Annotated in this window: 53 protein-coding genes (2 of these 53 running past the window's edge); 16 read left to right on the top strand and 37 right to left on the bottom strand. The window is 69.4% G+C overall.

Features of this window, described 5'->3' with window-relative positions:
• The 5 genes from ABI214_RS22610 to ABI214_RS22590 all read right to left on the bottom strand — a co-directional run.
• On the bottom strand, positions 1 to 122 hold the beginning of the coding sequence (locus ABI214_RS22610) for a 3-isopropylmalate dehydrogenase (protein ID WP_348604690.1). Its footprint begins 892 nt before the window's first position; 122 of the gene's 1,014 nt are visible here — the first part of the coding sequence; its start codon is at positions 120 to 122; its stop codon lies beyond the left edge, outside the window.
• An 84-nt stretch (positions 123 to 206) separates the two neighbouring features.
• Positions 207 to 1,799, bottom strand: a complete 1,593-nt coding sequence (gene serA, locus ABI214_RS22605; RefSeq protein WP_348604689.1) for a phosphoglycerate dehydrogenase — start codon at positions 1,797 to 1,799, stop codon at positions 207 to 209.
• 319 nt (positions 1,800 to 2,118) lie between these two features.
• Complete coding sequence (ilvC, locus tag ABI214_RS22600) at positions 2,119 to 3,120, bottom strand: ketol-acid reductoisomerase (RefSeq protein ID WP_206612274.1); 1,002 nt, start codon at positions 3,118 to 3,120, stop codon at positions 2,119 to 2,121.
• 76 nt (positions 3,121 to 3,196) lie between these two features.
• Positions 3,197 to 3,700: an acetolactate synthase small subunit gene (gene ilvN / locus ABI214_RS22595; RefSeq protein ID WP_348604688.1), complete on the bottom strand. Its 504-nt coding sequence runs from the start codon at positions 3,698 to 3,700 to the stop codon at positions 3,197 to 3,199.
• Positions 3,697 to 5,637 carry an acetolactate synthase large subunit gene (locus tag ABI214_RS22590; protein ID WP_348604686.1) on the bottom strand — a complete coding sequence of 647 codons (1,941 nt, stop codon included), beginning with the start codon at positions 5,635 to 5,637 and terminating at the stop codon, positions 3,697 to 3,699. The genes ilvN and ABI214_RS22590 overlap by 4 nt, the downstream gene beginning before the upstream one ends.
• A 269-nt stretch (positions 5,638 to 5,906) precedes the next feature.
• Here ABI214_RS22590 and ABI214_RS22585 point away from each other — a divergent pair, with 269 nt between their 5' ends.
• Positions 5,907 to 6,401, top strand: a complete 495-nt coding sequence (locus tag ABI214_RS22585) for a PH domain-containing protein (RefSeq protein WP_348604685.1) — start codon at positions 5,907 to 5,909, stop codon at positions 6,399 to 6,401.
• A 187-nt stretch (positions 6,402 to 6,588) separates the two neighbouring features.
• Positions 6,589 to 8,430 carry a dihydroxy-acid dehydratase gene (gene ilvD, locus ABI214_RS22580; RefSeq protein ID WP_348604684.1) on the top strand — a complete coding sequence of 614 codons (1,842 nt, stop codon included), beginning with the start codon at positions 6,589 to 6,591 and terminating at the stop codon, positions 8,428 to 8,430.
• 150 nt (positions 8,431 to 8,580) lie between these two features.
• Here the strand turns inward: ilvD and ABI214_RS22575 are convergent, their stop codons facing one another.
• The gene (locus ABI214_RS22575) at positions 8,581 to 9,531 is read right to left on the bottom strand and encodes a DoxX family protein (protein WP_348604683.1); all 951 of its coding nucleotides are present in this window, start codon (positions 9,529 to 9,531) and stop codon (positions 8,581 to 8,583) included.
• Between the two features lie 111 nt (positions 9,532 to 9,642).
• Between ABI214_RS22575 and ABI214_RS22570 the strand changes: the two genes are divergently transcribed.
• Positions 9,643 to 10,788 (top strand): PQQ-dependent sugar dehydrogenase, encoded by a 1,146-nt coding sequence (locus tag ABI214_RS22570; RefSeq protein ID WP_348604682.1) that lies wholly within the window; start codon positions 9,643 to 9,645, stop codon positions 10,786 to 10,788.
• 3 nt (positions 10,789 to 10,791) lie between these two features.
• Here the strand turns inward: ABI214_RS22570 and ABI214_RS22565 are convergent, their stop codons facing one another.
• The 5 genes from ABI214_RS22565 to ABI214_RS22545 form a co-directional block, all read right to left on the bottom strand.
• A complete protein-coding gene (locus ABI214_RS22565) occupies positions 10,792 to 12,000 on the bottom strand; it encodes a cation:proton antiporter (protein WP_348604681.1) in 1,209 nt (402 codons plus the stop codon).
• 11 nt (positions 12,001 to 12,011) lie between these two features.
• Complete coding sequence (gatB, locus tag ABI214_RS22560; protein ID WP_348604680.1) at positions 12,012 to 13,520, bottom strand: Asp-tRNA(Asn)/Glu-tRNA(Gln) amidotransferase subunit GatB; 1,509 nt, start codon at positions 13,518 to 13,520, stop codon at positions 12,012 to 12,014.
• A 22-nt stretch (positions 13,521 to 13,542) separates the two neighbouring features.
• Entirely contained in the window at positions 13,543 to 14,574 is a 1,032-nt protein-coding gene (locus tag ABI214_RS22555; protein WP_348604679.1) for an ATP-dependent 6-phosphofructokinase, read from the bottom strand.
• A gap of 81 nt (positions 14,575 to 14,655) precedes the next feature.
• The gene (locus tag ABI214_RS22550; protein ID WP_348604678.1) at positions 14,656 to 15,318 is read right to left on the bottom strand and encodes a response regulator transcription factor; all 663 of its coding nucleotides are present in this window, start codon (positions 15,316 to 15,318) and stop codon (positions 14,656 to 14,658) included.
• Positions 15,319 to 15,327: 9 nt separating this feature from the next.
• The gene (locus tag ABI214_RS22545) at positions 15,328 to 16,509 is read right to left on the bottom strand and encodes a sensor histidine kinase (RefSeq protein ID WP_408586300.1); all 1,182 of its coding nucleotides are present in this window, start codon (positions 16,507 to 16,509) and stop codon (positions 15,328 to 15,330) included.
• 168 nt (positions 16,510 to 16,677) lie between these two features.
• Between ABI214_RS22545 and ABI214_RS22540 the strand changes: the two genes are divergently transcribed.
• From ABI214_RS22540 to ABI214_RS22530, 3 genes are read left to right on the top strand one after another with little or no spacing between them, the layout of a single operon-like run.
• Positions 16,678 to 17,304, top strand: coding sequence for a hypothetical protein (locus ABI214_RS22540; RefSeq protein ID WP_348604677.1), 627 nt, complete (start codon positions 16,678 to 16,680; stop codon positions 17,302 to 17,304).
• A complete protein-coding gene (locus ABI214_RS22535) occupies positions 17,301 to 18,650 on the top strand; it encodes an alpha/beta-hydrolase family protein (protein ID WP_348604676.1) in 1,350 nt (449 codons plus the stop codon). Before ABI214_RS22540 ends, ABI214_RS22535 begins: the two co-directional genes overlap by 4 nt.
• 43 nt (positions 18,651 to 18,693) lie before the next feature.
• A complete protein-coding gene (locus ABI214_RS22530; protein ID WP_348604675.1) occupies positions 18,694 to 19,221 on the top strand; it encodes a mycothiol transferase in 528 nt (175 codons plus the stop codon).
• Here ABI214_RS22530 and ABI214_RS22525 read toward each other — a convergent pair.
• From ABI214_RS22525 to gatC, 3 genes are all read right to left on the bottom strand, one after another.
• Positions 19,148 to 20,662 carry a flavin-containing monooxygenase gene (locus tag ABI214_RS22525; protein ID WP_348604674.1) on the bottom strand — a complete coding sequence of 505 codons (1,515 nt, stop codon included), beginning with the start codon at positions 20,660 to 20,662 and terminating at the stop codon, positions 19,148 to 19,150. The two genes, ABI214_RS22530 and ABI214_RS22525, sit on opposite strands and share 74 nt — an antisense overlap.
• A 112-nt stretch (positions 20,663 to 20,774) precedes the next feature.
• Entirely contained in the window at positions 20,775 to 22,259 is a 1,485-nt protein-coding gene (gatA, locus tag ABI214_RS22520; protein ID WP_348604673.1) for an Asp-tRNA(Asn)/Glu-tRNA(Gln) amidotransferase subunit GatA, read from the bottom strand.
• Positions 22,256 to 22,555, bottom strand: coding sequence for an Asp-tRNA(Asn)/Glu-tRNA(Gln) amidotransferase subunit GatC (gene gatC / locus ABI214_RS22515; protein ID WP_127914347.1), 300 nt, complete (start codon positions 22,553 to 22,555; stop codon positions 22,256 to 22,258). The genes gatA and gatC overlap by 4 nt, the downstream gene beginning before the upstream one ends.
• Before the next feature lie 187 nt (positions 22,556 to 22,742).
• Here gatC and ABI214_RS22510 point away from each other — a divergent pair, with 187 nt between their 5' ends.
• Positions 22,743 to 23,393: an ACT domain-containing protein gene (locus ABI214_RS22510; RefSeq protein WP_348604672.1), complete on the top strand. Its 651-nt coding sequence runs from the start codon at positions 22,743 to 22,745 to the stop codon at positions 23,391 to 23,393.
• Positions 23,394 to 23,418: 25 nt separating this feature from the next.
• On the opposite strand, the gene ABI214_RS22505 is transcribed toward ABI214_RS22510, so the two are convergent.
• The 7 genes from ABI214_RS22505 to ABI214_RS22475 all read right to left on the bottom strand — a co-directional run bounded on the left by ABI214_RS22505 (position 23,419) and on the right by ABI214_RS22475 (position 31,490).
• The gene (locus tag ABI214_RS22505; RefSeq protein WP_348604671.1) at positions 23,419 to 23,907 is read right to left on the bottom strand and encodes a GNAT family N-acetyltransferase; all 489 of its coding nucleotides are present in this window, start codon (positions 23,905 to 23,907) and stop codon (positions 23,419 to 23,421) included.
• Between the two features lie 343 nt (positions 23,908 to 24,250).
• Positions 24,251 to 26,329 carry an NAD-dependent DNA ligase LigA gene (ligA, locus tag ABI214_RS22500; RefSeq protein ID WP_348611931.1) on the bottom strand — a complete coding sequence of 693 codons (2,079 nt, stop codon included), beginning with the start codon at positions 26,327 to 26,329 and terminating at the stop codon, positions 24,251 to 24,253.
• A gap of 79 nt (positions 26,330 to 26,408) precedes the next feature.
• Complete coding sequence (locus ABI214_RS22495) at positions 26,409 to 27,440, bottom strand: methionine synthase (protein ID WP_348604670.1); 1,032 nt, start codon at positions 27,438 to 27,440, stop codon at positions 26,409 to 26,411.
• Positions 27,437 to 28,537 carry a tRNA 2-thiouridine(34) synthase MnmA gene (gene mnmA, locus ABI214_RS22490; protein WP_348604669.1) on the bottom strand — a complete coding sequence of 367 codons (1,101 nt, stop codon included), beginning with the start codon at positions 28,535 to 28,537 and terminating at the stop codon, positions 27,437 to 27,439. Before mnmA ends, ABI214_RS22495 begins: the two co-directional genes overlap by 4 nt.
• Positions 28,538 to 29,764 carry a cysteine desulfurase family protein gene (locus ABI214_RS22485; RefSeq protein ID WP_348604668.1) on the bottom strand — a complete coding sequence of 409 codons (1,227 nt, stop codon included), beginning with the start codon at positions 29,762 to 29,764 and terminating at the stop codon, positions 28,538 to 28,540.
• Positions 29,765 to 29,817: 53 nt separating this feature from the next.
• Entirely contained in the window at positions 29,818 to 30,666 is an 849-nt protein-coding gene (locus ABI214_RS22480; protein WP_348604667.1) for a lysophospholipid acyltransferase family protein, read from the bottom strand.
• Positions 30,663 to 31,490 carry a GNAT family N-acetyltransferase gene (locus ABI214_RS22475; protein ID WP_348604666.1) on the bottom strand — a complete coding sequence of 276 codons (828 nt, stop codon included), beginning with the start codon at positions 31,488 to 31,490 and terminating at the stop codon, positions 30,663 to 30,665. The genes ABI214_RS22480 and ABI214_RS22475 overlap by 4 nt, the downstream gene beginning before the upstream one ends.
• Positions 31,491 to 31,639: 149 nt before the next feature.
• On the opposite strand from ABI214_RS22475, the gene ABI214_RS22470 reads away from it, so the two are divergent.
• Positions 31,640 to 32,020, top strand: coding sequence for a hypothetical protein (locus ABI214_RS22470; RefSeq protein WP_348604665.1), 381 nt, complete (start codon positions 31,640 to 31,642; stop codon positions 32,018 to 32,020).
• 124 nt (positions 32,021 to 32,144) lie between these two features.
• On the opposite strand, the gene ABI214_RS22465 is transcribed toward ABI214_RS22470, so the two are convergent.
• Together ABI214_RS22465 and ABI214_RS22460 are read right to left on the bottom strand one after the other, a co-directional pair.
• Positions 32,145 to 33,101 carry an electron transfer flavoprotein subunit alpha/FixB family protein gene (locus ABI214_RS22465; protein WP_348604664.1) on the bottom strand — a complete coding sequence of 319 codons (957 nt, stop codon included), beginning with the start codon at positions 33,099 to 33,101 and terminating at the stop codon, positions 32,145 to 32,147.
• A 45-nt stretch (positions 33,102 to 33,146) separates the two neighbouring features.
• Complete coding sequence (locus tag ABI214_RS22460; protein WP_348604663.1) at positions 33,147 to 33,947, bottom strand: electron transfer flavoprotein subunit beta/FixA family protein; 801 nt, start codon at positions 33,945 to 33,947, stop codon at positions 33,147 to 33,149.
• 189 nt (positions 33,948 to 34,136) lie between these two features.
• Between ABI214_RS22460 and ABI214_RS22455 the strand changes: the two genes are divergently transcribed.
• Genes ABI214_RS22455 through ABI214_RS22445 form a run of 3 tightly spaced genes read left to right on the top strand, consistent with a single transcriptional unit; the run spans position 34,137 to position 37,815 of the window.
• Positions 34,137 to 34,991, top strand: coding sequence for a class I SAM-dependent methyltransferase (locus tag ABI214_RS22455; RefSeq protein WP_408586295.1), 855 nt, complete (start codon positions 34,137 to 34,139; stop codon positions 34,989 to 34,991).
• Positions 34,988 to 36,571, top strand: a complete 1,584-nt coding sequence (locus tag ABI214_RS22450; RefSeq protein ID WP_348604661.1) for a glycoside hydrolase family 57 protein — start codon at positions 34,988 to 34,990, stop codon at positions 36,569 to 36,571. The genes ABI214_RS22455 and ABI214_RS22450 overlap by 4 nt, the downstream gene beginning before the upstream one ends.
• Entirely contained in the window at positions 36,571 to 37,815 is a 1,245-nt protein-coding gene (locus tag ABI214_RS22445; protein ID WP_348604660.1) for a glycosyltransferase family 4 protein, read from the top strand. The genes ABI214_RS22450 and ABI214_RS22445 overlap by 1 nt, the downstream gene beginning before the upstream one ends.
• Before the next feature lie 17 nt (positions 37,816 to 37,832).
• Here the strand turns inward: ABI214_RS22445 and ABI214_RS22440 are convergent, their stop codons facing one another.
• The 3 genes from ABI214_RS22440 to ald all read right to left on the bottom strand — a co-directional run bounded on the left by ABI214_RS22440 (position 37,833) and on the right by ald (position 40,328).
• A complete protein-coding gene (locus ABI214_RS22440; protein WP_348604659.1) occupies positions 37,833 to 38,615 on the bottom strand; it encodes an acyltransferase in 783 nt (260 codons plus the stop codon).
• A gap of 56 nt (positions 38,616 to 38,671) precedes the next feature.
• Positions 38,672 to 38,977 (bottom strand): hypothetical protein, encoded by a 306-nt coding sequence (locus ABI214_RS22435; protein WP_348604658.1) that lies wholly within the window; start codon positions 38,975 to 38,977, stop codon positions 38,672 to 38,674.
• Positions 38,978 to 39,197: 220 nt separating this feature from the next.
• Positions 39,198 to 40,328: an alanine dehydrogenase gene (gene ald / locus ABI214_RS22430; RefSeq protein WP_348604657.1), complete on the bottom strand. Its 1,131-nt coding sequence runs from the start codon at positions 40,326 to 40,328 to the stop codon at positions 39,198 to 39,200.
• 161 nt (positions 40,329 to 40,489) lie between these two features.
• On the opposite strand from ald, the gene ABI214_RS22425 reads away from it, so the two are divergent.
• Positions 40,490 to 41,797: a PQQ-binding-like beta-propeller repeat protein gene (locus ABI214_RS22425; protein ID WP_348604656.1), complete on the top strand. Its 1,308-nt coding sequence runs from the start codon at positions 40,490 to 40,492 to the stop codon at positions 41,795 to 41,797.
• A 12-nt stretch (positions 41,798 to 41,809) separates the two neighbouring features.
• Here ABI214_RS22425 and ABI214_RS22420 read toward each other — a convergent pair whose 3' ends face one another.
• The 8 genes from ABI214_RS22420 to ctaD form a co-directional block, all read right to left on the bottom strand.
• On the bottom strand, positions 41,810 to 42,967 hold the full coding sequence (locus ABI214_RS22420) for a THUMP-like domain-containing protein (RefSeq protein WP_348604655.1): 1,158 nt from the start codon (positions 42,965 to 42,967) through the stop codon (positions 41,810 to 41,812).
• A gap of 16 nt (positions 42,968 to 42,983) precedes the next feature.
• The gene (locus ABI214_RS22415) at positions 42,984 to 43,967 is read right to left on the bottom strand and encodes a class I SAM-dependent methyltransferase (protein ID WP_348604654.1); all 984 of its coding nucleotides are present in this window, start codon (positions 43,965 to 43,967) and stop codon (positions 42,984 to 42,986) included.
• Positions 43,968 to 44,096: 129 nt separating this feature from the next.
• The gene (locus tag ABI214_RS22410; RefSeq protein ID WP_348604653.1) at positions 44,097 to 44,876 is read right to left on the bottom strand and encodes an enoyl-CoA hydratase/isomerase family protein; all 780 of its coding nucleotides are present in this window, start codon (positions 44,874 to 44,876) and stop codon (positions 44,097 to 44,099) included.
• A gap of 9 nt (positions 44,877 to 44,885) precedes the next feature.
• Positions 44,886 to 45,704 carry an NUDIX hydrolase gene (locus ABI214_RS22405; protein WP_348611928.1) on the bottom strand — a complete coding sequence of 273 codons (819 nt, stop codon included), beginning with the start codon at positions 45,702 to 45,704 and terminating at the stop codon, positions 44,886 to 44,888.
• Positions 45,705 to 45,853: 149 nt separating this feature from the next.
• Complete coding sequence (locus tag ABI214_RS22400; RefSeq protein WP_348604652.1) at positions 45,854 to 46,684, bottom strand: ABC transporter ATP-binding protein; 831 nt, start codon at positions 46,682 to 46,684, stop codon at positions 45,854 to 45,856.
• Between the two features lie 59 nt (positions 46,685 to 46,743).
• A complete protein-coding gene (locus ABI214_RS22395; RefSeq protein WP_348604651.1) occupies positions 46,744 to 47,493 on the bottom strand; it encodes a peptidyl-tRNA hydrolase in 750 nt (249 codons plus the stop codon).
• A complete protein-coding gene (gene serB, locus ABI214_RS22390) occupies positions 47,490 to 48,716 on the bottom strand; it encodes a phosphoserine phosphatase SerB (RefSeq protein WP_348604650.1) in 1,227 nt (408 codons plus the stop codon). Before serB ends, ABI214_RS22395 begins: the two co-directional genes overlap by 4 nt.
• A 141-nt stretch (positions 48,717 to 48,857) precedes the next feature.
• Positions 48,858 to 50,594, bottom strand: coding sequence for an aa3-type cytochrome oxidase subunit I (gene ctaD / locus ABI214_RS22385; RefSeq protein ID WP_348604649.1), 1,737 nt, complete (start codon positions 50,592 to 50,594; stop codon positions 48,858 to 48,860).
• 361 nt (positions 50,595 to 50,955) lie between these two features.
• Here ctaD and ABI214_RS22380 point away from each other — a divergent pair, with 361 nt between their 5' ends.
• The 3 genes from ABI214_RS22380 to ABI214_RS22370 are packed head-to-tail and all read left to right on the top strand — an operon-like array spanning position 50,956 to position 53,512.
• A complete protein-coding gene (locus ABI214_RS22380; protein ID WP_348604648.1) occupies positions 50,956 to 51,963 on the top strand; it encodes an ABC transporter substrate-binding protein in 1,008 nt (335 codons plus the stop codon).
• Positions 51,964 to 52,012: 49 nt separating this feature from the next.
• On the top strand, positions 52,013 to 53,026 hold the full coding sequence (locus ABI214_RS22375; protein ID WP_348604647.1) for an ABC transporter substrate-binding protein: 1,014 nt from the start codon (positions 52,013 to 52,015) through the stop codon (positions 53,024 to 53,026).
• A gap of 9 nt (positions 53,027 to 53,035) precedes the next feature.
• The gene (locus tag ABI214_RS22370; RefSeq protein WP_348604646.1) at positions 53,036 to 53,512 is read left to right on the top strand and encodes an NUDIX hydrolase; all 477 of its coding nucleotides are present in this window, start codon (positions 53,036 to 53,038) and stop codon (positions 53,510 to 53,512) included.
• Positions 53,513 to 53,527: 15 nt separating this feature from the next.
• On the opposite strand, the gene ABI214_RS22365 is transcribed toward ABI214_RS22370, so the two are convergent.
• On the bottom strand, positions 53,528 to 53,914 hold the full coding sequence (locus ABI214_RS22365) for a VOC family protein (RefSeq protein ID WP_348604645.1): 387 nt from the start codon (positions 53,912 to 53,914) through the stop codon (positions 53,528 to 53,530).
• A gap of 150 nt (positions 53,915 to 54,064) precedes the next feature.
• On the opposite strand from ABI214_RS22365, the gene ABI214_RS22360 reads away from it, so the two are divergent.
• Complete coding sequence (locus ABI214_RS22360) at positions 54,065 to 54,565, top strand: RDD family protein (protein WP_348604644.1); 501 nt, start codon at positions 54,065 to 54,067, stop codon at positions 54,563 to 54,565.
• Between the two features lie 78 nt (positions 54,566 to 54,643).
• Here ABI214_RS22360 and nrdF read toward each other — a convergent pair whose 3' ends face one another.
• Positions 54,644 to 55,618, bottom strand: a complete 975-nt coding sequence (gene nrdF / locus ABI214_RS22355) for a class 1b ribonucleoside-diphosphate reductase subunit beta (protein ID WP_348604643.1) — start codon at positions 55,616 to 55,618, stop codon at positions 54,644 to 54,646.
• Between the two features lie 34 nt (positions 55,619 to 55,652).
• Positions 55,653 to 57,296, bottom strand: the 3' portion of a protein-coding gene (gene nrdE, locus ABI214_RS22350) for a class 1b ribonucleoside-diphosphate reductase subunit alpha (protein ID WP_348604642.1). 543 nt of this gene lie beyond the right edge of the window; 1,644 of the gene's 2,187 nt are visible here — the last part of the coding sequence; its start codon lies off the right edge, out of view; its stop codon occupies positions 55,653 to 55,655.

Raw genomic sequence — 57,296 nt, 5'->3', positions numbered from 1 at the left:
CGCTTGGCACCGAGGTCGAACTCGGTGGTCTCCACATCGGGAACCAGCTTCCGCAGCACCTTCAGCGCTTCCGCCGTGACCTCGACACCGATGCCGTCACCGGGGATGACCGCAAGCTTCATGGACACACTCACTTTCGACTGAGAATCCGACGGTGGCCGCGACCGTCCTCGACGATCGCGGCCACCGGGTAGGGATGGGGAGGATCAGGACAGGTCGACCTGCGCGACGCGCGCGTCCAGCTTCTCCACGATCTGCGCGACCTCGGCGTCGGCGACGACCTGATCGACACGCAGGATGACGGTGGCGCCCTCACCCTCGACGTCCTGGCTCAGCGCCGCGGCCTGGATGTCGATGCCGGCGGTGCCGAGGACGGTACCCAGCACGCCGAGCACGCCCGGACGGTCCGTGTAGTGCACGACGATGTTGTGGCCCTCGGCGCGCAGGTCGAAGCTGCGGCCGTTGATGTTGACGATCTTCTCGACCTGCTGCAGGCCGGTCAGCGCGCCCGCGACGGTGGTGACGGTGCCGTCGGCGGCGACCGCGCGGACCTCGACGGCGCTCCGGTGCGTCTGTGCCTCGCTGTGCTTCTCGACCTCGACGCTCACGCCGCGCTGCTCGGCGAGCTGCGGGGCGTTGACGAACGTGACGGCCTCGTCGCTGCTCGCGGAGAACAGGCCGCGCAGCGCGGCGAGGCCGAGGATCTCGACGTTCTCGGCGGACAGCTCGCCGCTCGCGACGACCTGAACGTTCTGGACGGCCTCGGGCGACAGGGTACCGGCGAGCAGGCCCAGCTTGCGGACCAGCTCGAGCCACGGGGCGACCTCTTCGCCGACCGGGCCACCGGAGACGTTGACGGCGTCCGGCACGAACTCGCCGGCGAGGGCCAGCAGGACGCTCTTGGCAACATCGGTGCCGGCGCGGTCCTGCGCCTCCGAGGTGGATGCACCGAGGTGCGGGGTGACGACGACGTTGTCGAGGTCGAACAGCTTGGAGTCGGTGCACGGCTCGGTGTTGAACACGTCGAGGCCGGCGGCGCGGACCTTGCCGTTCACGAGCGCGTCGTACAGCGCGTCCTCGTCGATCAGACCACCGCGGGCGGCGTTGACGATGATGACGCCGTCCTTGGCCTTGGCCAGACGCTCGGCGTTCAGCAGACCCGCGGTCTCCTTGGTCTTGGGCAGGTGCACCGAGATGAAGTCGGCGCGCTCGACCAGCTCGTCGATGTCGACCAGCTCGATGCCCAGCTGCGCGGCGCGGGCGGCCGGCAGGTAGGGGTCGTACGCGATGATGTCGGTCTCGAACGCGGCCAGGCGCTGTGCGAACAGCTGGCCGATGCGGCCCAGGCCGACGACGCCGACGGTCTTGCCGAGGATCTCGGTGCCGTTGAAGCTCGAACGCTTCCAGGTCTTCTCACGCAGCGTACGGTCCGCGGCCGGAATCTGGCGGGCGGTCGACAGCAGCAGCGAGACGGCGTGCTCGGCGGCCGAGTGGATGTTGGAGGTCGGCGCGTTCACGACCATGACGCCACGCTCGGTGGCGGCCGGGATGTCGACGTTGTCGAGGCCGACACCGGCGCGACCGACGATCTTCAGCTTCGTCGCGGCGGCGAGCACCTCGGCGTCGACCGTGGTGGCGGAGCGGACGAGCAGCGCGTCGGCCTCGGGGACAGCCGCGAGCAGCGCGGGACGGTCCGGGCCGTCGACCCAGCGGACCTCGACACCGTCTCCGAGCGCATCGACGGTCGATTGTGCGAGCTTGTCGGCGATCAGGACAACGGGGCGGCCATTCTGGCTCACGAGTCAACTCCCTAGTTCGGTGTCGGGCTGTGTCTGTAAATGTCTGTCAATGTCTTCGAAGATGTCCTCGGAGGATCGTCTTCGAAGGTCGAGCGTGATGTCCACGGCCGGGCACCGCGAGGGCGCGCGCGAATGGCCGCAGTCGGAAATCAGTTTAGTGGGGCGGACCGAGCGATTCCGCAGGGCGGGTATCCCTTACCAGATAGTGGACACCCCGATGCAGAAAACGGAGATTCACGCCACACCGGGAAAACCACTTCGGCCCGAGGGCCACGCGTACCGGACGCGCGCCCCTCGGGCCGAAGCTGTCAGCTGTGGATCAGGCCGTCTCGGTGATCGGACGATCGACCCAGCTCATCAGGTCGCGCAGCTTCTTGCCGGTGACCTCGATCGGGTGCTCGGCGTTCTCCTTGCGGAGAGCCTCGAGCTCCTTGTTGCCGTTCTCGACGTTGGCAACCAGGCGGCGGGTGAACTCGCCGGACTGGATGTCGGCCAGGATCGCCTTCATGCGCTCCTTGGTGCCGGCGTCGATGACGCGCGGGCCCGACAGGTAGCCACCGAACTCGGCGGTGTCGGACACCGAGTAGTTCATGCGGGCGATGCCACCCTCGTACATGAGGTCGACGATGAGCTTGAGCTCGTGCAGCACCTCGAAGTACGCCATCTCGGGCGCGTAGCCGGCCTCGACCATGACCTCGAAACCGGTCTTGACCAGTTCCTCGGTGCCACCGCAGAGCACGGCCTGCTCGCCGAAGAGGTCCGTCTCGGTCTCTTCCTTGAACGTGGTCTTGATGACGCCGGCGCGGGTGCCACCGATGCCCTTGGCGTAGGACAGAGCCAGGGCCTGGCCCTCACCCTTCGGGTCCTGATGGACGGCGATCAGGGCCGGAACGCCCTTGCCATCGACGAACTGACGACGGACCAGGTGGCCCGGGCCCTTCGGCGCGACCATGCCGACCGTCACGTTCGCCGGGGGCGTGATCAGGTCGAAGTGGATGTTGAGGCCGTGGCCGAAGAACAGCGCGTCGCCGTCCTTCAGGTTCGGCTCGATGTCGTTCTTGAAGATCGACGCCTGAGCGGTGTCGGGGGCGAGCACCATGATGACGTCGGCCCACTCGGCAACCTCGGCCGGCGTGCCCACGGTCAGGCCCTGCTCCTCGGCCTTGGCGCGGGACTTCGAACCCTCCTGGAGGCCGATGCGCACATCGACACCGGAATCGCGCAGGCTCAGCGAGTGCGCGTGGCCCTGGCTGCCGTAGCCGATGACCGCGACCTTGCGGCCCTGGATGATCGACAGGTCTGCATCGTCGTCGTAGAACATCTCGACTGCCACAGTTCTTACCTTCCCTCTGGGTTCTATGAACGCTTGATTGTCTGTTGTTGGCGGGTGAACGGATCTAGCGGGTGGCCGTGATGGACTTCGGCCCACGGCCGACCGCCACCACACCGGACTGCACGATCTCGCGGATGCCGAACGGATCGAGCATGCGCAGGAGCGCGTCGAGCTTGGAACGAGTACCGGTCGCCTCGATCGTGACGGCCTCCGGCGAGACGTCGATCACCTTGGCGCGGAACAGGTTCACGGTCTCGATCACCTGAGTCCGGACGCTCGCGTCGGCCCGGACCTTGATCAGGACCAGCTCACGCGCGACCGAAGCCTCGGTGTCCTGCTCGACGATCTTGATGACGTTGACCAGCTTGTTGAGCTGCTTGGTCACCTGCTCGAGCGGGAACTCGTCGACCGTCACGACGATCGTCATGCGCGAGATGTCCGGAACCTCGGTACCGCCGACTGCGAGGGACTCGATGTTGAATCCACGGCGGGAAAAGAGTGCAGCGACACGGGCCAGCACGCCCGGCTTGTCCTCGACGAGAACACTGAGGGTGTGGCTGGTGCTCACTGGCGATCCTCTCCGGCTTCGGCCTCACCGGCACGCTGCTCGCGTTCCATGGCCTCGTGGATGGTTGCGGGCTCGGCAGCAGCCTCGTCCTCGTCGAACAGCGGCCGGATGCCCCGCGCCGCCATGATCTCGTCGTTGCTGGTGCCGGCGGCGACCATCGGCCACACCTGCGCGTCCTTGCCGACGATGAAGTCGATGACGACGGGCTTGTCGTTGATCGACTGCGCGGTGCGGATGGCGTCCTCGACGTCCTCCTCGCGCTCGACACGGATACCGACGCAGCCCAGCGCCTCGGCCAGCTTGACGAAGTCCGGGATGCGCACGGCGCCGTGCGTGCCCAGGTTGGTGTTGGAGTAGCGCTCGTCGTAGAACAGCGTCTGCCACTGGCGGACCATGCCCAGGTTGCCGTTGTTGATGAGCGCGACCTTGATCGGCACGCCCTCGACGGCACACGTGGCCAGTTCCTGGTTCGTCATCTGGAAGCAGCCGTCACCGTCGATGGCCCACACCTCACGGTCCGGCAGGCCCATCTTGGCGCCCATCGCGGCCGGCACCGCGTAGCCCATCGTGCCGAGACCACCCGAGTTCAGCCACGTGCGCGGCTTCTCGTACTTGACGAACTGCGCCGCCCACATCTGGTGCTGACCGACACCGGCGCAGTAGATGGCGTCCGGGCCCGCGAGCCGGCCGACGGCCTGGATCACGTACTCGGGTGACAGCGCACCGTCGGCGGGACGGTCGTAGGCCAGCGGGTACGTGCGACGAATGCCGTCGAGGTACGCCCACCACTCGGTGAGGTCGAAGGTCGTGCCCGTCGCCTGGTCGGCGCGGATCGCCTCGATCAGCTCGGTGATGACCTCCTTGCAGTCGCCCACGATCGGGACGTCCGCGTGGCGGTTCTTGCCGATCTCCGCGGGATCGATGTCCGCGTGGATGACCTTGGCGTCGGGCGCGAACGAGTCGAGCTGACCGGTGACACGGTCGTCGAAACGCGCACCGAGGGTGATCAGCAGGTCGCTCTTCTGCAGCGCGGCGACGGCCGCGACCGTGCCGTGCATGCCCGGCATGCCGCAGTTGAGCTGGTGGCTGTCGGGGAACGCGCCGCGCGCCATCAGGGTCGTGACGACGGGGATGCCGGTCAGCTCGGCCAGTTCGAGCAGTTCGGCGGACGCCTCGGCCTTGATCACGCCGCCACCGACGTACAGCACCGGGGACTTGGCCTCGGCGATCAGGCGCGCGGCCTCGCGCACCTGCTTGCCGTGCGGCTTGGTGACCGGGCGGTAGCCGGGCAGGTGCATCTCCGGCGGCCACGAGAAGGTGGTCTGCGCCTGCAGGATGTCCTTGGGGATGTCGACGAGGACCGCGCCCGGGCGACCGCTCGACGCGAGGTAGAACGCCTCCGCGAGGATGCGCGGGATGTCGACACCGTCGGTGATCAGGAAGTTGTGCTTGGTGATCGGCATCGTGATGCCGGAGATGTCCGCTTCCTGGAACGCGTCGGTGCCGATCAGGCCGCGGCCGACCTGGCCGGTGATCGCGACGATGGGGACGGAGTCCATCTGCGCGTCGGCGAGCGGCGTCACCAGGTTGGTCGCACCCGGGCCGGAGGTCGCCATGCAGACACCGACCTTGCCGGTCGCCTGTGCGTAGCCGGTCGCGGCGTGACCCGCGCCCTGCTCGTGCCGCACCAGGACGTGGCGCACCTTCTGCGAATCGAAGAGCGGGTCGTACACCGGGAGAACGGCGCCGCCCGGGATACCGAACACCGTGTCGACCTCGAGCTCCTCGAGGGCGCGGACCACGGACTGCGCGCCGGTGACCCGCTCGGGGGCGACCTGACGACGGTTACCGGTCTGCGTAGCGGCGGCCGCGGTGGTCGGGCTCGCTGCTCCCGACTTGCGCGGCGTGGGTTGAGGCCGTGCGGTTGGTGCGCTCACTGGAAATCCTCTTTGATTCTGGCTCCGGGCAACAAAAAACCCTCGTCAGCATCAGCTGTACGAGGGTGGCGCGTCGTTATCTGGCGAGTTGTAGGAACCGGCTCAGGCGACGACGCGCCGGCCGATTACGAGCAACTCATTCTGCTTCACGCGCTCGACGGTAGGCGCGCCAATGGTAGACAGTCAACTTTGGTGAGTGCGCTGTCCCAGAATGTAAGATGCCTCGGCTGCAGTGCGAAGATGTAGAGGTGTCATCTCCTCAGCAGCCCGTGCCACCACAGTCATCATCCCACACGCCCGACGACGGCCGACAGGTCATCCGGATTTCGCCGCTCGCGCTGATCGCGTGCATCTTCCTGCTGTTCTGCACCAGCTTCCCGGTACTCGGGTGGCCGGCAGCCTTCGGCTGGATGCTGGCGATCCCGTTCCTCGTCGGAGCCTGGGTGCTGCGCGTGCGTACCACGGTCACGCCCGAGGGGCTCGAGCTGCGCCGCGCGTTCTCCTCGCAGTCCATATCGTGGGATCAGATCAAGGGCTTCCGCTTCCCCAAGCGGGGATGGGCCCGGGCCGACCTCGTCGAGGGCGGCGAGGTGTCGCTGCCGACGGTGACCTTCGGACGTCTGCCCCAGTTGGCCTCCGCGAGCGGCGGCCGCGTCACCGATCCGTACGCCGCAGCCCGCGAGGCGGAGCGGGCGAAGGCCCGGGCCGAGTCAGAATCGGCAGGCACCGACGTGTCCACCGACGCGGAGCCGAATACCGACTGATCCGGGCGCGGGAGTAGCGTCCCACCAGGATGTCTCCCGCTCCCACCGGAGATGACGAGACGGCCGCACAAGCCGAAATCGGGTCCAGCCGACCAGCACCTTCACGGGCCCATCTGTTTACGAATTACGCCGCGCTCGGCGCGCACAGCCCGCCGCCGAGAACCGCTGATCGACGAAGGAATCGCCCATGCCCCCGCTCAGGTCACGCACCACCACCGTCGGACGCAACGCTGCCGGAGCCCGCTCGCTCTGGCGCGCCACCGGTATGACGGACTCCGACTTCGGTAAGCCGATCGTCGCGATCGCGAACTCCTACACGCAGTTCGTCCCCGGTCACGTCCACCTGAAGAACGTGGGCGAGATCGTCGCCGAGGCCGTGCGCGCCGCCGGCGGCGTGCCCCGCGAGTTCCACACGATCGCGGTCGACGACGGCATCGCGATGGGCCACGGCGGCATGCTGTACTCCCTCCCGAGTCGCGAGATCATCGCCGACTCCGTCGAGTACATGGTCAACGCCCACACCGCCGACGCGCTGGTGTGCATCTCGAACTGCGACAAAATCACCCCCGGCATGCTCAATGCCGCGATGCGGCTGAACATCCCGACGGTCTTCGTCTCGGGTGGCCCGATGGAGGCCGGCAAGGCCGTGGTCGTCGGCGGCGTCGCGCAAGCCCCCACCGACCTGATCACCGCGATCTCGGCGAGCGCCAACGACTCCGTGTCCGAGGAGGGACTCGACGAGGTCGAACGCAGCGCGTGCCCGACGTGCGGTTCCTGCTCTGGCATGTTCACCGCGAACTCGATGAACTGCCTCACCGAGGCCCTCGGCCTGGCCCTGCCCGGCAACGGCTCGACGTTGGCGACGCACGAGGCCCGTCGTGCCCTGTTCAGCCGCGCCGGGACCACCGTCGTCGAGGCCGCACTGCGGTACTACCGCGACGAGGACGAGTCCGTTCTGCCGCGGAACATCGCCACCCCCAAGGCGTTCCGCAACGCGATGGCGCTCGACGTCGCGATGGGCGGCTCCACCAACACCGTCCTGCACACGCTCGCCGCGGCGCAGGAGGGCGAGGTCGACTTCGACCTGAGCACCATCGACGAGATCAGCCGTCGGGTGCCGTGCCTGTCGAAGGTCTCCCCCAACTCGGACTACCACATGGAGGACGTGCACCGAGCCGGTGGAATCCCCGCGCTGCTCGGTGAGCTGCGCCGCGCCGGCCTGCTCGAGACCGACGTCTCCACCGTGCACACCAAGTCGTTCGACGAGTGGCTCGACACGTGGGACATCCGCTCCGGCAAGGCGAGCGACGAAGCCCTCGAGCTCTTCCACGCGGCGCCCGGCGGCGTGCGCACCACCGAGCCGTTCTCGACGAACAACCGCTGGAGTGCGCTCGACACCGACGCCGAGGGCGGCTGCATTCGCGACAAGGAGCACGCCTACACCGTCGAAGGCGGCCTGTGCGTGTTGCGCGGCAACATCGCCGTCGACGGCGCGATCCTCAAGACCGCCGGAATCGACGAGGAACTGTTCTCGTTCCAGGGCCCAGCCGTCGTCGTCGAGTCGCAGGAAGCTGCCGTCTCGGTGATCCTGCAGAAGCAGATCAAGCCGGGCGACGTCATCGTGGTCCGCTACGAGGGCCCCAAGGGCGGTCCGGGCATGCAGGAGATGCTGCACCCCACCGCATTCCTCAAGGGCGCCGGGCTCGGCAAGGTGTGCGCCCTGATCACCGACGGCCGCTTCTCCGGCGGCACGTCCGGCCTGTCGATCGGCCACATCTCCCCCGAGGCCGCGTCGGGTGGTGTCATCGGCCTCGTCGAGGACGGCGACCAGATCCGCATCGACGTCGCGACCCGCACCCTCGAGGTCCTCGTCGACGACGAGACCCTCGCGCAGCGCCGCGCCAAGATGGAGGCGTCCGAGCGTCCGTGGCAGCCCGTCGACCGTCAGCGCACCGTGACCACGGCGCTGCGCGCCTACGCCGCGCTGGCCACCTCGGCCGACAAGGGCGCCGTGCGCCAGGTGCCGTAAGACCACCTGCCGCTCCGCGTTTCGCTGTGCCGCGTCCCCGATCGGGGGCGCGGCACAGTCGTTTCCGCGCTCCTCGGTCCTCGCGTTTCGCGCACTTATCGGTGTGAACGGGACGTGCCCAACACCGACAAGTGCGCAAATCGCGGAAGATCAGATGACGGGGTTGGCGCCGTTCAGCAGAATCCACACGCCGACACCGACCGCGACGCCCAGGATCAGGATCACCGCCGAGCCCACGTACGGGCGGGTCGCCCACTTGCGCCGGCCGTCCAGAGAGATGCGCCCCGGACCGGTCAGGATGACGGCGGCCGCGGCCGCCCCCAGCAGCGTCTCGTATTCGATGCCCTCGGGACCGAAGTACTCGAGGCCGGGCACCATCGACTGCTTCAGGCACCACGCGTTGATCATCACCGCGAGCACCGTGGCCGCCGCCACCGGCGTGATCAGGCCCAGGATCAGCAGCGCGCCACCGGCCACTTCACCGACCGCGCCGACCGCGGCCAGCGCCCGTGCATGGTCGAATCCGGCGTCGAGCAACTGATCGCGGTAGCCGCCGAGCCCGGGTCCGTTCCACCATCCCGTCAGCTTCTGCAGGCCGTGCGCAAGCAGCGTGCCACCGACCGCGAGACGCAGAACGAGCAAACCCAGGTCGAGGGTGCCGCGACTCGAGTCGTCCGGCGACGACGCAGCCGGGACCGCGACCGGACCGGCGACAGTGGGCGGCGACCCGATCGGTTCGGACACGATCGGTTCGGACACGATCGGCTCCGCCACCAGGACCTCTGTCGGCATCGGGGTTGGCAACGGGGTCGACACCGTGGGCTCGCCGCGGTCGATCACCTCGGTGGGCTGATCTTCCATCGCGACGGTGGCCGCCGGCGACGACGACACCGGCCGGAAGGTGGGGATCTGCTCGGTCGGCAGACTGTCCGCGTTCAGGGCGCCGAAGTCGAGGTCCTCGTCGGTCTGCGGCACCAACGGCTTCGTCGGATTCGACGGCCGCATCGACTGGACCGAGAACCGCTCGGTCGGCTGGTCGAAGGGGCTCGGGGCGGACGCCCCGCCGGCGGACTCGGTGTGATCTTTCGGCTTGTCAGTCACGACCTGCAGCCTAGGTGCGCTCGCCGGAGTTGACCGGGTACCGCAGCCCGGCGCGCCGGTCACAACGCACCGCGTGGCGGCGACTGCCGGACCTTCCGTAACGTCTGCACCATGACGATTGGTCAACGGGGCCGGACGGTCCGGCGCACGGCCGCGACCGCGCTCCTCTCGATCACGGCGCTCACCATCGCCGGATGCGCCCGGTTCGACGACTCCGCGTCCTCTCCGTTCACCCCGGAGCCGACGTTCGGCTCCGGCGCCGAGGTGCAGCCGAAGGAACCGTCCGCGGCGCCGTCGGCGATGCCCGCGCCGTCCGTGCCGAACGACCCGTGCTTCGACCCCGATCCCAACGTCATCGCGACCTGCCTGGACACGACGGGCGGCATGGTCATGCTTCCCGACGGCGCTGCGGCTCTGGTCGCCGAGCGCCGCACCGGGCGCATCATGCGGGTGGCACCGGGCGAGAAGCCCGCCGAGTTCGCAAGGATCCCCGTCGATTCCGGCTCCGACGGTGGACTGCTCGACATCGCACTGTCCCCCACCTTCGCCGAGGACAACCTGCTCTACGCGTACATCACGACGCCGAGCGACAACCGGGTCGTGCGGATCGCGCCCGGCGATGCACCGAAGGACGTGCTGACCGGCATTCCCCGCGGCGACGCCGGAAACGCGGGCGCGCTGGCGTTCTCGACGCCCGGCGAGCTGATGGTCCTCACCGGCGACGCCGGGAATCCGGCCGCCGCTGCCGATCCCGCGTCCCTCGCCGGAAAGCTCCTGCGCGTCACCGCACTCTCGTCGACTCCCAATCCGCCGCGACCGGCGGTGGCGCTCTCCGGGATCGGCCGGGCCGGTGACGTCTGCACCGATCCGAGCGGTGCCGTCTGGGTGGCCGACCGCACGGTCGTCGAGGACCGGCTGCAACGGGTCGGCGCCGACGGTGCCGTCGGCGCCCCTGCCTGGACGTGGCCGGACAAGCCCGGCGTCGCGGGTTGTGCGGCCACGAACGGTGCGGTGGCGGTGGCGCTCAGCGACGGTCGGGCGGTGGCGGTCTTCGCGACCGACCACGAGACCGGTGGCGTCTCGACGGCACCGGCGTTGCTGGCGCAGAACCTCTACGGTCGTCTCGGTGGAACCGTCATCGACGGAAACGGGCAGATCTGGGCGGCCACGGTCAACAAGTCGGGCGGCACCCCCGCCCCGACGGACGATCGGGTGGTCAAGCTCCCGTTGCCGTCGGGCGCCGGCGGCGTCGACTGACGCTCACGCCGGAAGCTGGTCGCGCGGCTCGCTGGGCGTCTTGGTGGCGAGCGCGCTCGCGAGCAGCGGCAGCACCAGGACCGTGATGGCGCCGGCGGCCACCAGGATCGACGCGGTCCCGTTGGACATCTGACCGGCGGAGACCGCGACGCCCGTGACGGCGACGATGAGCGGCAGTCCGGTGGTCGAGTACAGCGCCACCTGGAGTTGCTCGCGGGTGTCGAAGTTCGCGCCGGCGGGGCCGCGGTCGTAGCGCGACGCGATGAACACCGGCAGCCCGCGGACGATCAGGAGCAGGGCGAGGAAGGCCAGCAGTACCAGGGGTTCTCCGGCCACCGCGGAGACGTCGATCGTCATCCCGGAGGTGACGAAGAAGATCGGGATCAGCAGGCCGAAGGCGAGCCCCTCGAGCTTTCCCTCGAGCAGCTCGTCACCGTCCGGGACAGTGCGGCGCAGGATGAACCCGGCCGCGAACGCGCCCAGGATGATGTCGAGGTCGAAGACGGCGGCCACCGCGATGAGCGCCACCAGCAACAGCATCACCAGTCGCACGGTGGTCTGCGCGGTGGTGTCGGAGCCGCGACGGACCACGGCCAGCAAGGCGGTGCCCTCGCGGAGGATGCGGGAAGGCAGCATCGCGACGACGACCGCGACCACCGCGAAGGCCGCCAGCACGACGAGCGAGAGCACCGCGCCGCGCGCGCCCAACAGCACCGCCATCGCCAGGACCGGGCCGAGCTCACCGATCGCACCGTGATTGAGGACCGCCCGCCCGACCGGGGACCCGAGGAGACCGCGGTCCTTGAGGATCGGCAGCAGCGTGCCCAGCGCGGTCGACGTGAGCGCGATCGCGACCGCGATCTCCGAATGCACCAGCCCCGCGGCCGACAGACCGCCGACGATCGCGAACGCCAGCGTGATGCACGCCAACCACGTCACCAGCGCGCGACGCCCGCCGCGGCCGGTCAACTCGTCCTTGTCGATCTCGTATCCGGCGAGAAGGAACAGCATACCGAGCCCGAGTTCACGCAGCAGCTCGATCTCGGTATCGACGTTCGCCAGATCCAGTGCGTACGGACCGATGACGATGCCGCCCACGAGCAGCAACACCACCTCGGGAATCAGCTTGCGCCGCAACGATCCCGCGATGAGTGGCGCGATCGCCGCCGCGACCGTGATCCAGAACAGTGATGTGGCAACGGCGGCGTCCATGTGCCGCTACGTTAGCTGCACGCAGCGATGACGAGCTCCTTGACACGCGCAGGGTCGGCCTGACCCCGGGTGGCCTTCATGACATCGCCGACGATCTTGCCCGCCGCGGCGACCTTGCCGCTGCGGATCTTCTCGGCGATGTCGGGGTTGGCGGCCAGCGCCTCGTCGACGGCGGCCTGCAGCTTGGTGTCGTCGCGCTCGACGACCAGGCCGCGCGCCTCCACGATCTGCTCGGGCTCGCCCTCGCCGTCGAGCACGAAGTCCACGACCTGGCGGGCGACCTTGTTGTTGAGCTTGCCGCTGTCGACGAGCTCGACCACCTTCGCGACCTGCGCGGGCGTGATCGGCAGTTCGCCCAGCTCGACACCGCGGGTGTTGGCCTGCTGCGCGAGGTACGACACCCACCAGGACCGCGCCGCATCGGCCGACGCGCCGGCCTCGGTCGTCTCGATCACCAGCTCGAGGGCGCCGGCGTTGACGAGGTCACGCATGACCTCGTCAGACACGCCCCACTTCTCCTGGATGCGGGCGCGACGGATCCACGGCAGTTCCGGCAGCGTGGCGCGCAGTTCCTCGACCCACTCGGCGCTCGGTGCGACCGGCTCGAGGTCGGGCTCGGGGAAGTAGCGGTAGTCCTCGGCGGTCTCCTTGCGGCGGCCGGGGGACGTGGTGCCGTCGGCCTCCTGGAAGTGCCGGGTCTCTTGAATGACTTCGTCACCTCGCGTCAGCACGGCGCCCTGGCGGCGCATCTCGTACCGCACGGCGGTCTCGACGCTCTTGAGCGAGTTGACGTTCTTGGTCTCGGTGCGGGTGCCGAACTCCTTCGCCCCGATCGGCATCAGCGAGACGTTGGCGTCGCAGCGGAGCGAACCCTGATCCATGCGGACGTCGGAGACGTCGAGGGCCTTGAGCAGGTCACGCAGCGCGGTGACGTACGCGCGGGCGACCTCGGGGGCACGCTCGCCGGCGCCGGTGATGGGCTTGGTGACGATCTCGACGAGCGGCACGCCGGCGCGGTTGTAGTCGAGCAGCGAGTGGCTCGCGCCGTGGATACGACCGGTGGCGCCGCCGATGTGCAGCGACTTGCCGGTGTCCTCCTCCATGTGCGCGCGCTCGATGTCGACGCGCCACGTGGTGCCGTCGTCGAGCACGACGTCGAGGTAGCCCTCGGTCGCGATGGGCTCGTCGTACTGGGAGATCTGGTAGTTCTTCGGCTGGTCCGGGTAGAAGTAGTTCTTGCGCGCGAACCGGCCCCACGGGGTGATGGAGCAGTTCAGCGCCAGACCGATGCGGATCGCCGACTCGACGGCCGCCTGGTTGACCACCGGCAGCGCGCCCGGCATACCGAGGCACACGGGGCACACCTGGGTGTTGGGCTCGGCGCCGAACGCCGTGGGGCAGCCGCAGAACATCTTGGTGGCGGTGTGCAACTCGACGTGCACTTCCATGCCCAGTACGGGCTCGAACTTCGCGAGGACGGCGTCATAGTCGAGAAGGTCAGCGGACACGGCGGCAGTCATGCCCATGAGTTTATGCGCCTCCTCACCCGAAGAACGCGGCCGCCTCCCGGTAACGATCCAACGGCACGGTCTTGAGCTGCTTGGTCGCCTCCGACAGCGGCACGAGGTCGATCTGGGTGCCGTGCAGCGCCACCATCTGACCGAACTGTCCGCTGTGGGCGGCGTCGGTGGCGTGTACCCCGAACCGGGTGGCCAGGACCCGGTCGTACGGCGTCGGGGTGCCGCCGCGCTGGACGTGCCCGAGCACCGTCGTGCGGACCTCCTTGCCGATCCGTCGTTCGATCTCGACCGCGAGTTGCTGCGCGACGCCGGTGAAGATCTTGTGCCCGAACTCGTCGATCCCGCCCTCCCGCAGGGTCATGGAGTCCGGGTCGGGCGCGGCGCCCTCGGCGACGACGCAGATGAAGTGCGAGTCGCCGCGCTGGAAGCGCTTCTTGACCATGGCGCACACCTCGTCGACGTCGAACGGCTGCTCGGGAACGAGGATCAGGTGCGCTCCCGACGCCATCCCGGACTGCAGCGCGATCCACCCGGCGTGCCGGCCCATCACCTCGACGAGCATGACGCGCTGGTGCGATTCCGCCGTCGTGTGCAGGCGGTCGATCGCGTCGGTCGCGATCGTGAGGGCGGTGTCGAATCCGAAGGTGACGTCCGTGCAGTCGATGTCGTTGTCGATCGTCTTGGGGACCCCGACGACGGGGACCCCGCTGTCTGAGAGCCAGCTGCCGGCCGTCAGCGTGCCCTCCCCGCCGATCGGGATGAGGACCTCGATGCCGTTGTCGTCGAGGGTCTGCTTGATGCGGTCGAGACCGTCGTGCAGCTTCTGCGGGTTGACTCGCGCGGTACCGAGGATCGTGCCGCCGCGCGCGAGGATGCGGTCGATGCGGTCCTCGTTGCGCATCTGGACCTTGCGGTCTTCGAGGAGTCCGCGCCAGCCGTCCTGGAAGCCGACGACGGCGCTGCCGTATCGGCTGTCGGCCGTTCGCACGACGGCACGGATCACGGCGTTGAGACCGGGACAGTCACCGCCTCCGGTCAGGATTCCGATGCGCATCACGGCCCCCTCGACGTTCGGGTAGCAGAGCGGTCCCCTCTCATCTTGCCGCTCCCGTGCCGATCGGGCACCCCGACTCGATCAGCCCGGCGTGACGAGGCCCGATTCGTACGCGAGCACCACCGCCTGGGCCCGGTCCCGCAGGGACAGCTTCGACAACACCTTGCCGACGTGCGTCTTGACGGTCTGCTCCGCCACGAACAGGCGTTCGGCGATCTCGGTGTTCGACAGCCCGCCGGCGATGAGCTCGAGCACCTCGTGCTCACGCGGGGTCAGCGAGTCGAGCTGCGGGTGACGCGGACGCGGGACCGCACGGCGCCGGGTGACGTCGGCGATGAGCCGTCGGGTCACGCTGGGCGCGAGCAGCGCGTCGCCGTCCGCGACGACCCGCACCGCGCGGATCAGCTCCTCGGCCGGCGCATCCTTGAGCATGAAGCCGCTCGCGCCGATACCGAGTGCCTCGTACACGTACTCGTCGATGTCGAACGTGGTGAGCATCAACACCCGCACCGGAGGATCCATTGCGGCGGAAAGGATTTCACGCGCCGCGTCGAGACCGTTGAGTTCCGGCATCCGCACGTCCATCAGCACGACGTCGGGGCGCAGGCGCTTGACCTCGGAGACGGCGACGCGGCCGTTCGGCGCGTCGCCGATCACGCTGATGTCGGGCTGCGCGGCCAGCAGCGCGCCGAAGCCCTGCCGCACCATCGCCTGATCGTCCGCAATGAAGACCGTGATCGCCACCCCGACAGCCTAGGCGAGCGGCGCGACGGGGATGTGGGCCCTGACCTCGAAGCCGCCGTCGGGCAGGGTCCGGGTGTCGAGGGTGCCGCCCACCGCGGCGGCCCGCTCGCGCATGCCGCCGATGCCGCTGCCGCCCGACGACTCCGACCGCGCCGCCGCGCCCACGGCCACGACGGCGGGGCCGTTGACCACGACGAGAGACGTGATGGGCGGGCCGTAGTCGAGAGTCACCGTCACCGGTGCGCCCGGGCAGTGCCGGGCCGCGTTCGCGAGCGACTCCTGCAGGATCCGGTAGACCGTCAGCCCGGACAACTCCGACAGCGACCCCGGATCGCCGGTCACGTTCCACGACAGTGCGATCCCCGCGCGACGGCTGCCGTCGAGCAACTCCTCGATCTGTCCGACCCCCGGCTGCGGCGCCCGTTCGAGCGTCTCGGCGTCGCTGCGCAGCACACCGAGCAGTCCGCGGATCTCGTTGAGTGCGTCACGCGCGGTGGCGCCGATGGACTCGAACTCGGCCTTCGCCTCGTCGGACACCGAGGAGAGCCGGTACGGCGCGCTCTGCGCCTGCACGACCACCATCGACATGTGATGTGCGACCACATCGTGGAGGTCCCGGGCGATGCGCGCCTTCTCCTCGAGGATCGCCCGACGCGCGCGTTCGAGTTCGCTGGTCTGCTCCTCCGCGGCCAGCTGCCGACGCGACAGCACCAGCCACCGGATCAGCAGACCGAACGCGACCAGCGCGCTCAACCCGACGGCCCACCCGACGCCGTCGTCCCCGGGGGTGTCCGCGAGGAACAGCAGCACGGTCGAGACCCAGGCCACCACCACGGTCGGCGGGCCGGCGGTGACACTGACCGCGAGCAGCAGCGCCATGATCACGATGATGTGCACGACCTGCCAGGGGTAGGTGTACCCGGAGTCGGGGACGAGGTCGAACACCCACGGGATCACGAGCGCCGAGACCGCCGAGACCGCCCATCCCAGCGCCGGATTGGCCCGGATCAGGAGGAACGGCCACGCAGCGAGCGCGGCGACGATCGGCTGCACCGGAGGCAGCACCTCGTGGGTGAGGTGCAGCGTCGGCCACGCCACCGCGTACAGGATCGCCGTGACGAGCACGATGAGGTTCGTCGGACCGTGTCCGTGCAGCCGAGTCTTCGCTCGTTGCGGTTGGTTGCCACTCACAGCTGTCGACTCTAGGAACCCGGACGTCGTCGGGCGTCATACCTGAGAGTGAGATCGGGCTCGCTCCCCGGTACGACAGTGCCGCCGCCACCCCCTCGCCGGAGCTGCCCCGATTCCACTCCACGGAGTGATGTCGCAGCGTAGGAGCCATTTCTAGCGTCAATTGCCATGCGAACCAGAAGATGGACCGGCGCGGTCCTCGCCGGCGCCGCGATCGTCACCGCCACCCTCGCCGCCCCGCAGGCGGATGCCGGCACACCGGCCCGCGAGGACTCGGGCGCCGCACGGGCGGTGACCGAACTGACCGCGACCGACGTCGCACCGGACGCATCGGCCGTGCCCGACGACTTCGCGGCCGTCATCGGCTACCGGCCGCGCGTCGAGGACGGCCTGCTGGTGAATCCGAACGGCGCCTGCTCGTCACCGGTGCCCCTCCCGGCCGAGTTCGACACCCCCTGCAAGGCTCACGATCTCGGCTACGACCTGCTGCGCTACGCGCACCGAGCCGACGGCGACCTGGGCGGGTGGGCACGCAACGCCATCGACGCCCAGCTCGACCGTCGGATGCACGAGGCGTGCGAGGCCCGGGAACGCGACCGCGCTTCCTGTTTCGCGATGGCGAACACCGCCACGACCGCGGTGTCCCTCAACTCCATGCGGCAGGGATACGGCGTACCGATCGACGAGCCCTGGATTCGGTACACCGTCGGCGCCACCCTCGCCGCGCTGGGGCTGCTGGTCGTGACGACGATGGTCCGCCGGGCCGGGCGGATTCGGTGGGCGGTGCCGGCATGAGCGCGATCCCGAGCACCGGAGTCCGCACGCGTCACCTCACCCTCACCGGCACGCTCCCCCGGGTCGGCACTTCCCTGGCCGTCGCGGGCGGGACGGTCGTGTCACTGGCCCCGTCGCTGCTCCCCCGGTCCGCACCCGTCCAGGGGGTGCTGACCGGCGTGCTCGTCGCGGCGGTGTGGGGATCGGCGGCCCTGATCGGCCGGCTGCGGCCGCACGCCCGACAGGGTTCGACCGCGCGACTCGTCGCCGTCGTCGCGGCGGGTGTCGTCCTCGCGTGGGCCGTGGCCTGCGCCGACCGCTGGCAGAACTCGCTCCGCGCGGCGATGGCCCTGCCGACCGTCGGCGCGGCGCACTGGGCCCAGGTCGGCCTCTGGGCCACGGCCGTCTGCCTGGCGTCGGCGGGGATCGCGCGTGGGTTCGCGGCGGCGGCGCGTCGACTGGGCCCCGCGCGGTCGACCGCGCTTGTCGTCACCGCCGCGGCGCTCACCTGGTTCGTCGCGGTACCCGGAGCGACTTCGGCCGCAGCGCAGCACTTCCGAGACACGAGCTCGGTCGTCGACCCCGGTCTCGTTGCGAGTGACGGCAATTCACTCGTCCCGTGGACGACCCTGGGCGCCGAGGGACGTCGGTTCGTCGCCGGCACCTCGGATCCCCGCAGCATCCGCACGTACGTCGGGCTCGACTCCGCGCCCGACGTCGACACGCGCGCCGCCCTCGCGGTGCGGGACCTCGACCGAGCGGGCGGGTTCACCCGGGGACATGTCGTGGTGGCCGTGCCGACGGGCTCGGGCTGGATCGACGGTGAGGCGGCGCGCGGGATCGAACGCCGGTTCGGCGGCGACGTCGCGATCGTCGGGCAGCAGTACTCGTACGCCCCCAGCTGGGTCACGTTCCTGTTCGGTCGCACCGACGCGAAGGAGTCGGCGCGCGCACTGTTCACGGCCGTGTCGGCGCACGTTGCCGCACTGCCGCCGGAGCAGCGTCCGATGGTGCACGTGTACGGGCAGAGCCTGGGCTCGGTCGGCGGTAGCGCAATCCTCGACGACGCCGTCGCCGCGACGGCCGCCTGCAGCGCGCTGTGGGCCGGGCCTCCGGCCGGGGCGGTGCACCTCGGCGGCGCGACCGTGCTCGCCAACAGCTCCGATCCGGTGGTGTGGTGGTCGCCGGCGCTGCTGACGACGGCTCCCGACCTGACGCGCACCCACGTCGACGCACCTGTGCCGCAATGGATTCCGTTCGTGAGTTTCGTCCAGACGACCGTGGACCTCGTGTCCTCGCTGGACGCACCGACCGGCCACGGCCACCGCTACGGCGCCGACCAGGGCCTGCTGATGCGCGGCTGTTGACCGATCCTCCGCGAGGTGTGGGTTGTGCGCCTACCGTGAGGGCATGAGCCGAAACACGGAGACGGACGCGGCGCGCGAGGTGCTGCGGGACAACTTCGAACGCATCCGCGAACTGGTCCTCTCGGTCACCGACGGGCTGACGCCGGAGATGTCCGACTATCGTCCAGGGCCGCAGGCGAATTCGATCGCCTGGCTGATCTGGCACCTCACCCGCGTGCAGGACGATCACGTGAGCGACGCCGCGGACGTGGAACAGGCGTGGACGAGCCGCGGGTGGCAGGAGCGGTTCGGATTCGCGTTTCCCGCCGCGGACGTCGGCTACGGGCACAGCAGCACCGACGTCGCCGAAGTGCACGCGGATGCGGGGCTGCTCGCCGACTACCACGGCGACGTGCACCTGGCGACCCTCGAGTACGTCGACGAGCTCACCCCCGACGAACTCGAACGCATCGTGGACCGTCGGTGGGATCCGCCGGTCACGGTCTCGGTGCGACTGGTCAGCGTGATCGGTGACTGTCTCCAGCATCTGGGGCAGGCCGCGTACGTGCGGGGGCTGTACGAGGCGCGGTGACGCGGTAGTCACGACGGTCCGGTCTGCGCGTGCGTCGCCGGTACGCGGTGACGGTGCCGGGCCAGTTGGTGGTGATCCGGCCCGACGCGGTGCGGTACCAACTGCTGCACAGGCTCCACACCGAGTCCGCGAGCCTGCGCTGGATGCGGTCGTCGAACCGGCGCTCGACGCCGGCGTCGACCTCGACGGCACAGCCCGGTTGCTCGGCGAGCCATCCGACGAGACCGGCGATGTGCCGGGCCTGCGATTCGAGCATGTACACGATCGATCCCGAACCGAGGTTGGTGTTGGGGCCGTACAGCATGAAGAAGTTGGGGAATCCGGCCGTGGTGATCCCGAGGTAGGCCCGGGCCCCGCCGGACCAGGCGTCGCCCAGGCTGCGGCCGCCACGGCCCCGGATGGTCATCGGGGCGAGGAAGTCCGTTGCGGCGAAACCGGTTCCGTAGACGATGACGTCGGCCGGGTGGAGCGTTCCGTCGGCCGCCCGCACCCCGTCGGGTTCGATGCGGTCGATGGCGTCGACGACGAGGTCGACGTTGTCGCGGGTGAGTGCCGGGTAGTAGTCGTCGGACAGCAGCATCCGTTTGCAGCCGGGCTCGTAGTCGGGTGTCAGCGCGGCCCGCAGCGCCGGGTCGTCGACCTGCTTCTCGAGATGCCGCCGAGCCAGCGCACCCGCGAAACCGCCGCGCTGCGGGGTGTGGAGCAGACCGACCGTCAGCGCCTCGAAGATCCCCCACGTGAGCAGCCGCTCGCCCCGCAGCGTCGCCGGCACCGACCGGAAGATCCGGTGGTGCCAATCGTGGTACACGCGGTCGGGTTTCGGGAGGACCCACGGCGCCGAGCGTTGGAACAGGGTGAGCCGCCGGACCTGCGGGGCGATCGCCGGGACGAACTGGATGGCGCTGGCACCGGTGCCGATCACCGCCACCCGCTTGCCGTCGAGGGAGACGGTGTGATCCCACTGCGCGGAGTGGAATGCCGGGCCCGCGAACGTCTCCCGCCCGGCGATGTCGGGCAGCGCCGGCCGCGACAACTGCCCCACCGCGGTGACCAGGACGTCGGACTCGATCACCTCGCCGTCGGCGGTGTGCACCGACCACCGGTTGGTGTGCTCGTCGAACTCCGCCTCGGTGACGGTGACGCCGAACCGGATCAGCGACCAGAGACGGTGCCGGTCGGCGATGCCGCGCAGGTACCCCAGGATGTCGGGCTGTTCCGCGAACCGGCGCGACCATTCGGGATTGGGCTCGGACGAGATCGAGTACAGCGGCGACGGTACATCGCACGCCGCACCGGGATACGTGTTGTCGCGCCACACCCCGCCGACATCGTCGTGCTGCTCGAGAATGGTGACGTCGGTGAGTCCGGCGCGGCGCAGCTCGAGCGCGACCGTGATCCCGCCGAACCCGGCGCCGATGATCGTGATCGACGGCTGTCCCACCCGGGCCTCCTCGCGGTTTCGCCTGGTCCCTATGCCCCGGATCCTAGTCCTGAACGCGCGACAGCCCGGATCCGTTGTCCGGATCCGGGCTGTCGACGCTCGTGCTCGCGCTCTAGGCGACGGGCGAGGCGATCGGGCCGCGCGCGGCCTCGTAGGCGGCGCCGACGCGGTAGAGGCGCTCGTCGGCGAGGGCCGGCGCCATGATCTGCAGGCCGACGGGCAGGCCGTCGTCCGCGGACACACCCGACGGCACCGACATCGCGCAGTGGCCGGCCAGGTTGGTCGGCAGCGTGCACAGGTCGGAGAGGTACATCGCCAGCGGGTCGTTCACCTTCTCGCCCAGCTTCCACGGCGTGAACGGGCTCGTCGGCGAGACCAGGACGTCGACCTTCTCGTACGCGGCGTCGAAGTCACGCGCGATCAGCGTGCGGACCTTGAGCGCCGAACCGTAGTAGGCGTCGTAGTAGCCCGACGACAGCGCGTAGGTGCCGATCATGATGCGGCGCTTGACTTCCTTGCCGAAGCCGGCGGCGCGCGTCGCGGCCATGACCTGCTCGGCGCTCATGTCGCCGTCGTCGACGCGCAGGCCGTACCGCATCGCGTCGAACCGGGCGAGGTTCGAGGACACCTCGCTGGGCAGGATCAGGTAGTACGACGCGAGGGCGTACTCGAAGTTGGGGCACGAGACCTCGACCACCTCGGCGCCGAGCGCGGTCAACTGCTCGACCGCGGCGTCGAACGACGCGATGACGCCGGGCTGGTAGCTGTCCGAGCGCAGTTCCTTGACGACGCCGACGCGCACGCCCTTCAGATCGCCGGAGGCACCCTGGCGGGCCGCCTCGACGACCGGGCGGACCGGCTCGTTCACCGACGTCGAGTCGCGCGGGTCGTAGCCGGCGATGACCTCGTGCAGCAGCGCCGTGTCGAGCACGGTGCGACCGCACGGGCCGCCCTGGTCGAGCGACGACGCGCACGCGACGAGACCGAAACGCGAGACCGTGCCGTAGGTGGGCTTGGTACCGACGGTCGCGGTGACCGCGGCGGGCTGACGGATCGAGCCGCCGGTGTCGGTGCCGATCGCGAGCGGCGCCTCGTACGACGCGAGCGCGGCCGCCGAGCCGCCACCCGAGCCGCCCGGAATCCGCGTGGTGTCCCACGGATTACGGGTGGGGCCGTACGCGGAGTTCTCGGTGGACGAGCCCATCGCGAACTCGTCCATGTTGGTCTTGCCGAGGATCGGGATACCGGCCTCGCGCAGCTTGGTGGTGAGCGTCGCGTCGTACGGCGACACCCAGTTCTCGAGGATCTTCGACGCGCACGTGGTCGGCATGTCAGTGGTCGTGAAGACGTCCTTGAGGGCGATCGGCACGCCCGCGAGCGCCGACACCGGCTTCTCGCCGGCAGCGATCGCGGAGTCGACCTCCTTGGCGGCGACCAGCGCCTGCTCGCCGGCAACGTGCAGGAACGCGTGCAGCTCGCCGTCGACCTTCCCGATCCGGTCGAGGTGCGCCTGCGTGACCTCCACCGAGGAGACCTCGCGGGAATGGATCTTCGACGCCAGCTCGGACGCGTCGAGACGAGTCAGATCGGTGCTCATTCGCCCTCTCCCAGGATCTGCGGAACGGCGAACCGGTCCTCTTCGACGGCCGGGGCGCCCGACAGCGCCTGCTCGGGCGTGAGGCCCGGCACGATGACGTCCGGCCGGGTCACGTTCGAGATCGGGTTGGGGTTCGCGGTGGGCGGGACATCATCTGCCGCGACCTCCGACACCGCCTTCACGTGGCTGAGAATCGAATCCAGCTGACCGGCGAACTCGTCGAGTTCGGCGTCGGTCAGGGCGAGCCGGGACAGCCGGGCGAGGTGGGCGACCTCGTCACGGGAGATGGCAGGCACCTTCGGTGACCCCTTTCAGGTCGAAGTGAACGTTCCCGACCAGCCTAGAGCGTGCCCGGATCGGTCGTGCAGCCCGTCACCCCAGCGGGCGCAGAGCGGGAGTGAAAAGATAGAGGAGGCGGGGGCCCGCACCGTGTCCCTTCTTCGGCATCGAACCCGAGGCTTCGAACGACTGGAAAGGTCACCCGTGTCCTACCTGCTCCGCGTCCAGCTCCCCGACCGGCCCGGCAGCCTCGGCGCACTCGCCGTCGCGCTCGGATCCGTCGGCGCCGACATCCTCTCGCTGGACGTCGTCGAGCGTGGCGCGGGATTCGCCGTGGACGACCTGGTGGTCGACGTCGAGGCCGGATCGCTGCCCGACACCCTGATCACGGCGGCCGAGAAGCTGGCCGACGTGCACGTCGACTCGATCCGCCCGTACTCCGGCATCCTCGACACCCATCGCGAGCTCGAGCTCATCGACCACGTCGCGACCGCGCGCTCGGACCGGCTCCAGGTGCTGGTCGACAACGCACCGCGGGTGCTGCGGGTGGGTTGGTGCACGGTGATGGACACCGGCCGCCACGGCGCCTTCCGGGTGGTCGGCAGCCCCGGTGCACCGGAGACCCACGCCGGCGACGCGCCGTGGATGCCGCTCAAGAAGGCAACCGTCCTCGACGGCGACGAGGACTGGGTGCCGCAGACGTGGCGCGACATGGACACCACCCTCGCCGCGGCGCCGCTCGGCACCACCGGCCGGGCCCTGCTGCTGGGCCGGCCCGGCGGCCCCGACTTCCGCCCCTCGGAGGTGGCGCGGCTCGGCTACCTGACCGGGATCCTCGCCACCGTCCTCGGGTAACGGCCAGCCTGACGGCCGGGATTTTTCACACGAGTTCGCGCACCAGCGCAGTGAGCTCCATGCCGGGCACGGGCTCCCAGTTGCGTTCCGGGGCGGGCACGAAGCCGTTGCGGTCGTAGATCCGGCGGGCGTCGACCATGTCGGACTGCGTCGAGATGACGACGGCGCGGTCGCCGCGGTCGTAGGCGACGTCGAGCACGTGCCGCACGAGCGCCGATCCGACGCCCTTGCCGCGCGCCGCCTCGGAGACGGCGAGCATGCGGAACTCGAGTTCGCCCTTCTCGGCGACGTCGGCGAACGCGGACGCGGGCTCGGCGATGGTCACCGAGCCGACGATCTCGCCGTCGACCTCGGCCACCACGACCTTCGCCTGCTCGGCGCGGGTTGCGGTGTCGCGCAGACGATCGGCGTACATGTCCGCCTCCGATACGAAGCCACCACCGATGTAGACGTCGGCGGTCAGTTCTCCGACGGTCTCGTAGTCGGCAGGTGTAGCGGGTCGGATATCGATCATGGCGTCACTATGTCAGCCGATGGCCCCGGCCGGAAAACCGATTCAGAAGCCGATTTGAGACTCGCACCACATTCCGGACGAATATGATCATGGGCCACATTCCCGCCGACCCGGACCACCGCCGTGTGGTGCGACCACACCCGCACCGATTCCCACCAGCACCGACGCCTCCGGCCGCACCGCCCGAACACGGGACCCGACGAGCCCGACTTCCGCCCGCCGGGGACCGCCCCTCAACGACCGCGCGTCGTAGAAGTGGCGTTCATCACGTAGACAAGCGCGGCGCGGCAGTGTGAATGTTGCTGTCGCACTGTGCTTCTGCCCCCTCGCGGTGTCGGGGCCCTCAGATTCCGTCCGGTCCGTGTTCCAGAAGACGCCGGAAACCCGCCTCGTCCAGGATCGGCACGCCCAGTTCCTCGGCCTTGGCCGCCTTCGAGCCGGGGGCGTCGCCGATCACGACGAATGCCGTCTTCTTCGACACCGAACCGGCCGCCTTGCCGCCCCGGATCAGGATCGATTCCTTCGCCTCGTCCCGGGTGAAGCCGTCGAGCGAACCCGTGACGACGATCGACAGTCCCTCGAGATTGCGCACGATCGACTCGTCGCGCTCGTCCTCCATGGTCACGCCCGCCGCGCGCCACTTCTCGACGATGTCGCGGTGCCAATCGACGCTGAACCAGTCGACGACCGCGGCCGCGATGGTGCCGCCGACGCCGTCCACAGCGGCCAACTCCTCGACGCCCGCGTTCTCGATCCGCTCGAGGCTGCCGAACTCGCTCGCGAGGGCGCGCGCCGCGGTCGGGCCCACGTGCCGGATCGACAACGCGACCAGCACCCGCCACAGCGGCTGCTGCTTGGCCGAACCCAGATTGTCGAGCAGCCGACGGCCATTGGCGGACAGCTTGCCGGCCTTCGTCCGGAACAGCGACGCCTCGAGCAATTCGCTCTCGGTGAGCGAGAAGAGGTCGCCCTCGTCGCGGATCACCCCGGCCTGCAGCAGCGCGGTGGCCGCCTCGTAACCGAGCACCTCGATGTCGAACGCACCGCGCCCCGCGACGTGGAACACGCGCTCGCGCAACTGCGCCGGGCACGAGCGCGTGTTGGGGCAGCGGATGTCGGCGTCGCCCTCCTTCGCGGGCGCGAGGGTCGTGTCGCACTCGGGGCACTCGGTGGGCATCACGAACTCGGTCTCGGTGCCGTCGCGCACGTCGACGACGGGCCCGAGCACCTCCGGGATCACCTCGCCGGCCTTGCGGATCACCACCGTGTCGCCGATCAGCACGCCCTTGCGCTTGACCTCGGACGCGTTGTGCAGCGTCGCGAGCGACACCGTCGAGCCCGCCACCAGCACCGGCTCCATGTACGCGAACGGGGTGACGCGGCCGGTGCGGCCGACGCTGACGCGGATGTCGAGCAGCTTGGTGGTGGCCTCCTCCGGCGGGTACTTGAACGCGACCGCCCACCGCGGGGCCCGCGACGTGGAACCCAGCCGCCGGTGCAGCGACATCTCGTCGACCTTGACGACCAGGCCGTCGATCTCGTGCTCCACGTCGTGACGGTGCTCGTCCCAGTACTTGACCTTGTCGACCACGGCGTCGATCCCGACGACCCGTGACGTGTGCGTCGACACCGGCAGCCCCCACGCCGCGAGTGCGGTGTATGCCTCGTACTGCCCGGCGGGGTCGAACCCCTCGGTGCGGCCGAGGCCGTGGCAGATCATGCCGAGCCGACGTCGGGCGGTCACGGCCGGATTCTTCTGTCGCAGTGAGCCGGCCGCGGAGTTGCGCGGATTCGCGAAGGGCGCCTTGCCGTCCTGGACCAGGGAGGCGTTGAGGGCGGCGAAGTCCTCGAGGCGGAAGAACACCTCGCCACGAACCTCGAGCAACGCCGGAATCGGGTATTCGTCACTGGGTGTGAGGGTTTCGGGGATGTCGGCGATCGTGCGCGCGTTGAGCGTGACGTCCTCACCGGTGCGCCCGTCACCACGCGTCGCGGCGCGGACCAGCTTGCCGTTCTCGTACACGAGGTTGAGCGCGACGCCGTCGATCTTGACCTCGCACAGGTAGTGCAGGTCCGGACCGGTCTCGGCTTCCACGCGGCTGGCCCAGGTGCGGAGCTCGTCGTAGTCGAAGACGTTGTCGAGACTGAGCATTCGCTCGAGATGGTCCACGGCGGTGAACTCGGTCGAGAACCCGCCGCCGACGAGCTGGGTCGGCGAGTCCGGGGTCCGCAGATCCGGGTGCCGCTCCTCGAGGGCGTTCAGTTCACCGAGCAGTTGGTCGAACTCGCCGTCGGAGATGATCGGCGAATCGAGCACGTAGTACCGGAACTGGTGCTTGCGCACCACCTCGGCCAGTTCCTGCCAGCGTTCGCGATCCTCGGCGCTCGCGGGTTCCACCGCGGCGTCGGACGGGTTGGTCATGGCGGTGACGGCTTCGTTCTGGTCCACCTGGGAAGGTTATCGCAGCCTGGCGACAGTTTTCGCGGTCGCGGACGCCCGTTCAGGGCATCGCGGACGGGTCCGCGCCGTCGGCGAACGCGCGGGTCAGTTCGTTCGCCGCGCGCAGTGCCGAGCGGGCCCAGTCGCTTCCCGCCCCGGCCAGGCCGCAGCTCGGCGTCACGGCCACCCGCGACGACAGCAGTGTGCGGGCGAAACCGAGACGGTCCAGCAGCCGCGTCGCCGGCTCGGCCAGCTCCCGCCACCCGGGGGCACGGTCCGACGCGGTCGTCGGCACGAGACCCAGCGCCAGGTCGACGCCCGCGTCGAGCAGTTCCCCGACGCCGTCGAGGTCCGACGTCCGCAGCGCGCTCACGTCGAAGCCGACCATCGCGGCACCGCTGCGGCGCAGCAGACCCCACGGCACGTCGGCCCCACAGCAGTGCACCAGGACCGGCGCGCCGATGCGTTCAATCGCGGACTGCAGCACGTGCAGTGCCTCGGGCTCGGGCAGCGCCCGCGGGGCCTGCAGGATCGACACCCCCGGCAGCGAACCGGCGAGTACCGCCGGCAGCGCGGGCTCGTCGAGTTGGACCACGATGGGCGACTCGAGCCGCCGGGCGGCGTCTGCGGCGTGGGCCGCGATCCCCTCGGCCAGCGACTCCGTGACGTCGCGCAGCGCGCCACGATCGGTCAGGACCCGGTGCCCGCCGAACAATTCCACCTGCGACGCGAGGGTCAGCGGACCGACGGCCTGCACCTTCACCGGCTGATCGGTGCCGCGGCGCCCGGCGAGCTCCCACGCCTCCTCGAGCGCGTCCAGGTCGCGGGCCAACAGGTCCCGTGCGGTGCGGGTGGCCGCGCCGACCCGCTGGGCCAGGCGATATCCGGTGGTGGAGGTGTCGAGCGGCATGTCGACCAACAGCGCCGCCGCCCGGCCGACCATGTCCGCGCCGATGCCGCGGGCCGGCAACTCCACCAGGTGCGGCAGCGCGGGAAGCTCACCGACGACGATTTCGGCGGCCCCACGTGGATCGGTGCCCGGCCAGGATCCGACACCCGTCGCGACACCGACGGGGATCCGTGCGTCCGTCACGGCCGATCCGACGGCGAGACCGTGCCGGTGCCCGAGATGGTGCCGCTGCCGATGACGACGTCGCCGGCCTCGTCGGGGCGGTAGAGCACGACGGCCTGCCCCTTCGCGACGCCGGTCAAGGGCTCCGACAGCTCGACCACGATGCCGCCGTCGACCTCCGCCGCCACCGCGCGGGCGGTGCCCCCGTGGGCGCGCACCTGCACCACGCACTCGACCGGCCCGTCGGGCGCCTGCCCGGACGTCCAGATCGCGCGGTCGGCGGTGATGGTCCACACCTTCAGGCGTTCGGCCGAGCCGACCCGCACGGTGCCCGTTTCCGGTTCGATCGCCGTCACGTACCGCGGCTGACCGTCCGCCGCCGGGCCCTGCACACCGAGGCCCTTGCGCTGTCCGATCGTGAAGCCGTGCACGCCATCGTGATTCGCGAGGACCTCACCGGTGTCGGCGTCGACGACGGCGCCGGGACGGATCCCGATCTTGGCGCCGAGGAACGCGCGGGTATCACCGGACGGGATGAAGCAGATGTCGTGGCTGTCGGGCTTGTTCGCGACCGCGAGTCCGCGTTCGGCGGCCTCGGCGCGGATCTGTTCCTTCGGGGTGTCCCCGACCGGGAACATCGCCCGCGAGAGCTGGCCGGCGGTGAGGACCGCGAGCACGTAGGACTGGTCCTTGTCGGCGTCCACCGCGCGGCGCAGCACGCCGTCCTCGAGCCGCGCGTAGTGGCCGGTCGCGACGGCGTCGAAGCCGAGCGCGATCGCCCGGTCCGCCAGCGCCGAGAACTTGATCTTCTCGTTGCAGCGCAGGCACGGATTCGGCGTCTCGCCCGCGGCGTACGACTCGACGAAGTCGTCGATCACGTCTTCCTTGAAGCGATCCGCGAAGTCCCAGACGTAGAAAGGGATTCCGAGTACGTCGGCGGCCCGCTTGGCGTCGCCCGCGTCCTCCTTGGAGCAGCATCCGCGCGAGCCCGTACGCAATGTCCCCGGAGCCGTCGACAGTGCCAGGTGCACGCCGACGACGTCGTGGCCGGCGGCCACCGCGCGTGCCGCGGCCACCGCGGAATCCACGCCGCCGCTCATCGCTGCCAGAACTCGCATCTAACGATCCCCTCCGTTCGTTCCCCGGGCGCCGGCACTGGCCAGTCCGGCGGCGCGCGCACGTTCGATCACCTGCGGCAGCGCGGACAGCAGGGCCTCGACGTCCCGCTCGGTCGACGTGTGCCCCAACGAGAAACGCAGCGACCCACGTGCGACGGCCGGGTCGACACCCATCGCTGTCAGTACGTGACTCGCGCTCGCCACACCGGCCGTGCACGCCGAACCGGTCGAGCATTCGACACCCGCGACGTCGAGCAGCATCAGCAGGGAGTCACCCTCGCAGCCGGGGAAGGTGAAGTGCGCGTTACCCGGAAGCCTGCCGGCACCGGTCGGTCCGTTGAGGACCGCGTCGGGTGCGATGCGCCGTACACCCTCGATCAGGCTGTCCCGCAACGAGATCAGCTCGGCGCTGCGCGCCTCCATGTCCGACGTCGTGATCCGCAGCGCCGAGGCGAGCCCGACGATCGACGCGGTGTCGTGGGTTCCGGATCGCAGATCCCGCTCGTGACCGCCACCGTGCAGCAGCGGCACGCACGGCACCTGACGACCGAGCAGCAGCGCGCCGACGCCCTGCGGACCGCCGAGCTTGTGCCCGGCGATGCTCAGCGCGGACAACCCGCTGGCCGCGAAGTCGACCGGCAGGTGGGCCGCGGCCTGGACCGCGTCGCTGTGCATCGGGATGTCGTACTCGGCCGCGACGGCCGCGATCTGCGCGATCGGGTTGATCGTGCCGATCTCGTTGTTGGCCCACATGACGGTGACGAGGGCGGTCTCCTCGGCGTGCACGGCCAACTCGGCCCGCACGACATCGGGATCCACCGCGCCGCTCGCGTCCACCGGCAGCCACGTCACCTGCGCGCCCTCGTGTGCGACGAGCCACTCGACGGCGTCCAGCACCGCGTGGTGCTCGACGGCGCTCGCGAGGATCCGGGTCCGCCTGGGATCGGCGTCGCGCCGCGCCCAGAAGATGCCCTTGACGGCGAGGTTGTCGCTCTCGGTGCCTCCGGACGTGAAGATCACCTCGGACGGTCGGGCACCGAGGCACGCCGCGATGGACTCGCGGGACTCCTCGATCCGCCGCCGGGCCGCCCGGCCGGAGCCGTGCAGCGACGAGGCATTACCCACCGTGGCGAAGATCTCGGTCATCGCCTCGATCGTGGCCGGATACATGGGTGTGGTCGCGGCATGGTCGAGGTAGACCGCAGAGCTGTGGGCAGACGAGATCATGGCTCGTCAAGGATAGCCCTTCGCCGGGAACCGGCACGTCGGCGGACATCCCATCACGCGGCCTGCTCGCTCCGACCGCCCTCCAGCTGCGCCAGGAGGCGCTGAACGCCACGGTCCGCGCCGCGGCGCACGTGCTGTTCACACCGGTGCGCGAGTTCGCGGCGGCACGAACCCGGGTCCTGACGTGCACCGACGACGACCTCGGCCCGCAGTCCCCGACTGCGCAGGACCCGCCGCATCGCGGACACGATGCCCTCGTCGCCGACGAAGCCCGGACCCGTCGTCCGTCCGCCCGAGGCGTCGACGTAGTCGACCGAGATCGGCAGGACCGGGCGGCCGGCGTCGACGGCGGCCTGGAACAGCGCCGGCCGGAACCTACCGAACGACCGACCGCACCACGTGGTGCCCTCCGGGAACGCGATCACCGTCTCGCCCGCGACCAGCCGATCCCGCACCACCGAGACCGTGCCCGGCAGCCCGCGCAGGCTGTCGCGCACGATGGGGATGACGCCGGCCCGGCGCGCGACCCCGCCGAGCAGCGGCCACGAGATCAGATCGGCCCGGGCAACGAACCGGCCGGGCACCACCGCCGCGAGCACCAGGATGTCGAGCCACGACACGTGCCCGGCAACGACGAGCACTCCCCCGTCCACCTCGTCGACCCGACCCGTGACGTCGAGTCGAATACCGATGCCACGCAGCGCTGTCCGCGAGAGCAGACGGTGCACCGCGCACCGCCTCCGGGCGGGCAGCAGCCGCACCAGCGGCAGCAACAGCGAACACGACGCCACCGCGACCAGCGCGAACCAGCGACCGCACGCGGTCGCGATCGACACCCGTGCGGGCCGCTGCGGCAGACACCCGGCCCCGCACGGGCTGACCGGCACCCACGGGTTGCTCACGCCGCGGCCTCGATCGTGGCCGACGCCCGCCGCAGCCGCTCCAGGTACCGGACGTCGGCGCCGTGCAGACTCTGCAGCGCCACGAAGTCCGCCACCCTGAAGTCCGGATCGTGCGCCGGCTCGCCGCAGATCTTCGCGCCCAACCGCAGGTAGCCGCGCAGCAGCGGCGGCACCGCCGGCCGCGCGGGCGGGGTGATGTCGTCGAGCGAGCGCCCGTCCACCCGGACGGGGCGCAGCGGCCGCACCCACCGCGAGCGGTCCGCGGCGTGCCGGTCGAGCAGGAAGTCGCGCACGGCCCGCACGTTCGCGCCGGCCACGGCGTCCGGCCGATCCTGCATCGGCACCGAGACGCAGCCCATGACGGTGTCGTGACCCGTCAACTGGAGGTAGTGGAGGATGCCCGCCCACATCAGCGCGAGGACCGACCCCGACCGGTGCGCGGTGTCGACGCACGCGCGTCCCATCTCGACGACGCGGTGCGCGGCCGGATCGAGCGCGGAGAGATCGAACTCGGTGGCGGTGTAGTAGCCGCCGGCCGCGAGAGCGGCGTCCGGCGGAAGCATGCGATAGCAGCCGACGAACTCGTCCGAGACGTTGTCCCGGACCAGCAGGTGGTCACAGAAGTCGTCGAACCTGTCGACGTCGCGGGCGTCGGGCGATCGGGGGATCACGAAGCCGGGTTCGGAGGCGAACACTCGGTAGCGCAGGCGCTGCGCGGCCTCGCGGTGTTCGCGATCGGAGGAGACGAGGAGGGAATAGCGGGGCCCGGCGATCTCGGGCGCCGGCGCGGAACAGACGGTCTCGACGAGCGGCGAAGTTGTCATGGCGCAGGTCTATCGAGCGCGAGCAGCGCTGGGGCGTCGGCTCCGTGTCGCGTCGGTGCAGGTTCGGTGAACGTGCTGCGCCGCGCGCACATTGACGCCGCGCGTGCACGATCGAGCGCGCGGGAGGCAAGTTCGCGCGCGGGGCGGCTGTGGACAGCCCGAGTTGTCCACAGGTCGATGCAACGGCCGCGCTCGGGCTACCGATTCCCGAACTGCAGGCATCGCTGCTGGGCCCGGACGGCCGCTTACTCGGGCGCGTCGACTTCCTCTTCGCCGACGCCGGCGTGGTCGGCGAGTTCGACGGGAAGGTCAAGTACGGCAAGTACGTTCGCGCCGGCCAGGATCCGGGCGACGCAGTGTTCGCGGAGAAGCAGCGCGAGGACCGGATCCGCGACGCCGGCTGGGGAGTGGTGCGGTGGACCTGGCGGGACCTGGACCGCCCGGCGGTGATCGGCGAGCGAATCCGTCGGGCGATGACGCGGCGCGACGGTCGGCCGCGGCCACTGGGCACGGTGCTGCGCGCGAATTGACGCCCCGCGCGCACGATCGCGCGCGCGGGAGGCGAATCTGCGCGCGGCGGTGGCCATCCGACGAAACGCGAAACCCCCGCCACCGGAATCGGTGACGGGGGTTTCGGGAGCCTCGGGGCCGGGATCAGCCCTTGTGAGCCTTGACGGCGTCGGTCAGCTGCGGTGCGACGTTGAACAGGTCGCCCACGACGCCGAAGTCCGCGATCTCGAAGATCGGGGCCTCTTCGTCCTTGTTGACCGCGACGATGGTCTTCGAGGTCTGCATGCCGGCGCGGTGCTGGATGGCACCGGAGATGCCGAGCGCGATGTACAGCTGCGGCGAGACCGTCTTACCGGTCTGACCGACCTGGAACTGGCCCGGGTAGTAGCCCGAGTCGACGGCGGCACGCGAGGCACCGACGGCGGCACCGAGCGAGTCGGCGAGCGCCTCGACGACCGAGAACTTGTCGGCCGAGCCGACGCCGCGGCCACCGGAGACGACAACCGACGCCTCGGTGAGCTCGGGGCGGTCGCCACCGACGATCGGCTCACGCGAGACGATCTTGACGGCGCTCTCGTCCTGGGCCGGAACCTCGACGACGACCTGCTCGCCGGCAGCTGCCTGCGGCTGGGCCTCGACGGCACCCGGGCGGACCGAGATGACCGGAACCTCGCCGTTGGCCTTGGCCTCGACGGTGAACGCGCCACCGAAGATCGAGTGGACGGCGCTGCCGTCGGCCTTGACGTCGACGACGTCGGACAGCAGGCCGGAGCCGATGCGAGCCGCCAGGCGACCGGCGACCTCCTTGCCCTCCGTGCTGGCGGCGAGGACGACAGCGGCCGGGCTGGCGATCTCGACCAGGCCGGCGAGAACGTCGACCTTCGGGGTCACGAGGAAGCCGTCGATGTCGTCGGACTCGGCGACGTAGATCTTCGCGGCACCGGCGGCGGCCAGCGCGTCGGCCAGCTTCGCGGCGGTGCCGGCCGCGCCGGCGACGACGGCGGACGGCTCACCGAGCGCGCGAGCGGCGGTGAGGAGCTCGGTGCTGACCTTCTTGAGCGCACCCTCGGCGTGCTCGACGAGCACCAGTACTTCTGCCATTGCTTACTTCTCCCTGTCTTGTCTGCTGGTCTCGAGGGGGCCGGATCAGATGATCTTCTGGCCCACGAGGTACGCGGCGATCTTGGTGCCGCCGTCGCCCTCGTCGGTGACGCGCTCGCCAGCGGTACGCGGGGGCTTGGGGGTGGAGGCGGTGACGGTGGTGCCGGCGTTGGCGACGCCCACGGTCTCCGGATCGACGCCGAGGTCGGCCAGGGTCAGGACCTGAACTTCCTTCTTCTTGGCGGCCATGATGCCCTTGAAGGACGGGAAGCGCGGCTCGTTGATCTTCTCGGTGACCGAGACGATGGCCGGCAGGCCGGCCTCGAGGCCGAAGACGCCCTCGTCGGTCTCGCGCTCGCCGGTGACCTTGCCCTCGGCGACCGTCAGCTTGCGCAGCTGGGTCAGCTGCGGCAGGCCCAGGTACTCGGCGATGATGGCCGGGACGGCGCCGATGCGGCCGTCGGTGGCCTCGTTGCCGGCGATGACCAGGTCGGCGGCCTCACCGTTCTCGAAGCTGATCTGGCCGAGAGCTGCGGCCAGGGTCCAGCCGGTCTGGACCGCGTCGGAGCCGTGCAGCGCCGGGTCGTTGACGTGAACGGCCTTGTCGGCACCCATGGACAGCGCCTTGCGGATGGCGTCGGTGGCGCGGTCGGGGCCGGCGCACAGCACGATCACCTCTCCGCCCTGGGCCTCCTTGATGAGGAGGGCTTCTTCGACGGCGCGCTCGTTGATCTCGTCGAGCACGGCATCGGCGGCCTCGCGGTCAAGCGTGAAGTCGCCGTCGGTGAGCTTGCGCTCGGACCACGTGTCGGGGACCTGCTTGATCAAAACGACGATGTTCGTCATGGGTCTTCGTCGACCTCCTGTTTGTAGCTAGCTGATGATCGCGAGCAACTCCGCGAGATGCCGAGCTCTCGTAAGTAATTTCGTTGCACGTTGGCTGTGCGACAGATTACCCCACAGCAAGTTACCGGCCGGTAACTTAGGCGGAATCCGGTCTCACCATAACCGCCGACGAGCGCTTTCACGGCTGTGATGTGGACCACCCCGAAGGTTGTCCGATCCGGTGCCACTAACCTCGCTGAGGTGAGCGAATCCACAGTTGGTTCCACGACCGCGCGCGCAGACGCCTCGAACGAGGCGTCCACGCTGCCGTTGACCGGCGAACGCACGGTGCCCGGAATCCCCGAGGAGAACTACTGGTTCCGGCGTCACGAGGTGGTCTACCGCGACCTCCTCCCCCGCTGCGCCGACCGCGCCGTGCTCGAGGCCGGCTCGGGAGAAGGCTACGGCGCCAACATGATTGCCGACGTGGCGACGAAGGTCACGGGGCTCGACTACGACACCTCGGCCGTCGAACACGTCCGCGCCCGCTATCCCCGTGTGGAGATGCTGCACGGCAACCTCGCCGAGCTGCCGCTCGCGGACGAATCCGTCGACACCGTCGTCAACTTCCAGGTGATCGAACACCTGTGGGACCAGGCGCAGTTCCTGCGCGAGTGCCACCGCGTGCTGCGCCCCGGAGGCGAGCTGTTGGTGAGCACCCCGAACCGGATCACGTTCTCCCCCGGCCGCGACACTCCGCTCAATCCGTTCCACACCCGCGAGCTCAACGCGGCCGAACTGACCGAACTGTTGGTCGAGGCCGGGTTCCGGGTCGCGCTGATGACCGGTGTGCACCACGGTCCGCGGCTGCGGGACCTCGACGCCAAGCACGGCGGGTCGTTCATCGACGCCCAGATCGAGCGCGCCCTCGCCGGCGAGCCGTGGCCGGAGGCGCTCGCACGCGACGTCGAGGGCATCGACGTGGACGACTTCGTCCTGCGCGAGGCCGACATCGACACCAGCCTCGACCTCGTCGCGGTCGCGATCAAGGACCCCCTGAAATGACCAGTGTGACCGGGGCTGCCGTGACGAAGACCGAGCCGGGCATGTTCTGCCTGGTCCTGCACTCACATCTGCCGTGGCTCGCGAATCACGGCCGCTGGCCCGTCGGCGAGGAGTGGCTGTACCAGTCGTGGGCGGCGACGTACCTGCCGGTGACGGCGGTGCTGCGCCGGCTCGCCGCGGAGGGCCGCACCCGGCTGCTCACGCTGGGCATCACCCCGGTGCTCGCGGCGCAGCTCGACGACCCGCACTGCCTCGACGGCATGCACCACTGGCTCGGCAACTGGCAGATCCGCGCGCACGAGGCCGCCGGCATGTCGTCGACGTCACAGCGCGAATTGGGCGCGCGCGAGCACCGCGCGTCCGCCGCCGCGCTCGAGGACTTCGAGACCCGCTGGCGCCACGGCGGATCCGCGGTCCTGCGCGAACTGATCGGCGCCGAGACGATCGAGCTGCTCGGCGGCCCGCTCGCGCACCCGTTCCAGCCGCTGCTCGACGAGCGGATGAGAGCGTTCTCGCTCACCGAGGGACTCGCCGACGCGCGGGCCCGCTGGAACCACACGCCGTCCGGGATCTGGGCACCCGAGTGCGGATTCACCCCCGGCATGGAGGCCGGCTACGCGGCTGCGGGCGTGTCGCACTTCATGGTCGACGGCCCCGCGCTGCGCGGCGACACGTCGGCCGGTCGGCCGGTGTGGGACTCCGACGTCGTCGCGTTCGGTCGCGACCTCGAGGTGAGCTACCGCGTGTGGTCGCCGAAGACCGGCTACCCGGGCCACGCCGCGTACCGCGACTTCCACACCTACGACCACGACACCGGGCTCAAGCCCGCCCGGGTCACCGGCCGCACGGTGCCGTCGGAGAAGAAGGCGCCGTACGATCCGGCGCTGGCCGCGGCCGCCATCGACAAGCACGTCGACGACTTCGTCGAGACCGTGCGTCGACGCCTGCGCAGCGAGTCCGAGCGCGTGGGCCGGGACGCGCTGGTGGTGGCCGCGTTCGACACCGAACTGTTCGGGCACTGGTGGTTCGAGGGACCGCAGTGGCTCGAGAAGGTGCTGCGCGCGCTGCCGGAGGCGGGCATCGAGGTCGGCACCCTCGCCGACGCCCGTGCCCGCGGCTACGTGGGCGAACCGGTCGAACTGCAGGACTCGTCGTGGGGTTCGGGCAAGGACTGGCGGGTGTGGGCCGGCGACCAGGTGCAGGACCTGGTGCAGCTCAACGCCGAGGTGGTGCAGACCGCGCTGGACACGATCGACAAGTCCCGCGATTCGAATCCGGAACACCCCGAACTTCGCAATCGGGTCCACGACCAGATGTTGCGTGAGACGCTGATGACGGTCTCGAGCGACTGGGCGTTCATGGTCAGCAAGGACTCGGCAGCCGGGTACGCGCGCGACCGGGCCCACAAGCACGCCCACGCGTTGCGGGAGATCGCCGACGCCGTCGCGTCCGGTCGGGACGACGTGGCCCGTCGCCTCGCCGACGGATGGAACGCCGCCGACGGTCTGTTCCCCGCTCTCGACGCGCGGCGCCTGCCCGGTCCCCTGACTGAAACAGCCGCATTCGCTGGGAGCGTGTGATGAGAGTTCTGATCGTGTCGTGGGAGTACCCGCCCGTCGTGGTGGGTGGGCTGGGGCGACACGTCCACCATCTCGCCACCGAACTGGCCGCCGCCGGCCACGAGGTGGTCGTGCTGGCGCGGCGACCGTCGGGCACCGACCCGTCCACGCATCCGACGACGACGGAGATCGCCGACGGCGTGCTCGTGGTCGCCGTGGCCGAGGATCCGCCGCACTTCGTGTTCGGTGAGGACATGCTGGCGTGGACGCTGGCGATGGGGCACGCCATGGTCCGAGCGGGAGTGGCCCTGTCCAAGGAGGGGATCGGCGAGGGCTGGCAGCCCGACGTCGTGCATGCCCACGACTGGCTGGTGGCGCACCCGGCGATCGCGCTCGCCGAGTTCTACGACGTCCCGCTGGTCTCGACGCTGCACGCGTCGGAGGCCGGCCGGCACAGCGGCTGGCTGTCGGGCCGGGTGAACCGCCAGGTGCACTCGGTGGAATGGTGGCTCGCCAACGAGTCCGACTCGATCATCACGTGCTCGGCGTCGATGGAGGACGAGGTCACCGAGCTGTACGGCCCGGAACTGCCACCGATCACCGTGATCCGCAACGGCATCGACGTCACCACGTGGAGCTATCGTCAGCGCGCGCCGCGGTCGGGGCCGGCGACACTGCTGTACGTGGGCCGACTCGAGTACGAGAAGGGCGTGCAGGATGCGATCGCGGCGCTGCCGCGGATCCGGCGCAGCCACCCGGGCACGACGCTGGCGATCGCCGGCGAGGGCACCCAGTTCGAGTGGCTGCAGCAGCAGGCCCGCACCCACCGCGTCGCGCGGTCGGTGACGTTCCTCGGCAACCTCGACCACGAGGAGTTGCTCGGCTGGCTGCACGGCGCCGACGCGATCGTGCTGCCCAGCCGCTACGAGCCGTTCGGGATCATCGCGCTCGAGGCAGCGGCCGCCGGCACCCCGCTGATCGCGTCGACCGCGGGCGGACTCGGCGAGGCCGTCGTCGACGGGGTGACCGGACTGTCGTTCGCGCCGGGCGACGTCGACGGCCTCACGTCCGCGGCCCGGGAGACGCTCGACGATCCGGATGCGGCGCAGGTTCGGGCGCAGGCGGCTCGAGATCGGCTCACCGCCGACTTCGACTGGGGCAAGGTGGCCGAGGAGACCGTGCAGGTGTTCTCGGCGGCCAAGCGTCGGGTGCGGCACCCGTTGGCGCGGCCGGAGATTCCCGAGCGCCCGCTACCCGGTCGGTAGCGGGCACCCGGCCCGGTTCACTTGGGGGCGGCCGCCCCGTTGCCGTTCACCGCGGCCGGATCGGCGGCGGCCGCCTTCTTGCGGGCGATGTCCTCGAGGGCGGCGATGTACTTCGCCCGCTCCTCGGCGCCGGACTCCCAGTCGGCGCGACGGTTCTTCACGGCCTTGGCGGGAGAACCGACCGCGATGCTGAAGTCGGGGATGTCGCCCTTGACGACGGCGTGGGCACCGAGCACGCAGCCGCGCCCGACGCGGGTGTTGCGCAGCACCGTGACCTTCGCGGCGATCCACGTGTCGGGTCCGATGCGGACCGGGCCCTTGACGATGCCCTGGTCCTTGATCGGCATCGTCACGTCCTCGGTCCGATGGTCGAAGTCGCAGATGTAGCACCAGTCCGCGACGAGCGTCGATGCACCGATCTCGATGTCGATGTAGGTGTTGACGACGTTGTCCTTGCCGAACACGACCTTGTCGCCGATCCGCAGCGAACCCTCGTGGCACCGCAGGGCGTTGCCGTCACCGATGTGGACCCACTTACCGATCTCCATCCGCGAGAGCCCGGGGGTGGAGTGGATCTCGACGTTCTTGCCGAGGAACACCATGCCGCGCGTGATGATGTGCGGGTTCGCGAGTTTGAACTTCGCCAGGCGGTAGTAGCGGACCAGGTACCACGGGGTGTACGCCTTGTTCGCGATGACCCACTTCAGCGAGGCCAGCGTCAGGAAACGGGCCTGATCACTGTCCTGACGTCGAGATCCGCGCCACCTCGAGCGCAACGGTGCGCCCCACATGCTCGTCATGACACACAAGCCTACGGACTGCGACTGTGTGCCTCGTCACGTGCCCTCGGTGTCGGTTACGCCGCGTGCCGTCCGACGCCCTGATCGCCCCATGCCTGCCCGGTCCAGGAGCCGCCCGCCCAGCTCGGGGCGACGGTGACGTGGCGTCGCCGGGCCCGCCGCCGACGACCGCGCATCACCCATTCGTCGTCGTGCGCCACCACATACGCGGTGACGGCCCCGACGGCGGCGGTGACGAGCATCGCGACGACCGACGTCATGACGATGCCCATCGCACCGGCGATCCCGGCGACGAGCAGGATGGCGACGACGCGACCCGCCGACGGGGACCCCAGCAGATAGTCGTTCTGCGGATCGGACACGACGGGAGATTTCTCGCGTGTGGACGGCGCGGCCGGAGGATCGACGGCCTCACTCGCACCAGGTTCCCGCGCCTGCACTTCGGATTCCGTCCCCGTTCCCGGCTGCATGAAACTATTAGACACAATTGCCTGCGCGGTGTCGCAGCGAAATTCATAAACGATCGGCAACAATCACGGGACACGCGAATTGCATGGTTGACGTTCACGCCAATCGGACAGTTCAGCCACGCAGTGCGTTTTCCACGGACACGTACGGCAACGCGTGGGCCAACGCGACCGGCGCGTGCGTGACCTGCCCCGACCAGGTATTGAGCCCCATCGCGAGCGCCGGATCGTCGCGCATTGCTGCGCGCCAACCCTTTCCGGCGACCGCGGACACGAACGGCAGGGTGACATTTACCAAAGCGTGGGTGGATGTATGGGGAACAACGCTCGGCATATTGGGAACCGCGTAAATAATCGAATTGTGAACTACATAGGTCGGTTGATCATGGGTGGTCGGCCTCGAATCCTCGAAGCACCCGCCCTGATCGATTGCCACGTCGACCAGCACGCTCCCCGGCAGCATCCGGGACACCTGCTCGGACGAGACCAGATGCGGCGCCCGGGCGCCGTGCACCAGCACCGCGCCGATCACCAGGTCGGCGTCGGTCAACGTCTGCTCGAGTTCGGTGCGCGTCGACACCGCCGTCGAGATCCGGGTCCCGAACCGCACGTGCGCGGCCCGCAGGCGTTCGACGTCGCGGTCGAGCACCGTCACCCGGGCACCCATGCCGACCGCGACCGCCGTCGCGTGCGTCCCGGCGCTGCCCGCGCCGATGACGACGACCCGCGCCGGCTGGACTCCGGGTACCCCGCCGAGCAGGATGCCGCGCCCGGAGCTGTTCCCCGAGGCCGTCGCCTGCAGCGCGTGCGCGCCCACCTGGGTCGCCAGGCGACCGGCGACCTCGCTCATCGGCGCGAGCAACGGCAACGAACCGTCGGACCGCTCCACCGTCTCGTACGCGATCGCGGTGACGCCGCTGGACAGCAGTGCCTCGGTGCACTCGAGCGAGGCCGCGAGATGGAGGTAGGTGAACAGCAGCTGCCCGCGTCGCATCAACTCGTACTCGGGCGCGAGCGGTTCCTTGACCTTCACCACCAGATCCGCCTCGGCCCACACGTCCTCGGCGCGATCGAGGATCCGTGCACCGGCGGCCACAAATTCGCCGTCGGGCATCGACGAGCCCGCGCCGGCCCCGCGTTCGACGAGTACCTCGTGCCCCTGCACGCGCAGCTCGTTCACCGCGAGCGGAGTGAGCGCGACCCGTAGCTCCCCATTCTTGATCTCCTTGGGCACACCAATTTTCATGATGTCTCCTCCGCCGGAACGGATCCCTCGGAACCCCCAATGACGACCTATGGTGGTCCCTTCATCGAGGGTCCCACGAAATGGTCCGGGGCGGTTCGGCGACGCCGAATCGTGGCCGGGATAGTCTCTGGTCCGACCAGATTCCGATTCGAGGAGATCCAATGCGGCGTGCCCTCAGGTCGTCGGCGGCAGCGCTGACGGCGATCTCGGCCCTCCTTCTCTCAGGATGCGGCGGGGATTCCGGCACCGAGAACGTCTTCGGCGCGGGCGGCTGGCCGGGGATGCACTCCGACGCCCGCAACAGCGACACGAGCTCGGAGACGGGCTCGCGTTCGCTCGACTTCTCGTGGTCCCGCCCGATCGGGGGCCCGACGCCGACCAGGGCGACGGTCGCCGCGAGCGGTCAGATCTTCATCACGTCCCAGGCCGAGCAGGGCTGCAATCTCCTGTCGTTCCAGATCGACTCCGGCCGCAAGCGCTGGTGCAACCGCGTCGGCCCGGGCGCGGCCGCCTCCTCGCCCGTCGTGGACGGTGCCACCAACGTCTACGTCGGTGAGGAAGGCGCGATGAGCTCGTTCAACGAGCACGGCCAGTTGCGCTGGCGCACACCGGTCACCGGTACGCCGCTCTCCGCGCAGTTCACCGGCGACGGCAACCTGCTGTTCGTCACCCAACTCGGCCAGATCAACGTGCTCGACCCGCAGACCGGCTTCAAGGTGGTCCCGTCGTACGACCTGATTCCGCCGGCGTCGTGGACGCAGGGCTCGAACGTCGAACCGGTGCCCAACGGACTCGGTCTCGACCAGTGCTTCGACGGCAGCTCCCCGTGCCCGGTCCCGAGCTCCCCGGCACTCGACCTGAGCAACGGCCGGTTCGTCTTCACGTTCTGGCGGCCCGGTGCGCCGCAGGCCGACCTCGTCGCGATGCGCTACACCGGCGGTGGCGACCCGAAGATCGAGCAGGACTGGTCCACGAGCACCCTGCCGGACGGAAGCCCGTCCAGCCCGGTCCTGTCGGCCGACGGAAAGACGGTGTACAGCAACGACAATGCCGGGCGCCTCTGGGCGGTGGACGCCGAATCCGGCACCCCCAGGTGGAGCCACGACCTCGGCTACCGGGCACTGGGCGGCCCGTCCGTCTCGGCCGACGGACTGATCGTCCCGGCCGGCGGCGAGAAGGGACGGCTGCTGGCATTGCGGGACCGCGGGGACCGCGCCGAAGTGGTGTGGGAGCGCGGCGATCTGCTCCAGGTCGGCGCCCCGGCCCAGGCGGCGGGCGCGACCGGCTACACGGTGGTCCGTGACGGCGACGGCGGGATCGCGCTGCTCACGTTCGACACCAGGACCGGAGAAACCCTCGACCAGGACGCACTGCCCGGCGGCAGCGGCTTCACCGCCGGCACGTCGATCGGGCCCGACGGGGAGATCGTCACGCCGACCCTCATCGGCGAGCTGTTCGTTCTGAAGTAGGCCGTCGGCCGATCAGTCCCGCTCCGCGCACACGAACGCGACGGGGCTGCGGCCGATCCGGGTGAGCACCACCGACAGCGGCGTGGTGCCCCGCAGCTTCAGGCGCGGCCGCAGCACGGCCGGGTCCACGTCGAGCCCACGCACGAGGATCTCGGCCGAACCGCAGTCCCGCGCCGCGAGTTCCTGCCGCAGCGCCTTCTCGGTGTACTTGAGCCGCGCCAGCACCCGGAATCCACGCACGCCCTGAGGGACGCTGTCGCCGGTCAGATAGGCGATCCGGGGGTCGAGTTGCCACAGGCCGTGCCGGGCCGCGTAGTGGCGCACCAGGCCCGCGCGCACGACGGCGCCGTCCGGGTCGACGATCCACTCCCCCGGTTCCTGCTCGGGAATATCGTCCGACTCGGCGTCGGTGATCTCCCAGGCCGTCCCGTCCGTGCGCAGCACGCTGGCGCGTCGGCGCACGCCCGCGCCGGAGAGCCCCGGCGACCACAGGCACGCCTCGCGCACACCGCCGTCGAGCGAGACGATCTCCACTTCGCCGTCCCAGTCGAGACGGTCGAAATCCAGTCCGGGCGCGCACTTGACCGCGAGATCGCGCCCCGCGTACACGTCGAGGAGGTCCGGCAGCGGCGGCATCAACGCGGCCGGGTCGTACGTGCGCTTGCCGCCCGACCGGCGCGCCGGGTCGGCGATCACCACGGTCTCGCGCGTGCACGGACGGAGCGCGTCCGCCCGCACGAGCGTCGCGCCGGGCACGTTGTGCGCGGCCATCGCCAACCGCACCGGGTCGAGGTCACTGCCGATCACGGTGTCCGCCAACGGGACCAGCGCCGACAGCTCGGCGCCGATCGAACACGTGACGTCGTGGACGCGTCGACCCGCCAACCGGGCGCCGCGATGCCGCGCCACGGCCAGCGGCGTCGCCTGCTGCAACGCGTCGTCGGTGAACAGCCACGACGCCGCGCCGTGCAGTTTCGCCTCCGCCTTGCGCCGCAGCAGCACCGTCTCGATCAGCAGCGCGGCACGGTCACCGAAACGCGCACGCGCCCGGCCGATGTCGGCCAAGCGCGTGCGTGTGGACAGCTCCGACTCCGCCGTCTCCGCCAGCGCCGCGATACCTTGCTCGCTGCGCAGGTAGTCGACGTCGTCGATCGTGAAGTCGTATCCCAAAGCTCGTACTAATCGTTCAGTCGGTGACGCCCGGCTTCACACCGGTGATCATGACGTTGTAGAAGAACCCGCGCGGAACGACGTGGCACAGCACCTTCTCGTCCAGCCAGCTGAGGGTCTTCCAGCCGTTGAACGCGAACCTGCCCCAGCCCCAGCCGAGCTTGCCCTCCGGGACCGCCGCCTCGAAGGTGCGCACCGGCCAGCCCAGCATGGCGGCGGCGAACTCCTCGGTCGCGGCGTGGACCTCGACCGCACCGGCCGACTTGGCCATGTTCTCGAGATCGGTGGGATCGAACGTGTGCAGGTCGACGACCGCCTCGAGCGCGGCGGCCCGGGACGACTCGTCCAGCTCGGCCTGCGGACGACGCCAGTCCGACAGGAACGGCAGCTTGGTGATGTTCGTCGTCGCGGCCCACGTCGCGCGGCCGAGCCAGCGCGCGTAGAAGTTGCCGATCGTCGTCGGCTCACCGGCGAACACGAAGCGACCGCCCGGCTTGAGGACCCGCAGGACCTCGCGCAGCGACTGCTCGACGTCCGGGATGTGGTGCAGCACCGCGTGCCCGACCACGAGGTCGAAGGTGTCGTCCTCGTACGGGATCGTCTCGGCGTCGGCGACGCGGCCGTCGACCGGGAGTCCCAGGTTCTCGGCGTTGCGCATCGCGACCTTCACCATGCCCGGCGACAGGTCCGTGACCGAACCGGTCTTGGCGACGCCGCCCTGCATCAGGTTGAGCAGGAAGAAGCCCGTGCCGCAGCCCAGTTCGAGCGCCCGCTCGTACGGCAACGGCTGGTCGCCGGCGACGGCGTCGAACCGGCCGCGCGCGTAGTCGATGCAGCGCTCGTCGTACGAGATCGACCACTTGTCGTCGTAGGTCTCGGCTTCCCAGTCGTGGTACAGGACCTGGGCGAGCTTCGTGTCCTTCAGCGCAGCCTCGACCTCTTCGGCGGTTGCGTGCGGGTTCGGCGCGGGATCGATCCCGTCATTCGGGCTTGCAGTCATGCAGGGAATCCTACCCAACGGTAAGGAATGAACAAGTTCTAGTTTTGGGCCTCACAGGGCCCGATCTGCGCACTTGCCGCGGTTCCGGACGACCGGAAACGCCGACAAGTGCGCAAATCGCGGTGAGCTCTACTTGCCGGTGAACTTCGCCTTGCCGGGACCGTTCTCGACGAACGACTGCATGCCGATGGCACGGTCGTCGGTCGCGAACAGCGACGCGAACAGGTGCTGCTCGATCTTCAGACCGGTCGCGAGGTCCGTGTCGAGGCCCTCGTCGATCGCGGCCTTCGCGGCCGCGAGCGCGCGGCTCGCCGCACCCGTGAACTGCGACGCCCACTTGCGAGCGGCGTTGTACACCTCGTCGGGGGCGACCATCTCGTCGATCAGGCCCATCTGCAGGGCCTCCTCCGCGCCGACGAAGCGGCCCGTGAAGACCATGTCCTTCGCCTTGGCCGGGCCCACGAGGCGCGCGAGGCGCTGCGTGCCACCGCCACCGGGGATGATGCCCAGCAGGATCTCCGGGACGCCGAGCTTGACGTTGTCGCCGGCGATGCGTCGGTCCGCACCGAGGACGACCTCGAGGCCGCCACCGAGCGCGTAGCCGGTGATCGCGGCGACCGTCGGCTTCGGGATGTCCGCGATGGCACCCAGCGCCGACTGCAGCTCGGCGACGATCTCGCTCATCTGGACGAAGTCGAGCTCGATCATCTCCTTGATGTCGGCGCCGGCGGCGAACACCTTCTCGCCGCCGTAGACGACGACGGCCTTGACCTCCGGATCGACGGTCGCCTGACGCGCCGCCGCCCGAATCTCCTCCTGCACCTGACGGTTCAGGGCGTTCATCGGGGGACGCGCCAGACGGATGGTGCCGATACCTTCGGAAACCTCGAGGGTCACAAACTCAGCCATGTGACCAACTTACTTGTCGGTACCCCAGGGCAACGCTCCGGTGTCGTAGTAGCCCTCGTCACCCGGGAACGAGACGCGCGGATTGCCGTCGACGAAGCTCAATTCCGGCAGGATCGGCGAGATCTCCTGCTCGGCAGCGAGAATCGCGTCGACGCTGTCGAACTGGCCGAGCGTCGCCAGCTGACGCCACGTCGGCGGCAGCAGGACGCTGCGTTTCGCGCGCCAATCGTCGACCGCGGCGGCAGGCGTCCGCCACGCGACCTCGGCCGCCTCCGACGTCTCCCCGTCGGCCTGCTGGCCCTCGGGCAGGACCGCGACGAAGAAGCGGGTGTCGTAGCGCCGCCCCTCCTGGACGGGGGTGATCCAGTTGGCCCACGGACGCAGCAGGTCCGTGCGCAGGACGAGGTTCTCCCGCGCGAGGAAGTCCGCGAACGACAGCTCCCGCGACTCGAGCTGACGACGCGCCTCCGCGTAGCCGCTGGTGTCGGCCACGACGGTGTCCTCGGTGGGCCCGGCGAGCAGAACTCCGCACTCCTCGAACGTCTCACGCACCGCCGCACACACGAGTGCCTTGGCACGCGGCTCGTCGACGCCGAACCGATCCGCCCACCACGACAGCGGCGGACCCGCCCAGCGGACGTCGGCGACGCTGTCGCTGGGGTCGACGCCACCGCCGGGGAACACGGTCATGCCGCCGGCGAACGCCATCCCGGCGACCCGGCGGAGCAGGAACACCTCGACGCCCGACTCCGCGTCGCGGACGAGCATCACGGTCGAGGCGTCCTTCGGCGCGGGAGCAGTGGACGCTGTCTGCGTCCGGTCGAACATTCCGGCCTGCTGCGCGGCGCCGGAGGAGGAGGCGCCCGACTCTCGAGTAGTTCCCATACCGGGGAACCTACGCCCCGAGTGACGGACGCCTCACCACCAGTCCCATCGCGCGGAAGGCTCCGCGTGTCGCGGGATCGCCTGCGACCGAGTCAGGCCCGATGCAGACCGGGGTGGCGCGTGCGGCGGGCGAAGTACCGGCCGTCGACACGGTCGAGGCTGATCGACTGGCTGAACGCCTCGCTGAGGTTCTCGGCCGTGATGACGTCGTCGAGCAGACCCTGCGAGACGACCCGCCCCTCGGAGAGCAGCAGCGCGTGCGTGAAGCCCGGCGGGATCTCCTCGACGTGGTGCGTGATCAGCACGGTCGCCGGTGAATCGGGGTCGGCCGCGAGATCGCCCAGGCGTGCGACGAGTTCCTCGCGGCCACCGAGGTCGAGGCCGGCCGCCGGCTCGTCCAGCAGCAGCAGTTCGGGATCGGTCATCAGGGCACGGGCAATGAGCACGCGCTTGCGCTCGCCCTCCGACAGCGTCCCATAGGTGCGGTCGGCGAGGTGCTCGGCACCGAGGCTCTCGAGCATCTCGACCGCACGCTCGGTGTCCATGTTCTCGTACTGCTCGCGCCACCGGCCGAGCACGGCGTAACCGGCCGAGACCACCAGATCCTTCACAACCTCGTCGGCCGGAACACGGTGCGCGAGCGCCGACGACGACAGGCCGATCCGCGGACGAAGCTCGGTGACGTCGACGCGACCGAGGGTCTCGCCGAGCAGCCGGGCGACACCGGCCGTGGGGTGGACCTCGGCGGCGGCGATGCGCAGCAGGGATGTCTTGCCCGCGCCGTTGGGGCCGAGCACGACCCACTTCTCGTCGAGCTCCACCTTCCAGGAAACCGGGCCGACGAGGGTCGCTCCGCCCCGGCGAATCAGGACATCTTCGAAATCGATGAGGAGATCAGGATCTGGTTCCGACACAGCGACCATCTTCCCGTACGGGATTTCCACGGCGCCGACTGGACCGGACCTGCGTGTCGGCTGCCGGCTCAGCGAACCGGGGCGATCACCGTCATCGAACCGGGCGCCACCTCGGTGAACCCGGCGTCGCGCACCGCGATCGCCCGGCCGGCGGCGACTTCGTCACACAGCGCGGCCCAAGCCTGCTCGTCGGCGTCCCGGACGGCGCAGCAGTAGCCGTCGGCCGCCCACGCGAGGGCCTGCTCGGTCGACATCGCACCGGCCAGGAGCATCGACGCGTGGCCGACCTGCGCGGCGGCCTTGCCGACGGTCATGCCGAGCGCGGCGTTCACCCACAGCGTGGGCGTCCCGTCCGGGACCTGCCCGGGCTCGTCGTGGTCGAGATCGGTGCCGCCGATCTGCAGCTTCCTGATCCGCGGGTCCAGGTCACCGACCCGTCCCGGCACCAGCGCCCGCGCCTGGGCACCGTCGACGTCGACGGTCACGCCGTCGATGTCCTGCGCGGCGAGCCACTGCGCGCCGCGGGCCCGCCGGGCCACCTTGCGGATGCGGGCGTCGGTCCACTCGCGCAGCGCATGCTGCCACGGTCCGGGTGTCCCGTCCGGGTCGGGTCCGACGCGGTCGTCGAGGCACAGCGCGACGGTCGCCGACGCCGCCGCGGCCAGCAGGGCGCTGCGCGCGGGCGGCTCGACCTTGGGGATGTGCAGCACGATCGGCATCGCCAGCACCTGCGCGGGATCCGCCGGGTCCGGACGGTTGCCGTACCCGGCGGCCAGCACGGCGTGACGTGCCGCGAAGCCGTCCCCCGTCAGGGTCATGGGATCGGCACGCGCCGCACGACACCGTCGACCGCGTCGGCGGCCTCGACCTCGTCGCGGCTGACGCCGAGCACGAACAGCACCGCGTCGAGGAACGGGTGCGAGAGCGCGGTGTCGGCCACCTCGCGCAGCGCCGGCTTCGCGTTGAACGCGACACCGAGACCGGCGGCGGTGAGCATGTCGATGTCGTTGGCGCCGTCACCCACCGCGACGGTCTGCTCCATGGGAACACCGACCTCGGCCGCGAACTTGCGCAGCGCGGTGGCCTTGGCGGCGCGGTCGACGACGTCGCCGACGACGCGGCCGGTGAGCTTGCCGTCGACGATCTCGAGTGTGTTGGCCTGGACGAAGTCGAGTTCGAGTTCGTGCGCGAGCCCCTCGATCACCTGGCGGAAGCCGCCCGACACGACGCCGCAGTGGTAGCCGAGTCGGCGCAGGGTCCGGATCGTGGTGCGCGCACCCGGCGTGAGCTGCAGATCGGCGGCGACGTCGTCGATGACGGACGCGTCGAGCCCGGCGAGGGTTGCGACACGCTGGTTGAGGGATTCGGTGAAGTCGATCTCACCGCGCATCGCAGCCTCGGTCACGGCGCGGACCTCGTCCTCGACGCCGGCCCGGGCCGCGAGCATCTCGATGACCTCGCCCTGCACGAGGGTGGAGTCGACGTCGAAGACGATCAGACGCTTGGCGCGCCGGGCCAGGCCGCCGCGCTCGACGGCCACGTCGACGTTCTCACCAGCGGCGACCTCCGCGAGGCCCGCCCGCAGCTGGGCGTCGGCTTCGGCGCCGACGCTCGCCGCCGTCACCATCAGTTCGAGGCCGGTGAGCGGGTAGTCGGCGATGCCGCGGATCGAATCGATGTTGGCGCCCTGCCGGGCCAGTTCACGCGACAGCGAACGGAACGCCCGCGCACTGACGGGGCTGCCGAGAACGACGACGGCGTGCGTCGACACCTGCTGGCGCGCCGCCGGGTCGGCACCGATCTCGACTTCGACGTTCATGCCCACGGTGTCCATGGCTTCCTCGAGCTCCTCCTGGAGGGACTCGGGGTCGGTGGGGCACTGCACGAGGACGCCGAGGGTGAGCCGGCCCCGGATCACCACCTGCTCGACGTCGAGGAGGCTCACGTCGTGACGCGACAACGCAGCGAAGAGCACCGACGTCACGCCGGGCCTGTCCGGACCAGTAACCGTCACCAGAACAGTGGCGTCTGACGCACCCACCGAGTAACTCCGTTCGTTTGAACTCGAACAACGTGGAAGAAATACCGCCCCCCATTCTGCCAAGTGAGGGCGACGGCAACGGAAAGGCCCCGCCCGAGATTCGGGCGGGGCCTTCCGGTAGTGCAGAGACCTTCCGGTCCGCTAGACCTTGCTGTCCTCCAGGACCGCGGTGGCGTTCTTGCCGCCGTGGCCGGGTCCGACATGAGCCTCGGCGCGCATGCGGTCGACCATGTGCGGGTAGTGCAGCTCGAAGGCCGGGCGCTCCGAACGGATCCGGGGCAGCTCGGTGAAGTTGTGCCGCGGCGGCGGGCAGCTGGTGGCCCACTCGAGCGAGTTGCCGTAGCCCCACGGGTCGTCGACCTTGACGACCTCGCCGTAGCGGTAGCTCTTGAAGACGTTCCACAGGAACGGCAGCGTCGAGGCGCCCAGGATGAACGAGCCGATCGTGGAGATCGTGTTCAGCGTGGTGAAACCGTCGCTGGGGAGGTAATCCGCGTAGCGGCGCGGCATGCCCTCGGCACCGAGCCAGTGCTGGACGAGGAACGTGCTGTGGAAGCCGATGAACGTGGTCCAGAAGTGCCACTTGCCGAGGCGCTCGTCCATCATGCGGCCGGTCATCTTCGGGAACCAGAAGTAGATACCCGCGTAGGTGGCGAACACGATGGTGCCGAAGAGCACGTAGTGGAAGTGCGCGATCACGAAGTACGAGTCGGTGACGTGGAAGTCGATCGGCGGGCTCGCGAGCAGAACGCCGGACAGACCACCGAAGAGGAACGTCACCAGGAAGCCGACGGAGAACAGCATCGGCGACTCGAAGGTCAACTGACCCTTCCACATGGTGCCGATCCAGTTGAAGAACTTCACACCGGTCGGGACCGCGATGAGGAACGTCATGAACGAGAAGAACGGCAGCAGAACCGCGCCCGTGGCGTACATGTGGTGCGCCCACACGGCGATCGACAGGGCCGCGATGCCCATGGTGGCGTAGACCAGGCCGCTGTAACCGAAGATCGGCTTACGCGAGAAGACCGGGAAGATCTCCGAGACGATGCCGAAGAACGGCAGCGCGATGATGTACACCTCGGGGTGACCGAAGAACCAGAACAGGTGCTGCCACAGCAGGACGCCACCGGTCGCCGGGTCGAAGATGTGGCCACCGAGGTGACGGTCGACGAACAGACCCATGAAGGCGGCCGTCAGCAGCGGGAACGCCAGCAGGATGAGGACGCTGGTGATCAGGATGTTCCACGTGAAGATCGGCATGCGGAACATCGTCATGCCGGGGGCACGCAGGCAGGCGATGGTGGTGATGAAGTTGACGCCACCGAGGATGGTGCCCAGGCCGGCGACGGCGAGACCCATGATCCACAGGTCGGCGCCCATGCCCGGCGAGTGCAGCGAGCTGGTCAGCGGGGTGTAAGCGGTCCAACCGAAGTCGGCGGCACCACCCGGGGTGATGAAGCCGGCCGTGGTGATGATCGCGCCGAACAGGTACAGCCAGTAGCTGAACGCGTTCAGACGCGGGAACGCCACGTCGGGGGCGCCGATCTGCAGCGGGACGATGTAGTTCGCGAAGCCGAACACGACCGGGGTCGCGTACAGCAGCAGCATGATCGTGCCGTGCATCGTGAACAGCTGGTTGAACTGCTCGTTCGACAGGAACTGCAGGCCAGGAACCGCGAGCTCGGTACGCATCAGCAGGGCCATCAGGCCGCCGATGAGGAAGAACGCGAACGAGGTGACCAGGTACATGATCCCGAGCACCTTGGGATCGGTGGTCGTAACCATCTTGTAAATGAACGAGCCCTTGGGTCCCTGCCGCGGCGGGTACGGCCTCGCTGCTATCTCTGGGACTGGCTGGGGCGCTACGGCAGTCACTGATCCTCCTGAATGTGCCCTTGGTCGCTCCGCAGGCTCGCTCCGAACCCCCACCCCTGTGCTCGAGGCAGACGTTCTCTGGCTTGCGCTCATCGAATCGTAGACGGTGCTTTCGAGCCCCGTGGACCGGGTCCTACTCCCTGTCGTACACGGGCCCTTCCGGCACCGACCCATAGGGCCGCGAGCAGGACTTTAGTCCCCGACCGCCCATGCAACGCACCGCGATGCGGCGTGTCGAGCATGTCCGACCCGGGACCGTGCGCGCCCTTCATCGGCAGCGCCGCCGAATGCCACTCAGAATGTTGTTAAGGTTCTCCTTACTTACCCCAGCCTTACCTTATCGATTTGGGAGCCTCCACTCGTGCCCAGAACGTCCCGACGCGCCCTCACCTCGTTCGCCGCGGTGGGCGTGGCCGTCAGCCTCGCGCTCACCGGCTGTTCGTCCTCCGAAACCACCACAGACACCGACGAGACAACGTCGGCGGCGTCCGACGGGTTCCCGCGGACCGTCGAACACTTCCGCGGAGTCGCGAAAATCGACACGCAGCCGCAGCGCATCGTCACCCTCGACAACAGCTACGCCGATGCCGTCCTACTGCTCGAGTCGCCGCTCGTCGGATACGTCGACTACCGCGAGCAGGGCCTGCCCGACTACCTCGGCGACGCCCGCGCGGACTACGCGGCGGACGCCGTCTCGGTCGGCAGGGTGTCGAACGCGAGCCTCGAGAAGGTCGCCGAACTCCAGCCCGATCTGATCCTGTCGGCCGAGGTGCGCGACGGGAAGAACTACGAGGCGCTGTCCGCTCTCGCGCCGACGGTGTTCTCCCAGTCGACCGGCCCGACGTGGAAGGACAACATCCGCCTCGTCGCGCGGGCGCTCGGCAAGGACGATCAGGCCGAGCGGAAGATCGGCGAATACGAGGCGCGTGCCAGAGCTATCGGCGACGAGATCAATGCCCAGGCGAACAACCCGACGATCTCGGTCGTGCGTTTCGCCGGCGAGCCGACGGCGCGCCTCTACCGGACGACATCGTTCAGCGGCATCGTGCTGGCCGACGCGGGACTCGCGCGTCCGGACAGCCAGGGACCCGATCCCGCGGACGCCGGCAGCATCATGAACGCGATCAGTCCCGAGCGGATCAACGACGCCGACGCGGACCTCATCTTCGTCGCGACTTACGAGGATCCGGCCGGCAAGTCGCTCGACGCCGCGCAGGCCTTTCTGCAGAACCCGCTGTGGGGAACCCTGAAGGGCCGCACCGTGGACGTCGACGACGCCATGTGGATGACGCCGGTCAGCATCCAGGGCGCGCACAAGATCCTCGACGACCTCGCGCAGACGTTCGGGGTCGACCCGCACAACGGCTAACCTGGATCGGCCCGCACACGCCGCGCTCGCCGAACAGGAAGTCGTCGCATTGTCCAGTTCCCAGCCCGTCCGCACCGTCCGCCGCGCCACCGTCGCCGTGATCGCAGCGTCGGCGGTCCTCGTGGGACTCACCGGCTGCGGAGACTCGACGAACGACGACGCGAGCACCATCGTGCGGACCACGACCAAGATCGCGGGCGCGGGTGTCGTCAGCGTCGAACGCGACACCCGCGCCGCCTGCGCCACCCCCACCCCGGCCGATCCGGGTGCCCCCGATCCGCACCGCATCGTCGTGCTCGACAGCGCCGCAATGGATTCGGTGTGTGCACTGGGCCTGTGGGAACGGGTGGTCGGTGCGGCCACATCACCCGGTGAGACCCCACAGCCGGCGTATTTCGGCACCGGAATCTCGTTGCTGCCCAGCGTCGGTCCGGAGTCTGCGCCCGACATCGACCAGATCGCGAAGGCGGCGCCGGACCTGATCCTCGGATCGGCGCCAGCCTCCCCGGAGCTCGCCGAACGTCTGAAGACCGTCGCGCCCACCGTCTTCGTCGGCGACGACCCGGTCCAGTGGAAGTCACGGTTCCTCGCGTCCGGCAAGGCGCTCGGACGGTCCGGTGCGGCGCAACAGGCACTCGACGCGTACACCGCGGACGCCGCACGGATCGGCACCGAGATCAACGCGCGCCAGACGCAGGCTTCCGTGATCCGGTTCCGGTCCGACGCGATGGCGATCGAGAGCCCCGGGTCGTTCTCCGGTCAGGTACTCGCGGACGCGAACGTCCAGCGTCCGGCCTACCAGCGGATCGAGGTGGCGTCGAAGGACATCGACGACCTCGCCGACGCGGAGGGCGACCTCATCTACGTCAGTTTCGACGGGCCGGGCGGCCTCGAGCACGGCACGTCGGTGATGGACTCCGACGCCTGGCACGACCTCGGGGCGGTCACCGACAGCCGCGTCTTCGCGGTCGACGACGAGGTGTGGAACGCCGGCAACGGGGTCGTCGCGGCTCGCGCCGTCCTCACCGACCTGCAGGAAAGCCTCAACGGGTACGTCAGCTAGGAGTCTTCGATGCCGGTACCGGAATTCGTTGCGGCGCTACGGGAACACGTCGGGCACGCCCCGCTGTGGCTGCCCGGCGTCAGCGCAGTCCTCCGCGACGACGACGGCCGACTTCTCCTCACCCGGCGTGCCGACAACGGCCTGTGGGCCGTCGTCTCCGGGATCCTCGAACCCGGCGAGGAGCCCGGCCCGGCAATACTGCGGGAGATCCGCGAGGAGACCGGGCTCGAGGCGGAACTGGTGCGCGTCGTCAGCGTCGGCGCCGCCGGCCCCGTCACCTATCCCAACGGCGACATCGCCGCATACCTCGACGTGTGCTTCGTCGCCCGCGTCGTGTCCGGTGAGGCCCGCGTCGCCGACGACGAGAATCTCGACGTGCGGTGGTTCTCCCCCGACGCCCTGCCGTCCGACATGACCGCGTCGTCGAAGCGGCGCATCGCGACTGCGCTGCGCGACGACCAACGAACGTGGTTCGCTCGGGACTGAACACTCAGGGAGGGCTCAGCCCTGCGCCGTCTCCCACAGCCCCATGACGTTGCCCTCGGTGTCCCGGAAGTAGGCGGCGAACCCCATCTCCCCCACCGGTTGTTTCGCCGAGACCGTCGCGCCGCCCAACGACTCGATCTTGGCCAGCGCCGCGTCGATGTCGTCGACGTTGACGGTGATCACCGGACCGGTCGGGGACTGCTCCGCACGCTCGAACATGCCGCCCCCGATGTACCCCGGCTCGGCGGGCATCCCCGATTCCGCGACGGGCCCGGTAGCCACGCCGGTGTACTTCATCTCGGGCATCTCGGTGAGGTTCCAGCCGAACGCCTGCCGGTAGAAGTTGCGGGCCCGGTCACCGTCGTCGAACGGGACCTCGAAATGCACTACTCGACCACTCATTGCCGTCTCCTCGAATCTTCGTAGGTGTCGTCTCGTCGGCTGAGTTGCACTGATTCGACAGTAGGCGCCGCGCCCCGACGACCACAATGCCCCGGCCGAAACCCCGCTCCCCCCATTGCCTTTCACGGCTCGATCCGGCACCCTTCTCCGGTGACCACACCAGGGTTCGACGCGAGCACCACCCCGGACACGGCGCCGACGCATGGGGAGGTTCCAGACAAACACGGCGACTCGGGCGACCCTCGCTATCCGTCGCCACGCCAACTGCGCGAGGTGATCGCGTTTGCGTTCGACTGGCTCCTGCACATCGTGGTCGGCCTTGTCGCGATGACCGTGTTCCTGGACATCCCCGCCGTCGCGGACTGGGCGGCGCCGGCTCTGGTCATCGGCTGGATCGCCGCGTCGCTGCTGCAGCGCGTCGTCGCCCAGCGGATCGTGCACACGACCCTCGGCAAGGCGCTGTTCGGCCTGTGCGTGATCCGCCCGTCCGACGGGCAGTGGCCGACGCTCGGCTACCTGCTGAAGTGGTGGCTCCTGGGGGCGCTCGACTTCGTGGCGACGATCTCGAGCAGCCCCTGGACCAGCGACTACGACAACGGGCCGACCGTCGTGAGGCGCCGCGACGTCGTGGCCCTCCGAACCGCCCTCTGAAACGCCGAAGGCCGAATGTCACACCGGTTCAGTTGGTCTGAACGGATGTGACATTCGGCCACAGCGGGTGGTCCGGAACTAGAAGTCCCAGTCCTCGTCCTCGGTGTTGACGGCCTTGCCGATGACGTAGCTCGAACCGGACCCCGAGAAGAAGTCGTGGTTCTCGTCAGCGTTCGGCGACAGGGCGGACAGGATCGCCGGGTTGACGTCCGTCTCGTCCTTCGGGAACAGGCCCTCGTAGCCGAGGTTCATCAGCGCCTTGTTGGCGTTGTAGCGCAGGAACTTCTTAACGTCCTCGGTGAGCCCGACCTCGTCGTACAGGTCCTGCGTGTACTCGACCTCGTTGTCGTACAGCTCGAACAGCAGCTCGAACGTGTAGTTCTTGAGCTCCTCGCGCTCGGCCTCGGTGATCTGCTCGAGTCCGCGCTGGTACTTGTAGCCGATGTAGTAGCCGTGCACGGCCTCGTCGCGGATGATCAGGCGGATCATGTCGGCCGTGTTGGTGAGCTTGGCGCGCGACGACCAGTACATCGGGAGGTAGAAGCCCGAGTAGAACAGGAACGACTCGAGCAGCGTCGAGGCGACCTTACGCTTGAGCGGGTCGTCACCCTTGTAGTAGTCGAGGACGATCTGCGCCTTGCGCTGCAGGTTCGGGTTCTCCTCCGACCAGCGGAACGCGTCGTCGATCTCCCGGGTGGTGCACAGCGTGGAGAAGATCTGCGAGTAGCTCTTCGCGTGCACTGACTCCATGAACGCGATGTTGGTGAGCACGGCCTCCTCGTGCGGGGTGACCGCATCGGGGATCAGGCTCACGGCGCCGACGGTGCCCTGGATGGTGTCCAGCAGCGTCAGGCCGGTGAACACGCGCATCGTGAGCTGCTGCTCGTTCGGCGTGAGAGTGGCCCACGACTGGATGTCGTTGGACACCGGCACCTTCTCCGGCAGCCAGAAGTTGCCGGTGAGGCGGTCCCACACCTCGGCGTCCTTGTCGTCGGGCACGCGATTCCAGTTGATCGCCGACACGCGACTGACCAGCTTGATCTTCTCGCTCACGATTCCCTCACTTCGTTCAAGCTCTTCACTACCGTCACAGCATGCACGAGACGCAACCCTCGACCTCGGTGCCCTCGAGTGCCATCTGACGCAGGCGGATGTAGTACAGCGTCTTGATTCCCTTGCGCCACGCGTAGATCTGCGCGCGGTTGACGTCACGCGTGGACGCGGTGTCCTTGAAGAACAGCGTCAGCGACAGGCCCTGGTCGACGTGCTGCGTGGCAGCGGCGTAGGTGTCGATGATCTTCTCGTACCCGATCTCGTACGCGTCCTGGTAGTACTCCAGGTTGTCGTTGGTCAGGTAGGGCGCCGGGTAGTAGACGCGACCGATCTTGCCTTCCTTGCGGATCTCGATCTTCGCGGCGACCGGGTGGATCGAGCTGGTGGAGTTGTTGATGTACGAGATCGATCCGGTGGGCGGGACGGCCTGCAGGTTCTGGTTGTAGATGCCGTACTTCTGCACCGACGCCTTGAGCTCGCGCCAGTCGTCCTGCGTCGGGATGTGCACGCCGGCGTCGGCGAACAGCTGACGCACCCGCTCGGTGGCGGGCTCCCACACCTGGTCGGTGTACTTGTCGAAGTACTCGCCCGACGCGTACTTGGACTGCGGGAAGCCCTTGAAGTGGGTGCCGCGCTCCTTCGCGATCTCGTTCGACGCACGGACCGCGTGGAACACGACCGTGTAGAAGTAGATGTTCGTGAAGTCGACGCCCTCTTCGGAGCCGTAGTGGATCCGCTCACGAGCGAGGTAGCCGTGCAGGTTCATCTGCCCCAGGCCGATCGCGTGAGAGTCGTTGTTGCCCTGCTCGATCGACGGCACCGAGTAGATGTGCGTCTGGTCCGAGACGGCGGTGAGCGCACGGATCGAGGTCTCGATCGTCTTCGCGAAGTCGGGCGAGTCCATCGTCAGCGCGATGTTCAGCGAGCCGAGGTTGCACGAGATGTCCTTGCCGACATGGCTGTAGGACAGGTCGTCGTTGAACGTCGACGGCGTCGAGACCTGCAGGATCTCCGAGCACAGGTTCGAGTGCGTGATCTTGCCCTCGATCGGGTTCGCCCGGTTCACCGTGTCCTCGAACATGATGTACGGGTAGCCCGACTCGAACTGCAGCTCGGCGAGGGTCTGGAAGAACTCGCGCGCCTTGATCTTCGACTTGCGGATCCGCTTGTCGTCGACCATCTCGTGGTACTTCTCGCTGACGTTGACGTCCGCGAACGGCACACCGTAGATGCGCTCGACGTCGTACGGCGAGAACAGGTACATGTCCTCGTTCTTCTTCGCGAGCTCGAACGTGATGTCCGGGATCACGACGCCCAGCGACAGCGTCTTGATGCGGATCTTCTCGTCCGCGTTCTCGCGCTTGGTGTCGAGGAACCGGTAGATGTCCGGGTGGTGGGCGTGCAGGTACACCGCGCCGGCACCCTGACGGGCACCGAGCTGGTTGGCGTACGAGAACGAGTCCTCGAGCAGCTTCATGATCGGGATGACGCCCGAGCTCTGGTTCTCGATCTTCTTGATCGGGGCGCCGTGCTCACGAACATTGCTGAGCAGCAACGCAACTCCGCCGCCGCGCTTGGACAGCTGCAGCGCCGAGTTGATGGAGCGACCGATGGACTCCATGTTGTCCTCGATGCGCAGCAGGAAGCACGAGACGGGCTCGCCGCGCTGCTTCTTGCC

Source organism: Prescottella soli, assembly GCF_040024445.1.
GTDB lineage: Bacteria > Actinomycetota > Actinomycetes > Mycobacteriales > Mycobacteriaceae > Prescottella > Prescottella soli.
Note: the sequence above shows the minus strand (reverse complement) of the source record. Positions and strands in the feature narration are given on the sequence as shown.

Excerpts from the sequence above, each read along its gene's own strand:
- ABI214_RS22465 (WP_348604664.1), bottom strand. The coding sequence starts at position 33,101 with ATGGCAGAAGTACTGGTGCTCGTCGAGCACGCCGAGGGTGCGCTCAAG.
- ABI214_RS22540 (WP_348604677.1), top strand. The coding sequence starts at position 16,678 with ATGCGAACCAGAAGATGGACCGGCGCGGTCCTCGCCGGCGCCGCGATC.
- ABI214_RS22505 (WP_348604671.1), bottom strand. The coding sequence starts at position 23,907 with ATGATCGATATCCGACCCGCTACACCTGCCGACTACGAGACCGTCGGA.
- ABI214_RS22535 (WP_348604676.1), top strand. The coding sequence starts at position 17,301 with ATGAGCGCGATCCCGAGCACCGGAGTCCGCACGCGTCACCTCACCCTC.
- ABI214_RS22370 (WP_348604646.1), top strand. The coding sequence starts at position 53,036 with ATGCCGGTACCGGAATTCGTTGCGGCGCTACGGGAACACGTCGGGCAC.
- ABI214_RS22395 (WP_348604651.1), bottom strand. The coding sequence starts at position 47,493 with ATGACCCTGACGGGGGACGGCTTCGCGGCACGTCACGCCGTGCTGGCC.
- ABI214_RS22405 (WP_348611928.1), bottom strand. The coding sequence starts at position 45,704 with ATGTTCGACCGGACGCAGACAGCGTCCACTGCTCCCGCGCCGAAGGAC.
- mnmA (WP_348604669.1), bottom strand. The coding sequence starts at position 28,537 with ATGCGAGTTCTGGCAGCGATGAGCGGCGGCGTGGATTCCGCGGTGGCC.
- ABI214_RS22445 (WP_348604660.1), top strand. The coding sequence starts at position 36,571 with ATGAGAGTTCTGATCGTGTCGTGGGAGTACCCGCCCGTCGTGGTGGGT.
- ABI214_RS22365 (WP_348604645.1), bottom strand. The coding sequence starts at position 53,914 with ATGAGTGGTCGAGTAGTGCATTTCGAGGTCCCGTTCGACGACGGTGAC.
- gatA (WP_348604673.1), bottom strand. The coding sequence starts at position 22,259 with ATGAGCACCGATCTGACTCGTCTCGACGCGTCCGAGCTGGCGTCGAAG.
- ABI214_RS22415 (WP_348604654.1), bottom strand. The coding sequence starts at position 43,967 with ATGACTGCAAGCCCGAATGACGGGATCGATCCCGCGCCGAACCCGCAC.
- ABI214_RS22410 (WP_348604653.1), bottom strand. The coding sequence starts at position 44,876 with ATGGCTGAGTTTGTGACCCTCGAGGTTTCCGAAGGTATCGGCACCATC.
- ABI214_RS22485 (WP_348604668.1), bottom strand. The coding sequence starts at position 29,764 with ATGATCTCGTCTGCCCACAGCTCTGCGGTCTACCTCGACCATGCCGCG.
- ABI214_RS22570 (WP_348604682.1), top strand. The coding sequence starts at position 9,643 with ATGACGATTGGTCAACGGGGCCGGACGGTCCGGCGCACGGCCGCGACC.
- ABI214_RS22565 (WP_348604681.1), bottom strand. The coding sequence starts at position 12,000 with ATGGACGCCGCCGTTGCCACATCACTGTTCTGGATCACGGTCGCGGCG.
- ilvC (WP_206612274.1), bottom strand. The coding sequence starts at position 3,120 with ATGTTCTACGACGACGATGCAGACCTGTCGATCATCCAGGGCCGCAAG.
- ABI214_RS22450 (WP_348604661.1), top strand. The coding sequence starts at position 34,988 with ATGACCAGTGTGACCGGGGCTGCCGTGACGAAGACCGAGCCGGGCATG.
- gatB (WP_348604680.1), bottom strand. The coding sequence starts at position 13,520 with ATGACTGCCGCCGTGTCCGCTGACCTTCTCGACTATGACGCCGTCCTC.
- ABI214_RS22530 (WP_348604675.1), top strand. The coding sequence starts at position 18,694 with ATGAGCCGAAACACGGAGACGGACGCGGCGCGCGAGGTGCTGCGGGAC.
- ABI214_RS22400 (WP_348604652.1), bottom strand. The coding sequence starts at position 46,684 with ATGGTCGCTGTGTCGGAACCAGATCCTGATCTCCTCATCGATTTCGAA.
- ABI214_RS22425 (WP_348604656.1), top strand. The coding sequence starts at position 40,490 with ATGCGGCGTGCCCTCAGGTCGTCGGCGGCAGCGCTGACGGCGATCTCG.
- ABI214_RS22460 (WP_348604663.1), bottom strand. The coding sequence starts at position 33,947 with ATGACGAACATCGTCGTTTTGATCAAGCAGGTCCCCGACACGTGGTCC.
- ABI214_RS22555 (WP_348604679.1), bottom strand. The coding sequence starts at position 14,574 with ATGCGCATCGGAATCCTGACCGGAGGCGGTGACTGTCCCGGTCTCAAC.
- ligA (WP_348611931.1), bottom strand. The coding sequence starts at position 26,329 with ATGACCAACCCGTCCGACGCCGCGGTGGAACCCGCGAGCGCCGAGGAT.
- ABI214_RS22475 (WP_348604666.1), bottom strand. The coding sequence starts at position 31,490 with ATGACAACTTCGCCGCTCGTCGAGACCGTCTGTTCCGCGCCGGCGCCC.
- ABI214_RS22455 (WP_408586295.1), top strand. The coding sequence starts at position 34,137 with ATGTGGACCACCCCGAAGGTTGTCCGATCCGGTGCCACTAACCTCGCT.
- ABI214_RS22440 (WP_348604659.1), bottom strand. The coding sequence starts at position 38,615 with ATGACGAGCATGTGGGGCGCACCGTTGCGCTCGAGGTGGCGCGGATCT.
- ald (WP_348604657.1), bottom strand. The coding sequence starts at position 40,328 with ATGAAAATTGGTGTGCCCAAGGAGATCAAGAATGGGGAGCTACGGGTC.
- ilvD (WP_348604684.1), top strand. The coding sequence starts at position 6,589 with ATGCCCCCGCTCAGGTCACGCACCACCACCGTCGGACGCAACGCTGCC.